Origin of the sequence: Methylocaldum sp. RMAD-M, from assembly GCF_017832375.1 — a bacterium.
Lineage (GTDB): Bacteria > Pseudomonadota > Gammaproteobacteria > Methylococcales > Methylococcaceae > Methylocaldum.
Genome location: NZ_JAFIBZ010000007.1, coordinates 115344 through 173014 on the forward strand (window position 1 = coordinate 115344; position 57671 = coordinate 173014).

The window sequence follows — 57671 nt, forward strand, 5'->3', positions numbered from 1 at the left end:
GCTCCGAAGACCACTCTGTCCACACCAGTATTGCCGGTGCCGGGGTCGTAGGCGTAAATCACCGCTTCATAGTCCCCCTTGTCCCGCGCCGGCACCTGTGCCGCAAAATGATTGACTTCGCCGGTGAATGCCAGAGGATATTCGCCCACCGCGTTGCCGTCCCGTTTCAGCAAGGCCTTTACTTCGTATTTGTCGGCATCCCATAGGCCGCCTTTGCTGATGGGGCAGCCGCACATCATCGTCACCTCCGCTTCCAGCTTGGCCTGACCTTTCTCCAGCGCGGAGATTCCGCCGCGCACGATGAAACCGGGTAAATGGATGACGATGCCGTCGCCGATGATGTGCTTGCCGGGTACGACCCAACTGGTCACGCTCGCCTCTTGCAGAGATTGGCGCTGTCCGTACGGACCGAATATCTTGAAGCGCAGCAGTCGTGGCTCGGCGAGGTCGAGCCGGGCCAAATAACCCGCCGTGTTGTCGTCGGCGAGCGGCTGACCGCGCTGGTGAGGGGTTTCCATGAGGCGTTTGGTGTCGCCGGTGCCGCCGGTAATCCACCCCTGATTCAGAATCTCCCCGGTCTCGGCGTCCTCGACCACCGCCCGTACCCCACCGACACCGCTGCCGACGAACTTGGAATCGACGCCTTTCACCCGCAGCATGATCCGGGTTTCTTCGGCCAAGACGGCGTTACATAGCGACAAAAGCAAGAAAATCGGCGCGACGAGCGTTTTCAGCGTCCGCCGGTCTATCGGCATGCGTCCCGATGGCCGCAGTATTCGCTTGTCTTTCCGGAAAACCATGCTTTTCCTCCTTGATGATTAGACTCGAGTTTGCGACGGCTTCCCGCCGAAAGCAAGAAACGGGGTTAACGCGATGCCGCTTAAGGTGAGGCGCGCTGGCGGACACGAAGTTTTGCGGGCTTGTCCTCTGGCTCCCGGTTTGGCACTATCCGCTCAGGAAGCATAACGGAAGGCGAACGGGAACATGACGGATAATCAGCCTTCGATCTTGACCGTCCAAGGGATTTCGGTGTCTTACGGCGACGAAACGATCATCCGCGATCTTTCGTTCTCGGTGGCCGAGGGCGCCGTCTTCGTGATCCTGGGACCGAACGGCGCGGGAAAGACGACGCTGCTCAGGGCGCTCCTCGGCCTGATCCCTTATCAGGGGACGGTCACCTGGCAGACCCGAAACATCAGTTATCTGCCGCCTCAGGAGTTTCTGCAACGCCAGGAGCTTCCGCCGCTCAGTATCGAGGAGTTCTTTCGTTTCAAGACCCGCGATGTCGACGCCGTGAAACGGATGTTCGCCGAGGTCGGACTGGACGAATCCCTGCTGCAACGACCGTTCGGAGCTTTGTCGACAGGCCAGTTCCAGCGCATGCTGATCGCGTGGGCGCTGGTGAACGATCCCGACGTGCTGTTGCTGGACGAGCCCACCGCGGGCATCGACGTGGGGGGCGAGGAGACGATCTATACCTTGCTCAACCGCTACCGGCAAAGAAAACCCCTGACCATCCTGCTGGTGACGCACGACCTCCATGTGGTGTGGGAATATGCGTCGGTCGTGCTTTGCCTCAACCGGCAGCAGCTTTGCATGGGCGCCCCCCAGGAAGTGCTCACGCCGCAGCAGCTCCAGGCGCTCTACGGTACCGGCGTGAAATATTACGAGCATCACCATCGGTGATTTTATGAGCGGAAAAATCCTGCTTGCCCTGATCCTTGGTGGCGCCACCGGCGCGGTCGCCGGCTACCTCGGCTCGCTGATGCTGAGCAAGCGCATGGCGCTGGTGGGCGGTGCCTTGGGGCATCTGACCTTGCCCGGTATCGCGTTGGCGCTGCTGTACGATTTCGATGTTTCCATCGGTGCGGTCTTGTTCTTAGGTTTCGGGGTGCTCCTCATCTGGTATCTGGAAAGAGTGACGCGGCTGCATCTCGAGGCGCTCACCGCCGTCGTGTTTTCCACGGCGCTCGCGACCGCGTTTCTGTTTCTGCCCGAGGAAGAAACCGATATCGCACTGCTCGGCGACGTGTCGCGGATAACGGCGACGACCGCTGCGATTTCGGTAGCGATAGCTCTGGGCATTTTTTTCATGGTCCGGCACATCTACTCGAACCTGGTCCTGATCGGCATTTCGTCCGATCTGGCCGGTGCCCAAGGCCTCGATCTCCGCTGGCACAACGCGGTCTATCTGATCTGCATCGCATTGACCGTTGCGCTCGGCGTGCGGATCGTGGGCGGACTGATGACCGCCGCTTTACTCGCCATACCGGCCTGCACGGCAAGGAACGTCAGCCGGAATCTGGGGCAATACGCCGCCATCAGCGGCGCTGCCGGCGGTCTTTCCGCGCTCGCCGGAATTCTCGCCCACGCAACGATCAGCGTGCCACCCGGCCCTTCAATCATTCTGGCAAGTGGTTTTTTGTTTCTGGGCTCTGTGTATCTGAAAGTCCGCCGGGAGCGCGCCGATCGAATCTAGTGCAGTTGCGGCTAATGGTAGCCCGGATGAAGTGCAACGCAATCCGGGACGAGGGGAGTCAGGTGATTCCCGTATTTCGCCGGGGTGCATGTGAGCAACATCGCCTTCACAACATACCGACAGCCAGCTTGATGGCATACCCGACCGCGGTGGCCGTTCCGACACCGCCGGCCCACAGCAGAAAGAACCAGGCGAGTTTCTTCCAGAGCGGTCTTTCGTCCACCGGTTCCATCAGTGATAACCCTCGCCGGCGTGCACCTTGCCGCGAAAAATCCAATAGGCGTAAGCCGTATAGCCGAGAATGACCGGTAGGAGGATGGCTGCGCCGACCAGCATGAACGCGAGGCTGTTGTCGGGGTTCGCGGCTTCGCGGTAGGTGATGCTCGGCGGAACCAGGTAAGGGAAAAGGCTTCCGGCGAGCCCCAGGAAGGCCGCGGCGAACAAGCCGAGCGCCAGCAGGAACGGGGTCACGGCTCGCTTGGCCCGCACCGCGCGGTAAAACGCGACCGCAAGCAGTGTCGTGGCGATCGGGATGATCCACAGGAATAGAAGCGCTCCAGGTCCGAACCATCGATCCCTGATGGCTTCGTTGACGAACATCGTGCCGAAACTGATGAGAACGATGGCGAGAATCGTCGCCAGGCCAAGCGGCTCCTGAAGCTGCCGCATCCGCTCCTGGAGATCGCCGTCCAGCTTGATGACCAGCCAGGATGCGCCGAGCAGGGCATAGCCCGTGACCAGTGCGACGCCGCAGAACACGCTGAAAGGACTGAGCCAGTCGAACCAGCCGCCGGCGTAAATGCGGTCCTCGATCCGGATGCCCTGAACGAGAGCGCCGACCATCACGCCCTGAAAGAAGGCCGCCGCCGTGGAGCCGCCGATGAAAGCCCAATCCCAATATTTCTTGGCGCGCACTGTCCGGAACCGGAATTCGAAGGCGACGCCTCTCAGAATCAGGGCGAGCAGCATCGCGATCACCGGCGCGTATAACGCGGTCAGCACCAGCGAATAGGCGAGGGGAAAGGCGGCGAACAGGCCCCCGCCGCCCAGGATGAGCCAGGTCTCGTTGCCGTCCCAGACCGGCGCCACGCTGTTCATCATCCGGTCGCGCTCTTCCTCGTCGCGTCCCAGGGGGAAAAGGATCCCGACGCCGAGATCGAAGCCGTCCAGAATGGCGTAGGCGAGCAAGGCCACGCCGATCAATACGAACCAGATGGTTGGCAAATCGAGCATGTTCGGTTTCTCCTAATGCGGGCCTTTTTCGAGTGCCGGACCCGGCATGACGCCGGTCGTCCTCAGAGGGCCTTTTTCCGTCGGTTTCTCGAGCCCGATATCCGGCGAGCGCTTCATGAGCCGTATCAGATAAAACGAGCCGGCACCGAAAATGATCGTGTATACCACGATGAAACCCAGCAGCGATCCGGCGACTCCCGGCGTGCCGATGGGCGATACGGCGTCCCCCGTTCGGAGGAGCCCGTATACCGCAAAGGGTTGGCGGCCCACCTCGGTCACGAACCAGCCGGCCAGGATCGCCACGAACCCCAGCGGCCCCATGGCGACCCCCCAGCGGTGGAACCAGGCCTCATCGAACAAGCGTTTTCGGAAGAATTGCACGGCGCCGACCAGTCCGAACAGGATCATCAGCACACCGATCCCGACCATGATCCGGAACGCCCAGAAGACGATAGGCACATTGGGCCAGCGATCTCTCGGAAAGGCATCCAAGCCGGTGACTTTCGCATCGAGGTCGTGTTCGAGGATCAGGCTGGCGAGCTTGGGGATTTCGATGGTGTATTTGGTTCGGGCTTCGTCGACATCCGGGATGCCGAACAGAATCAGCGGCGCGCCGGCCCGGCTCTCGAAGTGTCCCTCCATCGCCGCAACCTTGGCCGGCTGGTATTCCTTGGTATTGAGGCCGTGGAGATCGCCCACGATCAGCTGAGTCGGCGCGACCACCGCCGCCATCAAGATCGCCATGACGAACATGACGCGGGCCGCCGGGTTGGTCTTGTCCCTGAGAAGATGCCAGGCGCCGCTCGCGCCGACCACGAGCGCGGTCGTGAGATAGGCCGCCAGCACCATGTGCGTGAAGCGATAAGGAAAGGACGGATTGAAGATCACGCCGATCCAACTGTCGGGCACATAGCGGCCCGCCTCGAGGTGATACGCCGCCGGCGTTTGCATCCAACTGTTCGCGGACAAGATCCAGAACGCCGAAAGCAGCGTGCCGAAGGCGACCAGGAGCGTCGCCGCGAAATGCAGTCTCGGGCCCACGCGGTCGAGTCCGAACAGCATGACGCCGAGAAAGCCGGCCTCCAGGAAGAACGCCGTCAACACTTCGTAGGCCAGCAAGGGGCCGAGGACCGGGCCGGTCTTTTCCGAGAACGGTCCCCAGTTGGTTCCGAACTGATAGCTCATCACGATGCCCGACACGACGCCCATGGCGAAGGCCACGGCGAAGACGATCAGCCAGTATTTGTAGAGCTGCAGGAAGACATCCCGTTTGGTTGCCAGCCAAAGCCCCTCGAGCACGGCGAGATAGCTCGCCAAGCCAATCGTGAACGCCGGAAAAAAGATGTGAAAACTGACCGTGAACGCGAACTGAGTTCGCGCGAGGACAAGCGCATCCATTGTTACTCTCCTATCGGTGACGAGGCCGGGCCTTCCCTGTTTTGAAATTGGACCGGCGAGAATCGGTGTCGTTTATGCGACGAACGTCATTTCAGCCTGCGAACGCTGATTCGAGGCTTGGGATCAATCGACATAGGCGGACAAGGCGGCGAACAGGGCGAATCCTCCGGCGAAGGACGGGGTCGAAATCCATCGGGCGACGCCCGGCTCATCGGCCTGGGGCAGCATGTCTTCCACAGTCGCCAGTAACAGCACGCCCACCAGAAACGCAAGTGCCGCATGCTCGGCCTGGGTGCTCGCGTCGCGTAGTAGCAGATAGCCGATCGCCGCGCCGAAAATCGGCGGAAGAATGAACGAGCCCGAGATGCCGAGCCGCCGTTTTCGCGGCACCTGACGGTTTCGAAAGTTGCCGATCGCTGCAAACCCGCCGGGAATATTCGCAATCACCTGGCTTAATCCGAGCAGTAATCCGAGGCCGCCGGAAACGGCCGAACCCGCGCCAACCATCAGGCCGTCCGTGAGAAGGTCGACCGCCACGGCCAGATAAACCATCCAAGCGCCGGGCCGTCCTGACCGGGAGCCCGTCCAATACCGAAACGCGCGAGCAAGTGCTGCCGAAAAAACTGATCCTCCGAGAAACATCGAAATCAATAGCCACGTCGGGATCACGGGCAGAATTCGGGGCATGAGATCAATGCTGACTACCGCGATCGCCACACCGGCCGCGCCGTGCAACGCGGCGCCGATGATCCATGGCGGCGCGCGAAGGCTCTCCGCCAAAAGGCTGCCGACGATGTTTCCGGCGGCGGGTAAGACCGCCACTGCAAGTACCGATAAGAGATCATTCATCTTCAGACGGGTGAATCGGCCACGCAGAGGCGGAATCTAGGTCGAGCCGCCCCGGCAGGCTTCACTCGCCGGTCGCGGCGGGCTTCACCTGGATATTGTTCTTGACCTCCACGACACCTTCGACGGTCTTGGCGAGCGTGGCGGCTTTTTCCTTTTCCGCCTCGCTATTGGCCAATCCGCTGAGATAGACGACGCCCTTGATCGTGTCGACATGAATATCGAGAGCACCGACCACCGGGTCTCGTACATAGGCCGCCTTGATCTTGGTGGTGATGACGGTATCGTCGATGACCGTACCGGTACTGGCCAGAAAGGGACGGTCTAAAGGGTCGGCAGTGGCAATGTTCCAGATACCTGGGGTAAGAGCCGCAGCGACAGCGGTCAGGAGCGTAAGCGATTTGATGGGGTGAGTCATTGCGCCCTCCTTTGCGCGTGGTAAAGCCGGCTTTTTCCGAATCGGAATCGATGAAGCCTCGATCAGTCGAGGAAGCACGGTTGCACTTTTTGTTTTGACCGAGAAGGGAGCGGAAAGGTCGCGAGGCGGTTTCCGGTTCAGCGCGTGTCTTCGATCTCCGAACGTGCGGCGATGGAAGGATCGCCCCGGATCGCGTCCTTTATGGATGAATGAAAGATCTGAATCCGGGTGTTCGTCCGGTGCCGTTTCACGAGGCGAAAGATCTTCGGCATCTGCCGGCGATCGACCCGTACGCAGCCATGGGAGCGCTTTTTGCCGAGATGTGCCATGGCCCCGTCCGAGGCATCGTGCATGAAGATGCCGTCCACGATTTGAATCGCATGGGTCAGGTATACCGGCCGGTTCAAGAGTCTGGTCGCGAAATAGGATGGGCGGCGCACCGCCAAGGCACGCGGGGAATAGGTGCCGTCCGGAGTTTTGGTGGCTTTGCCCGGAAGTCCGGTCGAAACTAGTACCGATTCGAGCCCCTCGACGGCCTCGCCGCCAACATGCACCGACAGGCGTTGGTGGGTCTGATCGATTTGGATGATGACGGGGCTTTTGGGCTTTGCCGCGTGCTTTGATTCGATCTTGGGCTTCGATGTCCGGCTCTGTCTGTACAGGTCGAGTTCCGGCGGTCGATCGGCGATCAAGGGCGGGTGCCGTGTCGGTGCGAAGAGCGCGGCGATCTCCCGGTCCACTTGCGGGCTCGGGCGGTCGGCGATGCGATACGGTATCGGCCGATCGCGCGGATTCCCGCCGTGACGGCTCAACGGAGCTTTGGGCGTCTGGAGCGGAAAATCCGTCGGCTCGGGATAAAGCAGCAATGCTGTAAGGTACGGCAAGACGAATGCGATGGTTAACCTGGTCTTGTCCATGACGGGTTTTCGATATCGTCGGCTGATAATGTTTTGACCGCAATAATCGCCTTGATATCTGTCAATTTTCGAGCCGAGTTTAGGAGCCTATTTCAGTAGGCCGTTCGCCCCGGCCTGTCGAAGGGCCTGTCCCGAGCCTGTCGAAGGATTTGGGGACCAACTCAGATAGGCTCCAAGTTCTCTCGAACGGGCGGGCAGAAGGATCGTTTTTTCTGAGTGCCCCCTTCTTTTGAGGATCGCGCCGCTTTACGGCTTTTGGCGCCCTCGCGCAATTTTCGCTCATCCCACCGGTCCTATTAATCAGGCCCGTAAATACCCTCCTGGTATTTCGGGCCGCCGCCCAGGCCGGTACACGCCCGGCCTGGGCTCACGCGGCTTGTCGCCGCGCCGGGGTATCCCTGCCCCGGATTAACCCGGCCTATATTTATAGGCCGGGTTAATAACTCGAAAGCATGATCGTCCGCGTGCCGGTCTCGATGATCGGGCGTCGCGGGCGTGGCCGACAGAGGACCTGGGAAAGGAGGCGACTCATGGCGTACACGGCGAGCGATTTTCTGCTGGATCGGCTTTCGGCTTGGGGCATCCGGCGCATTTATGGGTATCCAGGCGATGGCATCAACGGCATTCTAGGCGCGCTGGGGCGGGCCGGAGACCGATTTCAATTCATCCAGGCGCGCCACGAGGAAATGACCGCCTTTATGGCCTGCGCCCATGCCAAGTTTACCGGGCAACTGGGCGTGTGCCTCGCGACCTCGGGGCCCGGCGCGATTCATCTGCTGAACGGACTTTATGATGCCAAGCTGGACCACCAGCCGGTGCTGGCGATCATCGGGCAACAGGCGCGCGGCGCCCTGGGCGGGGATTATCAACAGGAAGTGGACCTGGTGACGCTGTTCAAGGATGTGGCCCACGAGTACGTCCACATGGCATCGAGCCCGGACCAGGTTCGGCACTTGGTGGATCGGGCGGTGCGCATCGCCGTGTGCGAGCGGACCGTCACCTGCATCGTTGTTCCCAACGACGTACAGGAACTGGACGCGGTCACCACGCCGCCCCGGAAACACGGCCATATTCTGTCCGGGGTCGGCTATGCCGCGCCGCGGGTGGTGCCCAAAGAGGAGGATCTGCAAAAGGCGGCGGACGTGCTGAACCAGGGCCAGCGTGTCGCGATGCTGGTGGGCGCGGGCGCCCTGCATGCGACCGACGAAGTCACCGAAACGGCGGAGATTCTCGGGGCCGGCGTCGCCAAGGCGCTCTTGGGCAAGGCGGCGCTGCCGGACGACCTGCCTTTCGTCACGGGTTCCATCGGACTCTTGGGTACCCGGCCCAGCTACGAGATGATGCTGAACTGCGATACCCTCCTGATGATCGGTTCGCGCTTTCCTTATACCGAGTTTCTGCCCAAGGAAGGCCAGGCCCGCGGCGTGCAGATCGATCTCGACGGGCGGATGCTGAGCATGCGCTATCCCATGGAAGTTAACCTGGTGGGCGACAGCGCGGAGACGCTCCGGGCCTTGATCCCGCTGCTGCAACGGAAGACCGATCGCAGCTGGCGAGATTTCATCGAGCGGGAAATCCGGGAGTGGTGGCAAGTGCTGGAATCCCGCGCCATGAACGCTGCCGATCCCATCAATCCGCAGCGGGTCTTCTGGGAACTGTCGCCGCGCCTTCCCGACAACTGCATCATTTCCGCCGACTCCGGCTCCGGCACCAACTGGTACGCCCGCGACGTGAAAATCCGCCGCGGCATGATGGCCTCGCTCTCGGGCGGGCTCGCCACCATGGGCTGCGGCGTGCCCTACGCCATCGCCGCCAAGTTCGCCTACCCCGACCGGGCCGTGATCGCTTTGGTGGGCGACGGGGCCATGCAGATGAACGGTAACGCCGAATTGGTGACGGTCGAAAAGTACTGGAAGGAATGGCGCGATCCGCGTTTCATCGTGCTGGTGCTCAATAACCGCGACCTCAACCAGGTGACCTGGGAGCAACGGGCCTTGGCGGGCGATCCCAAGTACGAAGCGTCGCAAGATGTGCCCGATTTCCCCTATGCCAGATACGCCGAATCGCTGGGCTTCATGGGGCTCAAGGTGGACAAGCCGGAGGACATCGCCCCGGCCTGGGAGCGGGCTTTCGCCGCCGACCGGCCGGTGCTCTTGGAAGCGTACACCGATCCCAACGTGCCGCCGCTGCCGCCGCACATCACCTTCGAGCAGGCCAAGGCTTATCTTTCGGCACTGTTCGGCGGAGACGTGGATGCCTGGGGCATCGTCAAATCCGCCGCGAAGGAAATGAAAGCGACGGTTTTGCCGGAGACGGATTGAGCCTGGCCACGGTGCGCCGGCGCCTCGCGGTCAGTATCTTGGAAATGGCGCTTCGACAGTTGCCGGTTCAGACATGAGGCAAGCACTATGGCGACTTCCATCGGCAAAAAACTCTGGGCCATCGCCGAAGGCTATATCCCGCCGACGAGCGTCGGCGAGGGCCGGGCGCTCGAGAGTCACGAAACCGTCTGCATGCTCAATGCAGGCGACACGGACGCCCACGTGGCCATCACCATCTTTTTCAGCGACCGCGAACCGGCCGGACCGTATCGGCTGACCGTGCCGGCTCGGCGCACGCTGCACCTGCGTTTCAACGATCTGGAAGATCCCGAGCCCATCCCCGTGGATACCGACTATGCCAGCATCATCGAATCGGATGTACCCATCGTCGTGCAGCACACCCGGCTGGACTCGCGCCAGGCCGAACTCGCGCTGCTGACCACCACGGCTTATTCGGAGGGATGAGAGTACTCATGCGGTTTCTGCTGTTGATCCCGTTTTTATTCTTGCTCACCGGCTGTCCCGTCCCGCCCGTTGCGACCGGATTTCCTTTGGCCGCGCCTTCGGCCGCCGGGGGTGCGCAGATTACGACCGTCACGCAGGTCACGTTGTCGCAACCCAATTTCCGCCTCTTAAAAGCGGATGTCATCGGCAGCAGCACCGGTTTCAGGCTGCTCGGCCTTCTGACCTTCAAGAGCCCGGATTATGCCGAAGCGATCACGCGCCTGTACGAAAAGGCCGGAGTCTCGAACGGCACGGCGCAGGTTTTCGTGAACCTGGTGTACGATCAGACGAGCCCCTATTTCATCCTGTTTTCGCTGCCGAAGATCACCGTGCGCGGGGATTTGGTGGAGTTCCGGGACGACCGGCGATGAGGCGGGAGCGCTTGGTTTGAATCCGGCGCTCGGGTTGACTGGGCCAGCCCCAAACAGCCAAGCCGGCTACGAGGGCTGCGCCGGCCGCGAGCCAGCCCCGGTGCATGTTCGCCCAGAGCAGCCAGCTCCACGGCCTGGCCCGGTTGTCGAACCGGCCGTGGGCACCATGATCGCCGGGCGCCGGGTCGAACAGGTTGTCGGGGCGGTTCGACGGCAAGGGTTCCGGGCCGAGCTGGCCCTCGTAAGCCTTGTCGGCGATATAGCGGTCCAGGAAGCCGGGGACGAGCTTGTTGCCGAGAATGGTTTTCACCGTCGGCCAGTCGATCCAGAATTCGCGGCGCGGGTGATAAGCGGCGTGAACGATGCCGCACGCCGCCACTTCCGGCTGAAAGATCGGCGGAACCGGCTGGGAATTCCGGTTGATGTGTATGCGCGCCCAATCGAACTGGGGTGTGTTGAACGCGGCGATCTGCACCATCGTCAGCCGGATCTCGGAGCGGTCGTGGATCAGCTCGGAACGGAGCGCGTCGGTGAAGCCGCGGATGGCGAACTTGGCCCCGCGATAGGCCGATTGCAGCGGAATGGCGCGATAGGCGAGGGCGGAGCCCACCTGCACGATGGTGCCGCGGTTTCTTTGCCGCATCCGCTTGAGCGCCGCCATCGTGCCGTAGACGTAGCCGAGATAGGTGACCTCGGTCACCCGCTTGAATTCCGCGGGCGTCATGGCGCTCACCGGCGAGAATACCGTTGCCATGGCGCAGTTGATCCAGATGTCGATCGGCCCCAATTCCCGCTCGACCCGACCGGCGGCCTGCTCGACCTGATCGGGATCGGACACGTCGGCAGGAATGACGAGCGCCGTGCCTCCGGCCTGCCGGATATCCCGCGTAGCACCTTCCAATCCGTCCGCGCCGCGCGACAGCACGGCGACCCGTGCGCCGCGTCGGGCGAACTCCACCGCAGTGGCGCGCCCCACGCCGGCCGAGGCTCCGGTGATCACGACGACGTCCGATGTGCTCATGGCTGCTCCTGCTGGATTATTGCGCCGGCGATAAGCCTACGCTTACGGATATTGACCGGCGCTTGCGACGGGTGTTCGGACGATCAGGCCAAAGATAGAAGGATTGGGTTGGCTGAGCCCAGAGCTTTCTCGGAAATGTATGTGGTCGCAGTGGGCTTTGGAGCATTTTCATACCTACTGTACGGGCACTGGCGAGTAGGTCGGGAATCCTTTCCCAATCGCAAACGGTCGCTTTAGCCGCGACCCTTCCAATCGCAAACGGGCCTTTAATCGGCCCCTTCCAATCGCAAACGTCGCTTTAGTCGCGACCTTCCAATCGCAAACGGCGTCTTCGGGAAGGGGCTGGCCGGCGCTCCCGGCCAGGCCGTTTGCGATTGGAGCGCCGAAGCCCCCCTTCCCGACGCCATGCCCCGGCCAAGCGTCTTCGTCGGCAAGGGATTGCCGACCTACGACCGTGCCCCCGTAGGTCGGGAATCCTTTCCCGACGCCACGGCCCGGCCGAGCGTCTTCGCCGGCAAAGGATTGCCGACGAATGCTTGAATCGGTTCACCCGAGCCGAAGGCGCCAACGACGTCCGCCAAGCCTGTTTTGCCGTACGAGCGAGATGAATACGCTCTAGACATCGTGGTCTATGTTTCGGAAAGTCGAGGTAGATATAAGCCACCCGATAGTGGCGGTTCATCCTTTGCCTTGCTGGCCTGAAAGATGCCCTTCTGAGGGCGGCAAATCCCTCCGAGATCGGACTGGCAGCGCCTTGAAGCAGGCCGTAGCACGGAAAATGTTAGTCCTCTTCATAAGCCCACTCTTGGGCTGGGCATGAACCGGAAGTCCGGCCAGGACATCTAAGCCATTAAGGAATTTGGCCTGTGAGTCGCCGCTATGGATATTCATTCGATCTTTCCGGCCAGGCGAGGGATGTCTGGTTCGTGGGGTACCGGGTATTGCAGGATGCACCGGTTGCGCGGGTGGTTATGGATTCTTCCGCTCTTGGGTGGTTGCGCAGCGAGTCCGATAGCCGAGTCCTGGCGGCAGGCGGCTACAAATCAGCCGTCCTTTGCAGAGATCAGCGCCGATCCGGAGTCGTTCAGAGGACAGACGGTAATCTTGGGCGGTAAGGTGGCTGCTGCCCGCGTTCTGCCGTCAGTGACAGAAATCGAGGTTTGGCAAAAGCCTCTGGATTCCAGTGACCGTCCCAAGGAAAAGTTCAACGCCTCTCAAAGCCGATTTCTGGTCCGGTGCCTTGGCTCTCTGAACTCAGCGGACTACTTTCCGGGCCGTCTGATTACCGTGGCCGGGGAGATCCAGGAGCAGGCGGTCCAAGACGCGGAAATTCGGCCCTTGGGTCGATTCCACTACATTTATCCGGCGGTCCGCTACCCGGTGATCGATTGCGGCCAAGTCCATGTGTGGCCTCAACGTTGGGAGCTCCCTGATGTCTACGTCCCGCCCTATCGGTTCGGCCCTCGCGAGTGGCGAGGGACTGGCTACGCTTACCCCTATTACTATCAGCCATATCAGCCGTTTCGGTAATCGACCGTTTCAGGAGCACAACGATCCGGAGTTTGGTAAAACGGGTTCTCCATGCGAGCCCTGCGCGCTTTACTCTGCCGGAAAGTTTTACTCTGAACACCATTTCCAATTCTCGGCGATCGACGAATGAAAGCGCTTTTGGTGTGGATGCTGGCCGTATCCTTTCGGCTTCAGGCCGAAGTAGGCCCGGTCAACTATGTAAAGGTTCACAAAAATTGGTGGAGTGGGAAGAGCAACTGGCCGATACTCCTGAAGATCCGCTCATCATCAAGCTCTAAACGAATGCTCTTGGCATGGAGCAAAAGCCAAACTACGGTCCGACGCCTTCTCGTCGGGTAAGAAAGGTCGACATGAATCCCTTGAGGGCGCCGGCGATTGCCGCCAGTTGGGGCACGGCTATTGTTTTGGTAACGCCTTTATGCGGCCTCTGGTTCTCATGCGGCTGTGATTGGCCTTGGGTCAACTTTTTCTTTGTTTGTAACGCCATAGTCAACACGCCAATCCCCCATTGTCCTTGGTGTGTGGATTCACTAACCGCGGCCACAAGCATCGGTTTTAGTATCGCCGCAAGTTCGTTGGCTGCTTGGAAGTTTCGTCCCACGGTCTCGAACGCTTTGGTGAGAATTCTTTACCGATCCGGAGTCGGCACCGCTGTCTTTGTCGGCGCGCTTTTTATCGCGGGTTGGGCGACGGCTCTCGCCACTGGCTATCCTTCGTTTCTGGGCATGAGGTTGAATTAAACACGGCTGGCAACGCCCGGGTCGCCCCATTTTGCCTAGACAACCGGGACATGCGGCGTTTAGTTCGGAAGGAGACCAGCCCGATGAGCGGCGATATGTCGCCTCGGGGCGAGATATCGCCGCCTCTGTCCCGCGGCTTGCTGCGATAAATTCGCTTCGGTACCGCAAGCTCAAGGTAAACGTTTGATCCATAAAAGTTCGAATGAACCGGTCGGGGCTGGTACGAAAGTTGATAAAAAGAGAGTCCAGTCCCAGAGGTTAACCCACCACGAGAAGGCCATGACGAAAAGACGTTTGGACTATGCCAAAGCGGCGCCGGACGCCATGGAGGCGATGTGCGCGCTACAAAAGTACGCGGACGAATGCGGTCTCGAGCGATCCCTGCTGGAGCTCGTCAAGATCCGAGCCTCTCAGATCAACGGCTGTGCCTACTGCATAGACCTTCACACCAGGGAGGCGAGGGCTCTGGGCGACACCGAGCAGCGGCTCTACGCGCTCAGCGTCTGGCGCGAGGCGCCGTTCTATACCGATCGGGAACGGGCCGGACTCGCCTGGTGCGAAGCGATCACCCAAATCAGCGAAGGACACGCCCCGGACGAGGTCTTCGAACAGGCACGCGCGCAATTCACGGACGAAGAGCTGGTCAAGCTCACGCTGGCGACCATCGCCATCAACGGGTGGAACCGGCTCGCCATCGGCTTTCGGAAGGTACCGGACACCTACCGGCCAGCGTGTGGAAAGTTCCGGTAAAACCCTGGCGTGCTGGCGATGCGCTCCGGGGAATAGTGCAAGGTAAACGGTAGCAAGAACGTGATCAACAAAAGGTACTGGATAGTTCAGGCAAGCTGGCTCGGTCTCCTCCTGAGCCTGCTCGCCGGCTGCGGCCAACCGACGGCAGAGCCGGCAGGACCGCCGCCCCCGGCGGTTGCGGTAAGCCGGCCGATTCAACGGGAAGTCGTGGAATGGGAAGAGTACACCGGACGGCTGGACGCCGTGGAGACCGTAGAGGTGCGGGCTCGCGTGGGTGGATATCTGGAAAAGGTCAATTTTAAGGACGGATCCCTGGTCAAGAAGGGCGACCTGCTGTTCGTCATCGATCCCCGACCTTATAAGGCCGCGCTCGGACGGGCGCATGGAGAGCTGGCGCGCGCCCAGGCCCGGCGCGACCTGGCGAAAAACGATCTGGCGCGGGCGCAGCGGCTGTTCGAGAAGCGCGTGATCTCCGAGGAGGAGCTCGACACCCGCGACAAGAACCTGCGCGAGGCGGTCGCCGCCGTCCAATCGGCGCAGTCCGCCGTCGACGAGGCCAAGCTCAACCTGGAATTCACCGAAGTGCGCGCCCCGATCAGCGGACGCATCAGCCGGGAACTCGTCACCGAGGGCAATCTGGTGAACGACGGAACCGGGACGGCAACCCTCTTGACCACCATCGTTTCGTTGGACCCCATTTACGTCTATTTCGAGGTCGATGAGCAGGCCTATCTGCGCCAGGGCGCCAGGAGGCGAACCGGCGAGCGGGGCACCTTGCAGGAGGCGGTGAACCCCGTGTTCGTGGGGCTGGCCGATGAAGAGGGCTTCCCGCACGAAGGGCGCCTGGATTTTCTGGACAATCGATTCGATCCCACCGTCGGCACCATCCGCGCCCGCGCCGTGGTCGACAACCCGGATGGGATGTTGACGCCGGGGCTGTTCGCGCGCGTGAAACTTCCGAGCAGCGGCAAGTTCCCGGCCGTGCTGTTGGACGACAAGGCGGTCCTTACCGACCAGGACCGCAAGTACGTCTATGTGCTCGATGCCGACAACCGGGCGCAGCGTCGCGACGTCAAGCTCGGGCGGATGTTCGATGGCCTCCGCATCGTCACCGAGGGCTTGGGCGCCGACGACGCGGTGGTCGTACACGGAGTCCAAAAGATCTTCTTCCCGGGCATGCCGGTCAGCCCGCAGTTCATCAAGATGGGCGATCCCCCGCCGCATCCGGCTGATTCCAAGCTGAACGCCGGTAATGAGCAGACCTCGGCACACCGGACCCGGGAGCCGAGCGCATGAGGGACTTTTCCGCCTTCTTCATCGACCGCCCAATTTTCGCGGCAGTCTTGTCGATCCTCCTGTTCGTCGTCGGAGTGATCGCGATCCCGTTGCTTCCGGTGGCCGAATACCCCGATGTGGTGCCGCCTTCGGTGCAGGTGCGCGCGGTTTATCCCGGCGCCAACCCCAAGGTCATCGCCGAGACCGTCGCCACCCCTCTGGAGGAAGCCATGAACGGGGTGGAACACATGATGTACATGAAGTCGGTGGCGGGCTCCGACGGCGTGATGTACCTGACCGTCACCTTCAGGCCGGGTACCGACGTCGACCTCGCTCAGGTACAGGTCCAGAACCGCGTCAACCAGGCCCTGCCGCGGCTCCCGGAGGATGTGCGCCGGCTCGGCGTCACCACCGAGAAGCAGTCGCCCAATCTGACCATGGTGGTGCATCTGCTCTCGCCGAACCAGAAGTACGACACCCTGTACCTGCGCAACTATGCCACCCTGCACGTCAAGGACGAACTCGCGCGCCTGCCGGGCGTGGGCCAGGCGATGGTGTTCGGCGGCGGCGACTATTCGATGCGCATCTGGCTCGATCCGGACAAGGTCGCCGCGCGCGGCATGGCGGCGGGCGACGTGGTCCGGGCCATCCGCGAACAAAACGTCCAGGTCTCGGCGGGAACGATAGGCGGCCCTCCGCAGCCGCGCGTCAGTGATTTCACGCTGTCGATCAACGCGCAGGGGCGGCTGGTCACCGAGGAGCAGTTCGGCGACATCGTGGTCAAGACCGGCGCCGGCGGCGAGATCACCCGCCTGCGCGACGTGGCGCGGATCGAGCTCGGCGCCTCCGAATACGCGCTGCGTTCGCTGCTCAACAATCGGCAGGCGGTGGCGGTCGCGATTTTCCAGGCCCCCGGCTCGAACGCGATCGAGCTCTCCGACAGCGTGCGCGCCAAGATGCGCGAACTGGAACGCTTCTTCCCCGAGGGGGTGAAGTGGGACGTGGTCTACGACCCGACGGTGTTCGTTCGCGATTCGATCGAGGCGGTCGTGAAGACGCTGTTCGAGGCCGTGCTCCTGGTGGTCGCGGTGGTCATCCTGTTCCTGCAGACCTGGCGAGCCTCGATCATCCCGCTGCTCGCGGTACCCGTCTCCATCGTCAGCACCTTCGCGGTGTTGCTGTTGCTGGGCTTTTCCATCAACACGCTCACGCTGTTCGCCTTGGTGCTCGCCATCGGCATCGTGGTGGACGACGCCATCGTCGTGGTCGAGAACGTGGAGCGCAACATCGCCAACGGACTGGCGCCGCGAGCGGCGGCCCATCAGGCCATGCGCGAAGTCAGCGGCCCCATCATCGCCATCGCGCTGGTCCTGACGGCGGTCTTCGTGCCGATGGCCTTCCTGTCCGGCGTGACCGGCCAGTTCTACCGCCAGTTTGCCGTGGCCATCGCCATCTCCACCGTGATCTCGGCGGTGAATTCGCTGACATTGTCACCGGCGCTGGCGGCAACGCTGCTCAAGCGGCACGGCGCGACACCCGATCCGGTGACGCGCGTGCTAGACACGCTGTTCGGCTGGCTGTTTCGACCCTTCAACCGCGGCTTCCAGCGCAGCGCCGAGGCATACTCCGGCGCCGTGGTCAGGATCCTGCGCCGAAGCGGCCGAATCCTGGTGCTCTACGGCGGTCTCATCGGCCTGACCTGGCTGAGCTTCCAGGCGGTGCCGGGGGGCTTCATCCCGACCCAGGACAAGCTGTATCTGATAGGCGGCGTCAAGCTGCCGGAAGGTGCCTCGCTCGATCGTACCGAAGCGGTGGTGCGCACCATGAGCGAGATGGCCCTGTCCACCGAAGGGGTCCGCGATGCCGTGGCGTTTCCGGGGCTCAATGCCCTGCAGTTCAGCAACACGCCAAATACCGGTACGATCTTCTTCGGCCTGCACGGGTTCGACGAGCGCCAGCGGCCGGCGCCCGAGATCGTCGGCGAGCTGATGGGCAAATTTTCCTCGATCCAGGAGGCCTTCGCGTTCGCGATCATGCCGCCGCCGATACTCGGCATCGGCACCGGGTCCGGCTTTTCGCTCTACGTCCAGGACCGTGCGGGCCTGGGCTACGGTGAATTGCAGCATGCGGTCCAGGGACTGGCGGGCGCTCTTTCGGAAGTACCGGGGATGGGGTTTCCCATCAGCTCTTATCAGGCCAACGTGCCGCAACTGACGGCCGACGTCGACCGCACCAAGGCGAAGCGACATGGCGTGCCCTTGAGCGAGGTGTTCGAAACGCTGCAGATTTACCTCGGTTCCACCTACGTGAACGACTTCAACCGCTTCGGCCGCACCTATCAGGTCTACGCTCAGGCCGACGCCCAGTTCCGCGACCAGCCCGAGGACGTCCTCACGCTGCGCGCCCGCAACCAAGCCGGAGAGATGGTGCCGATCGGCAGCATCGTGACGGTCCGTCAGACCTATGGGCCGGACCCCGTGATCCGTTACAATGGCTACCCCGCCGCGGACCTCATCGGCGAGGCCGATCCCAGGATCATGTCCTCGAACGAAGCCATTGCCGCCATTGCCTCCCTGGCACCTCGGGTGCTGCCCGCCGGAACGAGTTACGACTGGACCGACCTGAGCTATCAGCAGATCCACGAAGGCAATGCCAATAAAGTCGTGTTTCCGCTGTGCGTGTTATTGGTATTTTTGGTACTCGCCGCGCTCTACGAGAGCTGGACGCTGCCGTTGGCGGTCATCCTGATCGTGCCCATGTGTCTGCTCTCGGCGCTGTTCGGCGTGTGGCTGACGGGAGGCGACAACAATATCTTCGTCCAGATCGGGCTGGTGGTGCTGATGGGGCTCGCCTGCAAGAACGCCATCCTCATCGTCGAGTTCGCGCGCGAGCTCGAGGGCGAAGGCCGCGGCATCGTCGCCGCGGCGATCGAGGCGAGCCGGCTGCGGCTGCGGCCGATCGTGATGACCTCGGTGGCCTTCATCGCCGGCGTCGTCCCGCTGGTGTTCTCTCACGGCGCCGGGGCCGAGGTGCGCCGCATCATGGGTGTCACCGTGTTCTCCGGCATGCTCGGGGTGACCTTGTTCGGCCTGTTCATGACACCGGTCTTCTACGTGGTCATCCGCGCCCGGGTGGCACGGAGGCGCGGGCGGGCACCGGTCCCCGCCGTGGTGGACGAACTGGGGAGGGTGTCCGATGACTAGCGCGAAGCCCGTCGCTGTGGGTTCGGCCCTGGGCCTCGCGCTGTTAAGAGGGTGTCTTCGCCATCCCGACCGAGCCCGAAGCCGAGAGCGAGGAATGGCCAATCGATAGGCTGTTTGCGATTGTAAGGCCTCGCGCAACGGCCTTATTCAACCGGCTTCTTTTCTAGACTGATCTTTGATACCGTCATGCGTGGAGAACGAAGCGGATAGCTGAAACGGTGACCGTTCCGACGTTCTCGCATCACTTCACCAAGTTCGCGTGATTCACGGGGGGACATCAGTTCGAGGACATGCAGGCCTACATCATTCAGGCAGCATCGCGACCATGCAAACATTGATCACCGGCGGTATTCCCAAGATGGACCGCAGCCCGCCGGAGGACAGGGTGCTCAATATCGCCAAGGGGATTTCCAGTGCGACCGGTGAAAGCTTTTTCCGCTCATTAGTCGAACACCTTGCCGCTTCCCTTGACGCCCACCGCGTCTTCATCGGCGAGCTGGTGGAAGCCGGCTCGGAACGGGTGCGCACCATCGCCGTGTGGGCGGACGGGAAAATCGTAGACAACTTTGAATACGATCTGGCGCATACCCCTTGCAGGCACGTGATCGGCAAGAGCCTGTGCTCCTATGCGAGCGGTGTGCAGCAATCGTTCCCCCAGGATCGGTTTCTCGCCGAGATGAAGGTTGAAGGGTATGTGGGAACGCCGCTTCTTGATTCGGGCGGCCGTGCCCTGGGCCTGATCGTGGTGTTGTTCGACCACCCCATCGAAAGCCCGAAGCTGGCCGAATCGATCCTGCAGATTTTTGCCGTGCGCGCCGGGGCCGAGTTGGAGCGCCGCCGGGCCGAAATGGCGCTGCGGCACAGTGAAGAACGCTGGCGCCAGGTGTTTGAGAATTCCGCGATCGGTATCGCATTATCCAACGTGGATGGCCAGTTTCTGGCCGCCAATGCCGCCTTTCAGCGAATGCTGGGTTACACCGGAGAGGAACTGCTTGCACTCTCCTGGCCCGATATCACCCACGAGGAAGACCGCGGCAATAACTTGGCCCTTTACCAGGAGTTTCTCAGCGGGAAGCTCCAGCAGTTCAAGATCGAAAAGCGCTATCGGCGCAAGGACGGGAGGGTGCTCTGGGTCAGCAACACCATTTCCCGGGTTTTGGACGGAGGCTACTGCCCCGGCTTTGTCATGGCATTGGTCGAGGATGTCACCGAGCGCAAGCGGCTGCAGCAACAATTGCAGGAGGAACACGAGCGACTCCGCCTTTTGCTGAATCTCACCAACGAGGTGCTTTCGCACCTGGATCTGAGACAACTTTGCCAGGCCGTTTCGTCGAGCGTCCGGCGCGTCATGCAGTGCGATTTCGTGGGTCTTACTCTGCCCGATCTCGAGGCGGGCGGGATGCGCCTTTACACGCTCGACTTCCCGGACGGCAAAGGAACCGTCCGGGCAGGCGCGCTTTTTCCTATGGAAGGGACGCCGTCTGGTCTGACGTTCCGGACAGGTCGCCTCCAGGTCTTCGACGCCCAGCGCATGGCCCAGTTCGATAGGGGAATCAATCCTGGCCTGGCGGAGGGTCTGAAATCCGGTTGTTTCTTTCCGCTGATCCATTGCGACCGCTTGCTCGGCACCTTGAATCTATTGCGGCTGGCGGACAGCGTCTTCAGCGATGGGGAGATCGATTTCCTGGAGAAGATCGCCGGGCAGGTGGCGATCGCCGTGGACAATGCCCTGAATTACCGTGAAGTGAGTGAGGCGAAGGAACGGCTGGCAGAGGAGAAGCGCTGTCTTGAAGACGAAATCCGGATCGAGCACGACTTTGGCGAAATCATCGGCGAAAGTCCTGCGCTGGCGTGCGCTCTCAAACAGGTCGAAATCGTGGCGACGACCGATGCGACCGTTCTGATCTCCGGTGAGACCGGTACCGGCAAGGAACTCATCGCCCGGGCCATTCACGACCTGAGCGCGCGCTCCGCTCATCCCTTCGTCAAGGTGAACTGCGCGGCCATTCCCAGGGATCTGCTTGAGAGCGAGCTGTTCGGCCATGAGAAAGGCGCCTTCACCGGGGCGATCGCGCGGCGAATCGGTCGGTTTGAACTCGCACACGAGGGCACTCTGTTTCTCGATGAAATCGGTGAGATTCCGTTGGATCTGCAGCCCAAGCTGCTGCGGGTGCTGCAGGAGCAGGAGTTCGAGCGGCTCGGCAGTGCCCGTACCGTTAAAACCAATGTCCGGTTGGTGGCGGCGACCAACCGAAACCTGGCCCGGATGGTCAAGGAGCAGACGTTTCGTGACGATCTGTATTACCGTCTGAACGTCTTTCCCATCACGGTTCCGCCTCTACGCGAGCGTCCCCAGGACATTGCGCCCCTGGTGCGACATTTCGTGGAAAAGTTCGCGCGGCGCATCAACCGCCCGATCACCCACATTCCCAACGAGGTGACCGAAGCGCTCAAGCGTTATCAATGGCCGGGCAACGTGCGCGAGCTTCAGAACGTCATCGAGCGCGCGGTGATTCTGTCGCCCAATGGCGTGCTGCGCGTGCCCCTGCCCGATTCGGTATCCGTTCACAAGGAATCTTACACAATGCGGGGCGCATCGAGAACACTCGAAGACGTCGAACGCGAACACATCCTCCAAGTCTTGCGGGAAACCGACTGGGTGATCGGCGGGCCGAAAGGGGCCGCGGAACGACTGGGCCTCAAGCGGAGCACCCTGCGCTCCCGCATGGAAAAACTCGGCATATCCCGCGACATGTCGTGACGAACATTATCGCTTTCAGTAAGGCATTAATTTCTGTAGGGTGGGTTAGGCCGCGAGGCCGTAACCCACCGAACGGCCTCGGACCTGTCCTGAGCCAAGTCGAAGGGTCGGTGGGTTACGCGGGGCCTGTCCTGAGCTTGTCGAAGGGCCTGTCACGAGCGGAGCCGAGGGGCTATAACCCACCATCGATGGGTTTCGGTTCGCTCTACCCATCCTACGATGAATGTTCACTCGAATGCCGAATGGAATAAGACTCGAAAACGTGTCACAGGCCATATCCCGCTTCTTCATGGTATCCAGGTCGCGGCTGCCGATAGCCGCAGCGGTGAGTTGCATGGATTCTTGTCTTGCCCGGTTGAAATCGCTAACTATGGGGGCGGGTGACCAAGAGACCGAAGCCACGGTCGGCCTGTAGGAGACGGCCGTATTGCAGTACATGTTCTTAAGCTTTTTGTATTGCCAATGCGCGGTCGAATGTTCCTTGCCTCTTTATGGCTAAACTCCAATATTCCCGATTTTGGTCCTTATTTCCGGCAGCTTCCTCTCATCATAAAGAAAATGACCAATCCGTTACCATCGCCCGATTCAGAGGCCGATCAGAGTTTGCCTCGAACCCTTCGAGAAGCCGTGGACCGGTTGACCCTCCAACTGAGTCAGGCCGAAAAAGACAAAATTGCCGCGGCATCCAGTGCGGACGCCATCATTGTCCACTTCAGCCTAGGGGCTTATATCCGGAAGGTCTTTGGTCTTTGGCGCGGAAACAAGGCGCTGATGGCATCCTGTGGCGCTCTCAATCCCGAGGAGGCTTCGGTCGTGATTATCCGTGAGCTGTGGGCAAGGTTGCGGCGCCAGTCCGGTCTGTGATGTGAGCGCAGCTTGCTACCCTTCTGTAAGGAGGAGATTAATCTCATGAAGCGCGGTCTTCCTCCAAATTGTCCTTTTGCTCAACCATTTAATCTGTGAGGCTGTCGATGCAAGCCACTGCCACCGATATTGCTCATGTCATAGAACTTGCGGTGGCGCCCGTATTTCTTCTTACCGGCATCGGTGCTCTACTGTCGGTGCTTAGCTCTCGCGTTGGCCGCATCGTTGATCGGTCCCGCCAGATCGAGGACAAACACGCCGGCACGGACGAACACCTCCATCCGGACATTCAGTGCGAGATCAGTATGCTATCGCGCCGCGCCCGCATAGCGTACTGGGCGATTAGCCTCTGTACGGCCTGTGCCTTGCTCATCTGTACACTCATTGTCGTTCTGTTCGTCGGGGCCTTCTTAAGCCTGGATGTTTCGAACGCTATCGCGATTCTCTTTATCGCCGCGATGGCCGCCCTGATCATCGGCCTTTATTGCTTCCTGCACGAAATTTATCTGGCGACCGCCAGCTTGCGGTTCCGATGGCGCTACCGAAAATGAGCACCGTTATCAGCTGCTGCCAACACCATCGTTTGGCATCAATCTTCCTTCGTCGTGTTGTCGAGGAAAACAGAGCGGCGCTATAGGGCATCTTGCAAAACAGGCGAAGCATATTCGGCTAATAAGGCCAGAATGTCTGTATCGCAGGCCCCGCAACCTGAACATGCACCGGTCGCTCTCGATATGCTGTCCAGGTCGTTGACTCCCTTATCGACAAGTCGCTTGATCTGTCCTGTCGTCGTCCCGCTACAGCGGCAAATCACGTTCTTTTTCTGGTCGGGATGGTTGATGTTCATTTCAATGGCGAAAGTCTAGAGTTCTAGGGTAAGGCACAACGGATACCGTCGTGACTGCTTCGCGCCGTCGTGGGTCGGGCGGGTAGGGAGCCGTGGTCGAGGAGCTCTTTGATCCGGTCGACAGGGTGGCCGCTCTGAACCGGAAAACTCGGTTCCATCGGCGCCGGTTGCAGAAACGCCCCGTGCGCATCCGTCGGTATTTTAAACTTCGGAAGATTACTTATCCGGCCGCGGCCGGATGATTCTGATTTAACTCAATGCCAATCCTGTGTCGGGTGTTATCACCGTTTTCATTGCGCAGTAGGCACTATCGGTCGAGCATGGATTTCCGTCTGAGCTATTAATCAGGCCCGTAAATACCCTCCTGGTATTTCGGGCCGCCGCCCAGGCCCGGTACACGCCCGGCCTGGGCTCACGCGGCTTGTCGCCGCGCCGGGGCATCCCTGCCCCGGATTAACCCGGCCTATATTTATAGGCCGGGTTAATAACCAAATATTTGCTAGCCGCTTCACGGATAGGTAAGGGCGATGATCTTTATAACGAAACCATCTCGAAGACAGGGGTGGATCAGTGCTTATAATGACACGGTGTCTTGCGTCCGATGCAATTCCCGGTGAACTTCGGCACCGCCGGAGGTAGCGAGGAAATCGAGGCCCAGTTTACCTAAGGTTGGCAGTCAGGAGGAGGGTATTACTCTCTCTTACGTCGGAATTATCGTCCACCACCCGCATCTCTGCGTTAGGCGATGGCACTGATGTCTTAGAGACAGGAAGGGTGGTCCCTTCGTCAATCGTCGGCAAACGGATGCTGAACGTGGAGCCGAGTCCAGCGCCAGGGCTTGATGCCGTTACTTGTCCGCCGTGTAGTTCCACTAGCCGTTTTACCAGGGTAAGCCCAATGCCTAGTCCGCCCTGAGACCGATCCAGGGTACGCGTACCCTGCTGGAATAGCCCAAAGATCGTCGGCAATAGTTCCGTCGAGATGCCAGTGCCGTTGTCCCGCACCTGGATCTCGACTTCGCCCCCGAGCCGTTGGACATCAACCTCGATCCGGCTGCCTTCCGGAGAGTATTTGCTGGCATTGTCGAGTAGGTTAAGCAACACTTGAGACAGGCGCACGGAATCGCCCTCCAACATTATCGGTTGGTTAGGCAGACAAGCATTGAGATGTTGTTGTTTGGCCGAGATGAGGCCTTGTGCCGTCTCCAAGACGGATTTAATCACTTCTACAAGGTCAAGCCGCTCTTTCTTCAGCGAAATTTTGCCGCGCGCGATACGGGAGACGTCCAGTAGATCGTCGACCAGGCGAGCGAGGTGCGTCACCTGTCGCTTAATGATGTCCTTAGCCCAGTGAAACCGCGTGTCTTCCAGCTTCAGCATGTCCAAAATGTGGGTTGCGTTGCTGATGGGGGCCAGCGGATTTCGGAGTTCATGAGCCAGCATGGCCAGGAATTCGTCCTTATGTTGATCGGCTTTGCGCAGAGCAGCCTCGGCCTGTTTGCGCGAAGATATATCGCGGCTCACGATGGCGATGCCAACCGGTTCGCCCGTGCTGTCTTTGATGAAGAACACGTTGTAGATCATCCAGATGGCGGCGCCGGTCTTGAAATGCCGGAACCTGATTTCCACATCGGCGTGGCCCTCGCGCATAACGCGCGGGAAAAATTCTTCAAGGATGAAGCGCTGGTCTTCGGGGAAGAAAAATTCCTGGATCGGTGTTCGGATGCACTGCTCCAGGCTGTCTATGCCGATCAGGCGCATGCCGGCTTCGTTGATGTAAAACGGCGTGAAATTCATGTCGCATATGCCGATGAAATCCATGCTGTTATCGGCCAGCGAAACGAACTTTTGCCGTTCCAGCTCCATGTGCTTGCGCTCGGTAATGTCACGCAGGGCGATGACGTAGCCGGATTGCCCGTCCCATTCGATCGGTGTGGAGCGCATTTCCGCCCAGGCGAGTCCGTTCGGACGGATTAAATTAATGTCCTGATGGCTGTTTTTATCAGGATTGATCGGAATCGCCAGCGATTGACCGACTATCGGGCTTCGCGCCAGCAGGGTTTCGGCAGCTTGGTTGGCATAGAGTACGACACCCTGGCTGTCTACAACCAAAACGCCGTCGGTGATAGTGTCGAGGATCAGATCAAGCTTGCGAAGCCGGGTGTTCATGGTCGATAAGCGTGCTTAAACGATGATGGTTTGTACGCCGATTCCTTTCGCTTGAGTGGTAATGGCCGCCATGATCGAAGGAGCCCGCGACAAGTCACCGAGCAGTTTCAATACGGGTTCCGGCATGTCGCGCACCAGCATCGGCGTTGCAAACACGTCCTTTTCCAATGCTTTTTCCGGCATGCCCAAGACTTCGACGACGTCCAGAACCCATTGTCCGGGATCGTAAAGATTGGCGAGCGCAGTGGAAATCTGCTCGACCAGACGGCGGGTTTCACTGTTCAGGGACACCACATACAGGGTTAGAACCAGTTTGTGCTGGTTTGCGCGCCGTTCTTCCTGAGGATTGCCGATACGGGCAATCTGGGCGAGATTGCGAATTTGTGCGGAAGACAGCGGCTTGCTGGCCAGTTCGAACTGAAAGCCTTCCTCATTGATGCCTTTCAGTTGCTCCATGTATTCGTTGGCAAAGGCGGTGACGATGTAAACGTTCAGCGTTTCGTCAATGGTTTTCAGACGGCGCAAGGTTTCCACGCCATCGATGCCGGGCATGCGCAGATCGAGAAAAATCAGATCGGGGCGTTCCGCGCGGGCCAGCTCGATGCCTTGTAAGCCGTTCTCGGCTACGCGAACCGAGAAACCGTCATTTTCCAGAATCAGCTTGAAGGCGCTGCGCACTGCCGGGTCGTCATCTATTACCAGAATTTTGCTTGCCATAACCTTGTATATCGTTTCTCTTATGTATCGAATTCAAATGCTCAAACATGGGGAAAGCGTAGCCGCATGCAGCAGCCGTGCCCCTGTAAACTCTCCACCTGTATATGGCCGCCGACATCCTGAACCAGACGGCGGATGACCGACAAACCCAGTCCGGTGCCTTTTCCGGGAGGCTTGGTGGTAAAGAACGGATCGAAAATTTTGGTTTGCACCTCTTGCGGGATGCCGGGACCGTTGTCGGCCACGCTCAGTTCTAACATGCCATCCACGGGCCTGAGCATGATTCTGATTTGTGGTTGCTGGCTATCGACTAGTGCGTCGCGGGCGTTAATGATCAGATTGACCAGGATCTGCTGCAGACTGTCGGAGCTACAGCGAATGGCCGGCAGATCGTCGACGGCATCCACCTCGACCTTGATGCCGTGCTTGCCCAATTCGCCTTCCAGCAGCAATAGAGTTTGCCTGATCGCCTCCGCTATCTGGCAGGTGCCGCTCGGAGTCGATCGGTTGTGAACGAATACCAGCATGTTGCTGACGATCTTCTTGATACGGTGAATTTGCTGTAGCGCCTGATCGAGAATTTCCTTCGATTTTTCATCCGTGCTTCTGTCTGCGGCGAATTCGACGAAATTCATCACGCCCATCAGCGGATTGTTGATCTCATGCGCCACACCGCCGACCAGCGTCCCCAATGCCGAGAGTTTTTCCATCTGCAGCATGTGTTCCTGGTTTTCCTGTAGTTTCGTGTAGGCCTTCCGAGTTTGTTCCAGGAGGCGGGCGTTTTCCAGGGAAATCGCAGCCTGGGCGGTCAACAGTTCGGTCATGTCGGTTTTTTCAGTGGTAAATACACCTGCCGACAATCGATTTTCCAGATAAAGCAAGCCGATGAGTTCGTTTTGCTTGATGATCGGCAGACACAACACCGAACGCAGTTTTAGCGCCTGCACTTCCGCGGTGTCCTGAAACTCGCCCTCGGCCACCGCATCGTGCAGTAATACTTTTTTACGCGTGCGCAGTACGTAGTTGACGATAGCATGACTAATGCTGCTGCGGGTCTGTTTAAGACTGAGATACTCGCGATTGACGATGTGTTTTTCGCCGACATGGCTTTCGGCGGCGACCAGCAGTTCATCCGCTTCCTTGATCAGCAGGTAGCCATGCTGAGCCCCCGAGCTTTCCAGCACGACGCTCATGATTTTTTGCATGAGCCGATTCAGATCGACTTCCGCCGACAGGGCCAGCGCGGATTTGATCAGATAATTGAAATCGAGATTCGGCAGCGTAGCCGGCTTGTCGAGGGCGACAGTTTTTTCGGCACGAACTGGGTAGTCCGCTTCAGTATAAGGGAGGCGTTGCTGCAATTGCGCGTTTTTGCGATCGGCGCCGCACGCCCGGTAGATACGTCGCGCCGCGCCGTAATAAAGTCCGGCATCGCCGAGATTGCCGGCTGCCATGACATCAGCCAATGCTTCGTATAAATGGCCGGTGAGCAGGCCGTAGTTTTGTTCCTGGGCGACCGCGATCGCATCCAAATACAAGTTGCGGGCCTCGCGCATTTGGTTTCGAGCGCGGGCGATCTCGGCATGAACAAAGGCCAAAAAGGGTTTCAGCAGGGGGCCGAGACGGGCCCAGGTTTCCAGTTCGGCCAGCAACGGCGCAATTTCCGCTTCAAGCGCCGGCCAGTCGGCACCCTCCGGCCAGCGCAGGCGATTGACGATACGGAAGACATACCAGAGCCGTTTCAGCACGTTATCGGTCAAACCGTGCAGATAGCGTTCCACCGTGTGCAAGGACACCGCTGCCGCGGCGTAATCGCCTAAATAATGGTGGGCAAAACCCAGCAGCGCAAAATAACTGCCGGAAGCGGCGACATAATTGTCGGCTTCCCAGCGCGCCAGGGTTTCGGTCATGTCCACCGGCTGGTAATCGGGTTTCATCGGCGCCACCCAGCCGGCCAGCACGGCTTCGGCGAGGCCGACCGAGAACGACAGTTGGTTCTTGCGGGAAAAATGCAGGCATTCCTCGGCGGCTTCTTCGACCAGGCGCAGATCTTTGCCCTGCACCTGCAAATTCCACATCAAGGGGCCGTAGGACAGGCCGGCGTTATACAGGTCGCCGCAATTCTTGCCGCACTGTATGGCTTTGTGGCAGTAATCGACGATCTCGGCCGGATGGCTGCGCGAATGCATGTTGCACCAGACGATGCCGTTCATGCCGCGGGTGGCGCCAAAGGTATTGGGGTGTCTTTCACACAGGTCGTGGGCCAGATCCTGATAACGGAACGCGAGTTCGAACTTGCCCTGCTCGCCGAGATTGAGGCCCATGATCGAAAACGAGTAAATCACCGATTCGTCCATGCCGCCCTGCAGGCAATGCAGGGTCGATTGCGCGGCGGACAGATACAGCTGCGGCACCAGGCCGGACATATAAAGATCCGGAATGAGCTCGCTGTAAAACGCCAGCTCGATCTTGCTCTTGCGGTCCTGGGTAAAAGGCATGTGCAGGATCGTCGTCCAGACGTCGCCTTGCCGTTCGATTTCCGCCATTAAGGCCCGCATTCGCTGGTGAGCGATCTCGGCTTGTTCGGGGATTGATTTATCGAAGTAGGCCAGGCCTCGGTTGGCAGTCGCTATCGCCTCGTTGAAGTTGCCGAACGAGGACAGCGACGTGGTCTGTTCCGCCAGGGCTTCGGCTTTGTCCAAGTCGCTGGCGGCGTATTCGATCAAATGATTGAGCAGCGCTTCCGATCGTTCATAACGGCCGCACATCAACTCGGTCTTGGCCAGACGCTGGTATATGCGAAAGGTCAGATCGTAGGCCTGTTGCCAGCAATCGTCGGGCAGGTAGTCGTGGGCTTTCTGGAAAAAGTCGTTGGCGGCATCGCCGGCCAGCGCATCCAGCGCCTTGTTGCCGGCATGGAAGTTGATATCGACCAGCCGATACGCCAGCTCAGGTTCCATCTCCGCCGGGCGGCCCAGGTTGAGGTGGGCGGCGATGGTAAACAAGTTATCGAGGAGTTCGAGATGGGTTCCCGCCGGCACCGCTTGCAGCAGGCGGTTGCCGATGCGCCAGTGAATCGCGGGTTTGGCCTCAGTGTCGACCTGGCGCAGCACCGCTTCCTGAACCCGGTCGTGGACGAATTGCAGATCGGATTTGTTTTCCAGCAGCATCCCCAGATTCAAGACCGGCTTCAAATCCTCAAACAGCTTTTCAATGGGAATGTCCAACACCAGCGCCACGTCTTCGACGCTGAAACGGTTGCCCATGCAGGCACAGTGGTCGAGTATATGCAGGGTCTTGACCGGCAGTTTGCTCACCTTGGAGCTGAACAATTCAACTACCGAAGTCGGCATCTGCGTGTCGCGAATCCGCTTGATGTCCCAGTGCCAGTGGTGTTCGGCATCGGTGTTCAGCAAGTTCTCGTTATACAGCCATGCCAAACTTTCGCTGACGAACAGCGGGTTACCTTCGGTGAGGTGGGCGATAAATTCCGCCAGATTGGCCGTGGCTTCCAGCGAAGAGTCGAGGATGTAGGCCACCATTTCATGACAGTCGGCGTCGGTGAGCGCCTCCAGGCGAATTTCCGCGAACGGACCGTTGTTTTCCTGAATCTTGCGGATCAGCTTGCTGAGCGGATGGCTGCCGTCGACTTCGTTGTGCCGATAGGCGCCCATGAAAAACAAATAGGGATGTTCATCATGGTTGTCGAACAGGTTTTGCAGAAAGTCGAAGGTTGCGCTGTCGCACCATTGCAGGTCGTCGATGAACAGTACCAGCGGATTGTCTTCGCTGGCGAGACAAGCGAGAAACCGGCCGAACAAATTGTTGAAACGATGGCGGGCTTCCACCGGTGGCAGATGCGGCACTTCAGGCTGCCGTCCGATGATGAATTCCAGTTCCGGCAACACGTCGATGATGACGCTTCCGTTGTTCTCGACGACATCAAGTATTTTCTTCCGCCACTGCTGAACCTGCAGATCGCTTTCGGTCAAGAAGATGCGCATTAGATTGCGCAAGGCCTGAATCAGCGAGCTGTAGGGGATGTTTTTCTGATACTGGTCGAATTTGCCGGAGGTGAAGTAACCGCGATTCTTGACCAGCGGTTTTTGCAGTTCCTGAATCAGCCGGGTTTTGCCGATGCCGGACAGTCCGGAAATAAAGACCGAGCGGAATTTGCCGCTGATGACCTCGTCATATTGCTCCCGTATCAGCTCGCTTTCGTGCTGGCGGCCCACCATCTTCGAGATGAAGATGACCCGACGGCTACGATCGTGCAGGCCGATCGTGAACGCTGATACCCTGCCGGTGGCGGCGTACTCGTCCTTGCAGCGGATTAGGTCGGCCAGTAACCCTGCGGTGCTTTGGTAACGCTTCTCCGGCTGCTTGACGGTAAGTTTGGCAATGATGTCGGCCAAAGCTTGGGGAATCTGCGGTTTGAGCTGATTGACTCTAGGCGTTTCCTCAGCCAGATGCGAGTGAATCAGTTCCAGTGGATCGCTGGAAAAAAACGGCAGCTGACCGGTCAGCAGCTCATAAAACACGATCCCTAATGAATACAAATCGGTGGAAAAATCCACGCGATAATTGATGCGGCCAGTCTGTTCCGGCGAGGTGTAGGCCAAGGTATGGCGTACGAATTCCGGATCGTAGATGAAATGGCTGACGTCACGAATGTCGAGCGGGGTGATGAAATCGGTCAGCCGGAGCGTCAGCGTCCCCGGTTGAATCAGAATATTATGGGGCTTTATGCCGCCGTGGGTAATGCCGGCATCATGTACCGCGTGCAGCGTATCGGCCAGCGTACAAGCCAGCGTAAAAAAATCGTTGAGATCGAGTTTATTTTGGTGTGCCACCCAATGATTCAGCGTTTGGCCCGCGAACCAGGACTGAACGATAAACTGAAGGTCGCCGTAGGACTCCAGCGCGAGCGGCGTACAAACCCGCGGATCGTGCAGCACTTTCAGGCGTTCGATCTTCTGGCGCAGATGCCGCGACTGATCGTCCCAGCTCGACAGCTGCTTCAGCAGTTTGATGACCAGCGGTTGGTCGGGGACGTGTATGTGGTAGCCCTTGAATACCGAGGCCTGCAAGCTTTCTCCGAGTTTTTCGGTAGCGATGTAGTTGCCCAGTGTTGGCAGGCCCTGCGGTTGATGCTTTGTTGTTATATCAACTGCTTGCGCTATGCTCTCTGGAACGTGAGGTATGCCAGGCATGATGAAGTAATCTCAGGCTAAAGCCGAAGGCCTTGCGACGGTGAAGTCGCGAGGCTTGAATAAGAGCGGGGCTGTCGCGAACCGCCATATGATGATCCGTTAATATCCACCCACCGAATGTGGTTTAGGCCATGTTAACACAATGTCTGTTAGACTTCGCGCATGGAGCTCAGTGAATCTCAATATCAACAAATCGCCCACTGTCTGCCGCGCCAGCGCGGTAATGTGCGTCTCTCGAATCTCCAGGTGCTCAATGCGATCTTGTATGTCGCCAAACATGACTGCACGTGGCGCAGCTTGCCGCCGCGCTTTGGCCCCTGGCACACCGTGTATACCCGCATGATGCGCTGGGCCAAAAGCGGCGTGCTCGACCGGGTGTTCGAGCAATTGCAGCACCAGCAGATCATTCAGATCAAAATCGAAATTGTTCCGGTCAAGATCGAAGCGGTGCCGTTGGATAGTACGGTCATCGAGATACATACGGATGGCACCGGCGCATTAAGGAAAACGGCCGCCAAGCCGTTGGCAAGCCGCGCGCCCGATGGAGCACCAAAATTCGTGTGGTTGCCGCGAATGAATGCTGTGCTATAACCTTTGCCCTCTCTTCCGGCTATGCCCATGATATCCCGAAAGATCGTCCAGTGCTGTCGGGTTCGAGGGCTCCACCGGTCTCCCGCTGCCTCATCATGGACCGCGCCAGCGCAGGCGACGAAATCCTTCAACTCGCGCTCGATCTGAGTACCTAGGTTCGTTACGCTCAATGCGACCGCTTGCCGCCCTAGGAGTACTACCTCGCGACGTTCCGCACGCGCAAAAAGGTCTGGTTTGGTCCATCGACTCAAAGGGTTTCGCCGATTCTTCTCTCGCTTCGATAATCTGGACCTGATATTTGCGGCGGTTATTCATTTCGCCTTTCATCGAAGTACTCAGGTTGTGTTAACAGGCCTTGGTGCTATAGCCGCATTTACATTCTAACGACGCCGGGTGATCGGCTGAGGAGACGATTCTATACGGCAGTAGGAGAGTACGCTGACGGTGCTGCACCAGTGGATTGTTGAGCCGTCATCACTGGGCCTTGCAGGAGGCCACGGACGCGGTAATGTGGCCACCACTGAATCCAATTGCCACTGCACCACCTCTGCGCTGATGCGCGCCGAACGCGCGCGGGCCGACCATCGGACCTACCGCCTGGCTCGTCATGAAGCGGTCGTGAACCTGAGGCAACAAAGCTGGTCGTTTCGGGCGATTGCCCACCATTTCGATCTTGAGTGCATTATCGTACGGCGTTTCCTACGGGCCGAAGGCATTCCAGAGCGGGCGCCGGTCCCCGGCCTCATTGATCCGCTCCGGCCGCACTTGCCGCAGCGCTGGCGGAACGGGTATCCATAACGCCCGGCGGTTGTTCCAAGAGATCGCCCAGCCGGGCTTCTTAGGATCGGAAAGCCTGGTGCGGCGGGCCGTTCAAGGATGACGGATTCCTTCGGTCGCTGCAGATAAGGCGCAGAACCGCGCGGTCGTGCGACCGGTTCCCCACGCTCCCCGTTGGGCGAGTTTTTGGTTTGTTGCTTGGAGGTAGGCCTGGCTCGGTCCCAGGCCTACCTCCAAGCAACAAACCAGAAGAATGGAAGAGGCGAGAGTGTGCCGCTGAATCGGGAAGTACGGGAAGCGATCCTATCGCGAGCACGGTTCAGAGCTACGCACTGCCCGGCTTCGCCCTGGTTTTTCGCTCACCGGACGGAACGCGGCTTGGCTCGATACGGAAGGGATTCGAAGGGGCTTATAAAAGGCGGGAATCGAGGACTTTCATCCGCATGACCTGCGTCACACCTGTGCGGCCTGCTTGGTTCAGGCTGGAGTTTAGATCCGGGAGGTAGCGGAACTCCTACGGCATTCAGACATCCGGGTAACGATGCGTTATGGCCATCTTTCGCCGGAGAATGTCAGGGCTGCGGTGAAGGCCCTTGAAGGAGATCGGTCACGATCTGGCCATGCTGTGACTTTGATCGAGTAGGAGAAGACGGGATAACCAATTGATTAAATTGGTCGGGGTGAGAGGATTCGAACCTCCGGCCACTGCCTCCCGAAAGCAGTGCTCTACCAGGCTGAGCTACACCCCGGAAATTGGATTTTAATAGCTTCGTTCGACCGATAAGTGGGCCAGCTGAACGAGTGCGTCCTTGTAGTCTGATGCGGGAAGTGCATTGAGCAGTTCGACCGCTTTGTTTGCTTCTTCCCTAGCGCGCCGTGCAGTGTACGCGATTGCGTCCGTAGATTCAACGATTTCGTAAACTTCGCGGAACGCATCGCGGTTGCCGTTCTCGATAGCGTCCCGAAGTGCGGCGGCCTGCGATGCATTGCCGTGCTCGATGGCATAGATCAGAGGCAGCGTCGGTTTGCCTTCGGCCAGGTCATCACCGAGATTTTTTCCGAGCTCTTCGGGATTCGCCATGTAATCCAGGGCATCGTCGATCAACTGAAACGCAATGCCGAGGTGAAGGCCATAGTCCTTCAGCGCCAATTCGGTGGACTCGGGCGCTCCCGTTAGCACAGCGGCCAATTGTGCTGCGGCGCTGAACAAGATTGCGGTCTTGCGAGAGATGACTTCGAGGTACTTGTGTTCGGTTGTTGCGGGATTATTGCAATTGAGAAGCTGCAACACCTCGCCCTCGGCGATGGCTGTGGTGGTGCGGGAGAGGATCTCCATGATGCGGAGGTCCTGCACGCTCACCATCAATTCGAACGAGCGGGAATACAAGTAGTCGCCGACTAGAACGCTGGCCGAGTTTCCCCAAAGCGCATTGACGGTATTTCGCCCACGGCGCAGGGTCGATTCGTCGACCACGTCGTCGTGGAGGAGGGTAGCCGTGTGAATGAATTCGATGACTGCTGCAAGGGTGATGTGTTGCTGCCCTTGATATTGGAGAGCCTTGGAGACCAGCAGCAACAGCATCGGGCGCAGTCGTTTGCCGCCGCTGTTTACGATGTATCGGCCGATCTGATTGATAAGCAATACATCGGAACTGAGCTCGCGAAGAATGAGTCGGTCGACAGCCGACGTTTCTTCTTCTACCAAACAGCGGATACTTGTAAAGGCTGTTTTTGGGTTTTGCGAAGCTGTCGTTGTGATCTGTGACGTAGTCAATATGCTCATTAAGGATGAAATTGCTCTCGCTGCGGCAGAGTCCTGCAAAACGCTGGAATGCTATGGATGAGAGGTCGGCGTGTCAAGCTAAAACGGTTTCGACTTGCCACTTAGCGTAGCCGAACGCCAGTCGATGCATCATAGATGGCCGTTGGACCGCGCAGTCCTCCGAGTCGTCCGGGGAAGATCAGGACGCGCCCGGTAGAGAAATGCTTGCGAGCCGATATCGGCGTACGGGCTGGCGGCCGGCCGCTTTTGTTGGCGCTGGTCGATATGATCGGTCCGCCGAAAGCGCGGCATAGGGCGGCCGCATCGGGATGAGCCGTGACGCGGACGGCCAGCGTCGCGTGTTCGCCTCGGAGCCAAGCCGGTACCCAGCTAGCAGCGGGAACGATCCAGGTGACCGGTCCGGGCCAGGTCGCCAAGAGTCGGCTCCGCATAAATTCGGTCGGGATGTCGAGATAAGGTTCGATCTGATCGAATTCTGCGGCAATGAGGATCAGTCCTTTCGCCGAGGGTCGTTCCTTTAAAGCCAGGAGCCGGCGTACCGCATCTTGGTCGAGAGGGTCGCAGCCGAGTCCGTACACGCCCTCGGTCGGATAGGCGATAATGCCTCCGCGACGCAGGTGACTCGCCGCGAGCCTCAGACGAAACGGCGAGAGCATTTTTTCCTTGGCCCGCGGTCGAAAACGCTAGGTTGCGGATTCGGCCAGCGGTTCGCCTTCGTAAGGCGCCGCATAGCCGCATTCCTTGCGAGGACAGACTTTTTCCGTGCCGCGCCGCTTGGTGACTTTCAGCGTCAGGATCGGCCAGCCGCAGTTGGGGCAGGGCTCTGCGACAGGCGGGTTCCAGACGGCGTAGGTGCAACTGGGATAGGTATTGCAGGAGAAGAATAATTTTCCGAAGCGCGACTTCCGCTTGATCAATTGGCCCTTATTGCATTCAGGACAACGTACCCCGGTGTTCTCCGGTTTTTCGAGCGGTTCGATATGCTTGCACTTGGGATAATTGCTGCAGCCTATGAACTTCCCGAACCGACCGGTCTTGATGACCAGCGGCGAGGAGCATTCGGGGCAGACCTTTCCTTCCACGACTTCCGGCGCGGCGGGCGCGGCTTCCCCGTTGATGTTGCGGGTGTATTTGCACTCGGGATAATTGGTACAGCCGATGAAGCGGCCGTTACGTCCGAGGCGTATGGATAGCTGTCCGCCGCATTCGGGACATGCTTCGTCTAGCGATTCGTGAGTAACGTCCGCGCGTCTCAAGCTTTCATCCTTGGCATCGATCAGCGACTTGAACGGATACCAAAACTCGCGCATCAGCGGAATCCAATTTCTTTCGCCGCGCGAGACGGCGTCCAGATCGTCTTCCAAATTGGCGGTGAAGTTGTAGTCGACGTATTGGGTGAAGTGCTCCGTCAAGAATTTGTTGACGATGCGCCCCACGTCCGTCGGATGGAACCGCTTGTTTTCCAGCACGACGTAATGACGCTGCTGCAGGGTCGAGATAATGGCCGCGTAAGTCGACGGCCGGCCGATGCCGTACTCCTCCAACGCCTTGACCAGGCTTGCTTCCGTATAGCGCGGCGGCGGTTCGGTGAAGTGCTGAGCGGTGACGATATCGAGCAGATCGACCCATTGGCCTTCTTTCAGCGCGGGCAATAAACTTTCGTCGTCTTCGGTGGATACGTCGTCCCTGCCTTCGAGGTAGACGCTCATAAAGCCCGGATTCACCACCGTCGAGCCTGTTGCGCGAAATACGCCCATCGTGCCGCAGGATAGGTCGACCGAGACCGTTTTGATGGTGGCGTGAATCATCTGGCAAGCGACGGTCCGCTTCCAGATCAGGTTGTAAAGCTTGTATTGCTCGGGACTGAGATAAGGCTTGACTTGTTCCGGCAGCCGAAAAGCCGATGTGGGCCGAATGGCTTCGTGGGCTTCCTGAGCGTTCTTGCTCTTGGTTTTGTATAGAGGCGGCTGCTTGGGTAGGTTTTCTTTGCCGAACCGGGACGCGATCAGCTCACGAATTTCCTGTACCGCTTCATTGGCGAGATTGACCGAATCGGTACGCATGTAGGTGATCAGCCCGGTGGTTTCGCCCCCCAGGTCGATACCTTCGTAAAGCTGTTGGGCGATTGCCATGGTGCGCTTGGTGGTGAACCCCAGCTTGCGAGCCGCTTCCTGCTGCAAAGTGGAGGTAATGAACGGTGCCGCGGGATTCTTTTTGCGCTCTTTCTCCTCAATCTTCACCACCCGGAGCTTGCCGTTGGCCTCCGCAAGCAGCGAGTTCCTAATCTGGCTCGCCTGTTCTTCAGTGACGATGCTGAACTGTTCCAGCTTCGCGCCGTTCAGGTTGATGAGCCGGGCGCGGAACTTCTGCCCCTCGGTGCTGGCGTCGGCATCGAGAGTCCAATATTCCCGAATCTGGAAGTTCTCGATTTCGATCTCGCGCTCGACAATCATCCGGAGTGCCGGGCTTTGCACCCGTCCGGCGGATAGGCCTCGCCGAATCTTTTTCCACAGCAAGGGCGACAGCTTAAAGCCGACCAGATAATCCAGTGCACGGCGCGCCTGCTGCGCATTGATCAGGTCGGTAGAGAGCGCTTTGGGGTGTTTGATCGCCTCGGTAATGGCGCGCTTGGTGATTTCATGGAAAACGACACGGTGTACCGGTTTATTGTCGAGCACCTTGCGGTTTTTCAGGATCTCGTAGATATGCCACGAAATGGCCTCGCCTTCGCGGTCCGGGTCGGTCGCGAGGAACAAGGCGTCAGCTTTCTGAGCAGCTTTGGCGATGGTTTGTACGTGCTTCTCGTTTCTCTCGATGAGTTCATACTTCATCGCGAAATCATGATCGGGATCTACTGCTCCTTCTTTGGGAACAAGGTCACGGACATGGCCATAGGATGCATAGACCTGAAAATCTCGGCCGAGATATTTTTCAATGGTCTTGGCTTTTGCTGGTGATTCAACAATGACCAGGTTTTGGCTCATCGGAGTTAATAAGGTGCGAGCTATTTGCGTTTAAGAATAAACGATTCTCCGGTTTCTTCTGCGGAGAAGAAATGGAGAAACGGGTGATGTATCAATGCAGATAATTAGGCAGGCTCTCGTAGACGAGATTTTCCATGCGCGCGAAAGCGATTTCTTCGTTGGGTTGGCTGAAAAGTACCATAAGCACAACCCACTTCAGGTTTTCCAGAGAGATGGCTTCTTCGTTGAATGCCATGACACGGTCGATGACCAGTTCGCGGCTTGCCGGCGTAAGGATTCCGCTTTGTTCCAGAAACATCAGGAGACCACGGCATTCGGCATCGAGCTTAGCCGTTTCCTGGGCGGAAAAGATACGAAATGCCGGCGAGGAAACAGGCTTGATCGCATTATGCTCGGCCAACGATTCTAGCCACTCAAAGGCTTTATTGATTTCGGTTTGAGGGAATCCCGCCTCCAAAAGTTCGGTGCGAATCATGTCGGGATCGGGTGTGAGCTCGACATCATCATCCATATAGTTTTCGAAAAGATAAATTAGGACATCGAATACGTTTTCTTTCATTGAGTGGTCTCAACTAAGGGATGCGCAACGGCTAGGAAATTTACTGGGTCCGGAAGTAGCATCCTCCGGGTGTAGAGGCAACATGACCTTGCAGTTCCAACATTAAAAGCATCGAGGCGATAGCTTCCGGCGTTTTTCCTGTGGCTGCCACTAGAGTATCCACAGAGGTTGGGTCGTACGCAATATATTTCAAGAGTTCCATATGGGGTTGGTTGTCGTCCGAATCGGTTTTGAACGAAGGTTTGTAGGCTTGGACGGATAATCGCGCCTCGAATTCCTCGACGATATCCTCAACCGTTTGGATCAGTTTTGCTCCGTTTTTTATCAATTCGTTGCAACCGCGGGAAAGCGGATTGTAAATCGAGCCGGGTACGGCGAAGACCTCGCGTCCCTGTTCGGCTGCGAGACGTGCAGTGATCAAGGATCCGGACCGCGGCGCGGCTTCGACGACCAGGGTACCCAAGGAAAGGCCGCTGATAATACGATTCCGACGGGGGAAATGATCGGCCTTGGGGCCGGTTCCGGGAGGGAATTCGGATACCAAGGCTCCGTTCTGGGCGATGATTTCGTGTGCCAGATTCTGATGACGGTACGGATATACTCGGTCCAATCCCGTGGCGGCGACGGCTATGGTAACACCGCCCGCTTCGAGCGCTCCGGAATGCCCGGCGGCATCGATCCCCAATGCCAGCCCGCTGGTGACAGCAAAGCCAGCGGAGACTAAGCCCGATGCGATTTCTCGCGCAATCCGCCGACCGGACGGCGACGGATTTCTGCTGCCGACAACTGCAATCTGGCGAAATGAAAGGGCCGAAACGTCCCCTTTAACGAAGATCAGCGGGGGCGGATCGGATATTTCGCGCAGCAGCGCGGGATATCGAGGATCGTGCAGCGTGAGGCAATCGTGGCCCGACGCACTCAGCCATTGCAAATCGGCTTCCACGGCCAGCCAATCCGGATGGCAGAGATAGACGATGGTTTCTTCTTTAAGACCTAAGGCGGCTAGATCAGCCGCCTTGGTTTCGAAGAGGATTCTAGGACTGTGGAAATGGGCGAGAATGGCGCAGAACCGCCGGCTTCCGATGAGCGGTGCTCGATGCAGTGCCAGCCAGTAGCGCAGGTCTTCTAAGCTTTCCGCGGAGCAGCCTGTCGTCAAGGGGTTGCAGCAATGTCTGACACGTGTATCGCACGTGTTGCGTTCATGACCAGCGCATAACTGACGCGTTCGAAGGGGCGGAAGATCATCAACAAGCCGGCGTGTTCGTCGGGCAAGGCCACGGTTTCGCCGGGTCTCTGGCTTACGATATCCCGTATCGGACGTGCGCTTTGATAAATGTCGAGAACGTGTCCGGTTTCGATGCCGTCGGCGGTTCCTTTGTCGATCACCACGACCTGGTATTGGCCGATCTGCGAGACCCCATCCAAGACACTGATGATATGGGCTTCGATATCTTGCTCGGGCGCACGTGGCTGGAAATAAAGCTCGATTTTTTCTTGCTCGACCGGCATGAGCCGGTCGCCGATAATGGCTTCGCGCTGGGCGCGGGTCAACACCAGTGTTGCCGGGTCGCCGATACGTTGCAGTTGGGCGTCGGCTACGTAGATCGCTTCATAGCCGAGAATGTCGCCGGTGACTGGGTCCTGGTAGGCCGGGCCCGGTCTGAACAAGGTAAATGCCTGGTTCGTGCCGTCTTCGACCGCACGCACGTAAATCCCGTCGCCGATCCCTCCCACGATATGCTCGTCGACAAACGCCACGATATATGGCGCATCCTGTAATTCGCGCTTGTTGACGACCCTGGGTCTACTCAGAAACTGACGGATCGCGTCCATGGGGATAAGCGGCACAGCTCGGGCGATCGGGCTGACTCGAACTTCCGGGCTCAGGCGTACTTCGGACGGCGTTTCGATTTGCAGGCGGGGCTCGCCGTTTACGTAGCTCAGGGCGATCACGTCGCCCGGATAAATAAGATGCGGATTTGCGATTTGGGGGTTGTTTTGCCAAATTTCCGGCCACTGCCAGGGCTTGCTCAAGAACTTACCGGAGATGCCCCATAGCGTGTCTCCCTGGACTACGGTGTATCGGTCCGGATGATTCGGATTTAGCTGAATGTGATCGGCCGACACCGTGCCGACGACGAACGATAAGGCAATACCGATAATGATTCGAAGCGTCATCTTGTCTCCTGCTCATCACGCATGGCGCGGCCATTCGAGTGTGGGAAGCGCTGGACTCACTGCAAGAATTTGTTCGCGATAAGGCATGTGCAACTTTCAAAAACCAATCGAGTCTTAAGGAACGGCGTTCAAAGTCTAGTTGAATTTCGTTAGAATTCCATTGACTTAGGTATTCAGCGTCCACGATAAACGTTATGGCCATCTTAACCATTCTTGAATTTCCCGATGACCGGCTCCGCAAGAAAGCGGTTCCCGTGCCCGTGGTCGACGAGTCGATCAAGCGGCTTGTGGACGACATGTTCGAAACGATGTACGCCGCTCCCGGCGTAGGTCTTGCCGCAACGCAGGTCAACGTCCAAAAACGCATCGTGGTCATCGATGTGTCCGAGGAAAAGAACACCCCGGTTTGCCTGATCAACCCCGAGATCGTGGAGAAGGACGGGAGCGAGGAAATGGATGAGGGTTGCTTGTCGGTTCCCGGTGTTTTCGAAAAGGTAACTCGCGCCGAGACGGTCAAGATTCGTGCATTGGACCGCAATGGCGATGCTTTCGAACTTGAAACCGATGGCCTCCTCGCAGTCTGCATCCAGCACGAGATCGACCATCTGGATGGAAAGTTGTTCGTCGATTATCTCTCGCCGTTGAAACGCCAGCTTATCCGTAAGAAACTGAAAAAGGATCAGCGGCAGCGGACCTCACAGCAGCCGCAGAAAACACGGGCAGTCGTCTGATTTCAAGTCTCCCGATACTTCGGGGGAGTAGGATTCGCTCCGGGCGGAGAGGGTCCTTCTTTTGGTTTACGCAGCGGCACGTAGCTGCGTCTTTGCAATTCGCCACTTCCATCTTATGAAGATCGTTTTCGCCGGCACACCGGAGTTTGCCGTTCCTACCCTCGAGATGCTATTGGAGGGGCCGCATGATGTCTGTGCGGTCTATACCCAGCCCGATCGCCCGGCGGGCCGGGGCCAGAAGCTCAAGCCGAGTCCGGTGAAGCAGTTGGCACAGTCTCACGGTATACCCATCTTTCAGCCGACCACGCTGAAGGACCCCGAGGAACAGGAGCGGCTCAGGTCTCATGATGCTGATTTGATGGTGGTGGTGGCTTACGGCCTCATCTTGCCCAAAGCGGTTCTGGAGATTCCCCGTCTAGGTTGCGTCAATGTTCACGCATCGTTACTGCCTCGGTGGCGAGGCGCGGCGCCCATACAGCGGGCCATCCTCGCCGGCGACGAGGTAAGCGGCATTACCATCATGTTCGTGGAGCCGCGTCTGGACGCGGGCCCGATGTTGCATAAGAAGAGCTGCAGGATCGCGCCCTTGGAAACGGCTGGAGAACTGCACGACCGCCTGGCCGGGCTCGGCGCGGAAGCGCTCGCGGAAATATTGCCCGAAATCGAAGCAGGGACGGTGCGGCCCGAGGTTCAGGACGAAACCCAAGTTACCTATGCGGCGAAGCTGGAAAAGCACGAGGCGCGTTTGGACTGGACGATGGCGGCGATCGACCTGGAGCGCCGGATCAGAGCATTCAATCCCTGGCCGGTCGCCGAGACACTTTACCGGGGAGACATCTTACGGATTTGGCGGGCTGAGAGCCTGGATGAACCCGCGGGGGCAGAGCCGGGAACGATTCTTGATCGCGGCAAGACCCTGGATGTCACCACCGGCAGCGGAGTACTCCGGCTGCTGGAAGTTCAGCTTCCGGGAGGGAGGCGGATGACGGCTCAGGCATTTCTGAACGCGCATCCGGTTAGATCGGAACGCTTCGGCTGATGGAGTCGAATTCACGCGTATTCGCGGCGGATGTACTCGTTCAGGTGGTGGGAGAACAGAAAACCCTCACGCACGCACTCGAATCCGTCCTGCCCAAGATTCCACGGGAAAACGACCGCGCTTTCGTGCAAGCCCTGTGCTACGGCGTCATGCGCTGGTATTGGCGGCTGGATTATCTGCTCGGGTTGCTGACGCGGAAACCGATCAAGGACCTGGATCTCCGGATGTTGGCCATGCTCGGCTTATATCAACTCAAGTACACTAGGGTAAAGCCTCATGCGGCGGTGGCCGAAACGGTATCGGCGGCACGGCGGAAGGCCTGGGCGAAGCCGCTACTGAACGGGATTTTGCGCACCTATCTTCGGGAGCAGTCGACGCTGGAAGCTCGGGTTGAGGAAAAGAAAGTCGTTGCCGAAGCTCACCCGGAGTGGTTGGCCTCGCAGATACAGCGAGACTGGCCGGGTCGATACACCGAGGTTCTGAGGCAAAACAATCTCGCTCCTCCCATGGTTTTGCGGGTAAACCGCCTGGCGATATCGCGGGCGGCTTACCTGGAGCGATTGGCGCAGACAGGCATTTCGGCCTATGCTTCCCCGGTCGGCGACAGTGCCGTAGTGTTGGAAGGCCCTACGGCGGTAGAGAGGCTGCCGGGGTTCGCGGAGGGTTGGGTATCCGTGCAGGACAGTGCCGCCCAGTTAGCCGCTGCGTTATTGGAGCTGAAGCCGGGTTTGCGGGTGCTCGATGTGTGCGCGGCTCCCGGCGGTAAATTGATGCATGTCCTCGAAACCTGTTCCGGTTTGAAGGAAGTGGTTGCAGTCGATATTTCCCCCGAGCGGGTTGCCAGGATTCACGATAATCTTGCGCGCGCCGGGCTGAACGCCAGGGTGCTGACTGCCGATGCCACGGATCCCGAAGCGTGGTGGGACGGGCAGATTTTCGACCGGATTTTGTTGGATGCGCCTTGCTCCGCTACCGGGGTCATACGGCGTCATCCGGATATCAAGGTATTGCGTAAGCCTTCCGATATTGGCGGGTTGCTGGACTTGCAGCGGCTTATTTTGGATGCCGCTTGGCCGATGCTGGCGCCCGGCGGATTGCTGCTTTACGCTACGTGTTCCATCTTGCGGCAAGAAAACGAAGTGAGAATCGCCGAATTCCTCGAGAATCATTCCGACGCACGGGAAGTGCCCATCGAGGCGACTTGGGGGGAGGCGGTAAGCCATGGCCGGCAGATATTGACCGGCGATCAGGGAATGGATGGGTTTTATTACGCTCGCATAGTGAAAACCAGCTAGTGCTCCAACGTCTGAGTCAATGGAGCTTTCTTGTCGGCCTTTTACTGGCCTTCGATGCCGTGTGCGCGGATTACGGATTTCGGATCATACGCGCCGAGCTTGTGCCGTCCGGCACCAACTTCGTTTTAAACGCGGATATCGACTACCGTTTCAGCGAGTCCGCCCTCGAAGCCCTGAGACACGGAGTTCCCCTGACTTTGGCTGTTCGGCTCAAGATCAAGCGTCAGCGGCATTATTGGTTAAATGAAACGATCTTGAGTGAAATCCATAAGTTCCGGATTCTCTATCATCCCTTAGGGAGGTCGTTCCAGATCATTCACGCGGGCGGGAATACCGAAAGCTTTGCGAGTCTGACGGCCTTGCTGGAAGCCATGGGCGCGATCCGGGGCTGGTTCATGCTGCCGGCCGATCGCATCGTCGAGGGCAATAGCTACGAAGCGAGCCTGTCGGTAGATCTGGATATAGAATCCTTGCCGCTTCCTTTGCGTCCGATTGCCTACGTTTCCCCAAGCTGGTATCTCGGGAGTTCCTGGTACCGATGGCGCGTCGCAGATTAAAGCCACCGCTCAGTTTAACGATCCTGGTGCTGTTTTCGGCGCTCTTGGCATCGCTTCATTTGATGAGTACGGCGACCCAAGACGCGTCCCAGCTCGGAAAGATGTATTCCTGGCTGGTGCTGATCAATTCGCTGGGATCGGTTTTGCTTCTGGGATTGGTGGGCGCCAACGTCTACTGGCTGCTGAAACAGTTGAGGCGGAAGGCGGCCGGTTCCAATCTCACGCTCCGCATGGTGTTTCTGTTCACCCTGCTGAGCCTGGCCCCGGCCACCATAGTCTTTTATTACTCCATGCAATTCCTTCAGCAGAGCATCGACAGTTGGTTCGATGTCCGCGTCGACCAGGCCATGGAGGATGCGCTGCAACTGGGACAAGCCGCTTTGGACGAACGTATGCGAGCCGTCTTGAAGCAAACCGAGCAAATGGCGGAAGGCTTGGAAGGCTCGCCGGAAGGTCTTGTGCCTATTCGCTTGGCAGAGCTGCGCAGCCATGCCGAGGACGGCGAGCTCACCGTTTTTTCCAAGCAAGGCCGCATCATGGGCTTTATCGGCAGCCAAACCGGAAGAATCATTCCGGACTTTCCGGAAACGGGCGTCTTGTTGCAGGTGAAGCAAGGCAAATCGTACGTAGGTCTCGAACCCGACGTCGGAAACGGCCTGCAAATCAGGGCGGTCGTATCCATCGCAGGGGATGACGCGCAATACCTTCAAGGCATTTATCCGGTACCGTTGCGTGTGGCCGATCTCGCGAAAACGGTCGAGGCGGCTTATGTTCACTACAAGGAGCTTACCTTTCTGCGGGGGTCATTGAAGCTGACGTTTTCCCTGACCCTGTCTCTGGTACTCCTTCTGAGTCTTTTAGCCGCGATGTGGTCCGCGTTTCTCAGCATCCGCCGCATCGTGGCTCCGGTCCGGTATTTGGCCCAGGGCACCAGAGCCGTGGCCCAAGGCAATTACGAGAAGCGCTTGCCGGTAAAACGCAAGGATGAGCTGGGCTTCTTGGTCGAGTCGTTCAACGCCATGACGCAGAAGATCGCCCAGGCAAGAGACGAGGCGCAGCATTCCCGGCAGGAGGTTGAGCGCCAGCGCGCCTATCTGGAAACCGTATTGGCGAACCTTTCCTCCGGCGTGTTGAGTTTCGACGAGTCGATGCGGCTTCTGACCGCCAATCAGGCCGCGAATGCCATTCTTCACGCCGAACTCGACAAGAGCGTCGGCGCTACGATCGGCGAGCTGACGGAAGCGCAGCCGCATCTGGCCGATTTGATGCAAATCGTTGGAAATCGATTGGAAAAGGAAAATAGCGTCTGGCGCGAAGAAATTCCCTTCCTCGGGCCCAAAGGCCGGCAGGAACTCTTATGCCGCGGAACGCCGCTATTCGGTTCGGACGGTGAGTCGCAAGGTGCCGTCGTGGTGTTCGACGATGTCACCGCACTGATCCAGGCCCAGCGTCAGGCGGCATGGAGCGAAGTGGCTCAGCGTCTGGCACACGAGATCAAAAATCCGCTCACACCGATTCAGCTTTCGGCCGAGCGTCTCAAGCACAAGCTGTCCAAGAATCTGGAGACGGCCGAAGCCGAGGTTCTGGATCGCGCGACCCGTACCATCGTGCAACAGGTCGAGGCCATGAAGACCATGGTCAATGCCTTCTCCGAATACGCCAAACCATCCATTATCCAGTTGCAACGGATCGATATCGATGCTTTGATCGAGGAAGTCGTGGCGCTTTATCCGCCTCAATCCGGTTTGGAGTTCGAACTCGATCTGGAGCCCACTTTGCCTCCGATATACGCCGATCCGATCAGAATTCGACAGGTTCTGCACAACATGATCAAGAACGCGCAGGAAGCCATGGCACCGGGGGTGTCGGGTAAAATGGGCATTCAGACGCGTTTGATCGAGGAAAACCGTCATCATTACGTCGAAATCGAGTTGCACGACTCCGGGCCCGGTATTCCGCCCGAGCAGGCTGACCGAATTTTCGAACCTTATGTAACGACTAAATCGAAGGGTACCGGTTTGGGATTGGCCATTGTAAAGAAGATTGTCGAGGAGCATGGGGGAAGCATCCGGCTGGTTTCGGGGCGCGGTGAAGGCGCGCGCTTTATCATACGAGTGCCCATCGCAACCGAAACGGCTGCGGTGCGCGGGCTAGCGATGGAGGTATAAGCGGTGGTCAAAGCGAATATTTTGGTGGTGGACGACGAGCCGGACATTCGCCAATTGCTCCAGGAGATTCTGGAGGACGAGGGCTATCGGGTTGCCGCGGCCGAGAACGCGAGCGTTGCGCGCAAGCTCTGGGCGGAACGCATGCCGGATCTAATATTGCTGGATATCTGGATGCCGGACGAGGACGGCATCACTCTGCTGAAAGAGTGGCTCCGGGATGACCAGCTTTGCCCTGTCATCATGATGTCCGGGCACGCGACGGTTGAAACCGCGGTCGAAGCGACCCGGCTGGGCGCGTACGATTTTCTTGAAAAGCCGTTGTCCCTGGCCAAACTCCTGGTTACCGTCGAGCGGGCCCTGGAAAACGCCAGGCTCAAGCGGGAAAACATCGGATTGAAGCGGCGGGTGGACATCCCGATAGAACCTGTCGGCAAGAGCGCCGCCATGGAGCGCCTCCGCGATCAGATCAAGCGTTTGGCGCAGCACGACGCCCGCGTCTTGTTCGTGGGCGAGCCCGGTTCCGGGAAAGAAACCCTGGCGCGTTATCTTCATGCCAACAGCGCGCGGCGCGACGGCCCTTTCGTGGACGTGGGCGTAGGCACGATCGCGCCGCAGTTCTCGGCGGTGGAATTTTTCGGCAGGATGGAAGACGGCCGGATTCACTACGGATTGCTGGAGCAGGCGCACGGCGGAACGTTATTCCTCGACGAAGTGGCCGATATGGAAGAGGAGACGCAGTTGCGCCTCCTCAGCGCGCTGGAATCGAGTTCATTCTCGCGGGTGGGCGGCAGTGAACTGATCAACGTGGATGTCCGCATCGTCGCATCGACCCGAAAATCGTTGGAAGAAGAGGTGCGGGCCGGCCGTTTCCGGCGCGAGCTCTATTACCTGCTGAACGTCGTCACGCTCAAGGTTCCGCCCTTGCGCGAACACAGCGAAGATGTGCCCGAGCTGCTGCGGTTTTATGTGGATTACTTCGTGAGCCGGGAGAAATTGCCGTTCCGGAAGTTTCCCGTTCCGGTCCAGAACTTTTTGCGGAATTATCCGTGGCATGGCAATATCCGCGAGCTCAAGAATCTGGTGCAGCGCCTCTTGATCCTGGGCAGCGGGGAAGAGGTAGAGCTGGACGAAGTGAAGGCGGCGCTCGGCGAGTCCTTGGGCGAAGTCGGCCCAGCCGCGGGCCAGCCCGATTTTTATGACCTGCCGCTCAAAGAGGCGCGCGAACGGTTCGAAAAGGCTTATCTCGAGTATCACCTGGAAAAATACAGCGGCAGCGTTGCCCGTCTTTCACATGCCATCGGCCTCGAGCGTACTCATTTGTATCGCAAGCTCAATTCGCTTGGGATCAAATTCAGAGAAAAGCGATAGCATCGCGGCTCTCGAATTTGCCGTTTCCTGTCTTAGTTTCTCTAACTTCTGCTCTCGATAATGAAAATAATCATACTTGGCGCCGGGCAGGTCGGAAGCAGCGTGCTCGCCAGCTTGGCGAGCGAGGCTAACGATATCGTCATGGTCGATACGCAGCCCGCCTTATTGAAGGATTTGCAAGACCGGTTCGACATCGGCACGGTTCAGGGCAATGCGGCGCATCCCACGGTATTGAAGCGAGCCGGGGCGGATGAGGCCGATATGCTCATCGCCGTCACCAGCGACGATGAAACCAATATGCTGGCCTGTCAGATGGCGGATATCCTGTTCAAGATTCCGCGAAAGATCGCCCGGGTCCGCGCCATCGAATATTTCAGCTATCCGGGCATTTTTTCCCCCGAGACCATTCCTATCGACGTCGTCATCAGCCCGGAACAGATCATCACGCAATTCATCGAGCGGCTGCTCAAGTATCCGGGGGCCTCTCAGGTCCTGGATTTTGCCGAGGGCCGCGTCCGGCTGGTGTCGGTCAGGGCCCATCAAGGCGGGCCGCTGGTCGGGCGGGAAATTCGCGAGCTTCATCAGCACATGCCGAATGTCCATGCGCGCATCACGGCAATTTTTCGAAACGGCCTGCCTGTCATCCCGAACGGAAAAACCATTATTCAGGCGGATGACGAGGTATTTTTCGCCGCATCATCCGAAGAAATCAAAGCGGTCATGAGCGAGCTCAGAGAGCTCGAACGGCCTTACAAGCGACTGATGTTCGCCGGCGGCGGGCACATCGGCAAGCGCGTGGCTCAAGCGCTGGAGGGGCGTTATCAGGTCAAGCTCGTAGAAAAGGATTATAAGCGCGCCCAGAAAATCGCCGCCGATCTGAGCAATACGGTGGTATTGGCGGGCGATGCTTCGGACAAGGAGCTTCTGCTCAGCGAAAACATCGAGAACACCGATATTTTCTGCGCCATTACCAACGACGACGAAGCCAATATTTTGTCCGCCATGTTGGCCAAACGCCTGGGTGCCCGCCGGGTGATCAGCCTGGTGAACAAGAGCGCTTACGCGGACCTCGTCGATTCCTCACTGGTGGACCTCGTCCTTTCTCCGCAGCAGGCGACCATCAGCGCCTTGCTGCGTTATGTTCGGCGCGGCGATATCGTTCAGGTCCACTCCCTTCGGCATGGCGCCTCGGAAGCGATCGAAGCGGTCGCCCACGGGCGCCGCGGCAGCTCGAAGGTGGTCGGCATACCCATCGACAAGATCAACATTCCGCCGGGCGTGGTGATGGGGGCCTTGGTCAGGGGGGACGAGGTGATTCAGGTTCACCACGACACGGTGATCGAGGAGGGTGATCACGTCATCATGTTCCTACTCGACAAGAAACTTATTCCCATGGTCGAACAAATCTTTCAAGCTACCGATGTACCGGTTTGATTCCGGAGATTATCTATGACCGACGACGGGTTTCCGATTCGAGACAAATGGGACCGGATCTACCGGGGAGCCGGCGACGCGATTCCCGAGCCGGCACCGGTTTTGGCGGATAATGCGCATCTTCTCCCTGAATCCGGAACCGCCTTGGACTTGGCTTGCGGGCTGGGAGGAAGCGCGTTGTTTCTGGCGCGGCGAGGGCTGGAGACCCAGGCATGGGATATTTCTCCGGAGGCGATCAGCCGGCTGAACGTCCATGCCCGACGGCTCGGTCTGGGTCTCCGCGCCGAGACCAGAGACGTGGTCGAGCTGCCTCCCACGGCGGAATCCTTCGACGTCATCGTCGTCAGCCGCTTTTTGGAACGGTCTTTGACCTTGGCTATTACAAAGGCGCTGAAACCCGGCGGCTTGCTCTTCTATCAGACTTACACACGAGACAAAGCTGCCGGGATCGGGCCTACAAATCCGGCTTTTCTTCTCGATACGAACGAACTGCCTCGGCTGTTTGGCAGCCTCAGACTCGTGTTTTATCGGGAAGAAGGGCAAATCGGCGATTTGAACCGAGGCAGTCGCAACGAGGCTTTTTTTGTGGGGCAAAAGGCATAGGCGCCGTGTAGCGGTACCTTGCTCACGTGAATCAACTCTTCAGGAGTACCAAGATGTCGTCTGTAAAAAGCTTAACTCCGCCCAACGCGTGGAATGCTTTCAGGGAACAAAGCGGTGCCGTGCTGCTGGATGTCCGCGATCCTTTGGAATTCTCCTATGTCGGGCATCCGTGCGGCGCCATCAACATTCCGTGGAAATGGGCGCCGGACTGGAAGCCCAATCCGGACTTCGTGAATCGCGTTCGCCAAATCGCTCCGAACGCCGATACCCCGATTTTCTTATTGTGCCGCAGCGGGCAGCGTTCGCTCGATGCCGCCAATGCCTTGGCAGCCGAAGGCTATTCGGATCTTACGAATATCGAGCAAGGCTTCGAAGGCCCTCTCGACGAACAGAAACATCGTAGCAGCGTCGGCGGCTGGCGTTATCATGGGCTTCCTTGGGAGCAAAGCTGATAGGGACGAAAGAGCCCGTCACTTTAAACGCCCTAACGCACACGGAAATGGGGAAGGCGCGGATCCGATAGGCGCTTCGCACCCCCCCTGCGTCCGTATCCGCATATCAAAGGCTCGACCTGCGATAAATCCCTTTAAACCGGCTACCGTTCTTCGTTTTGCAACATGGCGATGTTAATGATAGTCGCCTCATGTATCGCAAAAACGATAGAGAAGGGATCAGAGGGGTTTTCATGCAATTGAGTGATATCACGGTTGTGCTGCCGACGCTGAACGAAGAGATAAACATCGCTCATTTTCTGGCGTCGTTACCGGATCGCTGTCGTCTCATTGTCGTGGATGCCGGGGACGACCGAACTGCGGAAATCGTCGCTCGCCACCGTTCGCCGGAGTTCACCCAAATCGTGAGGCTGAAAAGCACGATATCGGAAGCTCGTCAGATCGGTATGGAGTTGGCCGGAACCGGATGGGTCTTGTTTACGGACGCAGACGTGGTATTCCCACCAACCTACTTTCGGGCACTCGCCGGATATGCGGAATTCGACTGCGTCTACGGTCCAAAACTGTCGCACAATCGATTTCGCCGATATTACCGCTGGTTCGCCCACGGGCAATGGATATCTCACAAAATGGGAATTCCTGCGGCGAGCGGCTCCAATTTGCTGGTCAGGCGCCATATCGTGACGGAGGTGGGCGGATTCGATCCCGATCTGCTTTGCAACGAAGATTCGGAACTGGTCTGGCGCATTAAACGCGCCGGCTACCGCACCGCGTTCGCACCGGATCTGCCCGTATATGCAATGGATCATCGTCGTCTGGAGCGGGGCGTGTTCCGCAAGACGCTTCACTCTGTTGTCCGGTGCTTATTCCTTTATTGCGACCTGATTCCTGCCCGCTGGCGCAGACTGGATTGGGGTTACTGGTCGCATGTCCAGCAGGGCGAAAGCGGTGCGTCCGCTCAGGACTGAGTGAGCTTTAAAATCTGGTAGAATAACCGGTTTTACCCGGCTCCCCGCCCCCACCATCCATCCTTTTTCCGATTTATGATCGAAAAACTTCGCAATATCGCCATCATCGCCCACGTAGACCACGGCAAGACCACTCTGGTCGATAAGCTGCTCCAGCAATCCGGCACGTTCGCCGCCCACGAAAAAGTGGAGGAACGGGTCATGGACTCGAACGCCCTGGAGAAGGAGCGCGGTATCACCATTCTGGCCAAGAACACCGCCATCGACTGGAACGGCTATCACATCAACATCGTCGATACCCCCGGCCACGCCGACTTCGGCGGCGAAGTCGAACGCGTTTTGTCCATGGTCGATTCCGTGCTGCTCTTGGTCGATGCGGTAGACGGCCCGATGCCGCAGACCCGTTTCGTGACGCAGAAGGCGTTCGCCCTGGGGCTCAAGCCCATCGTCGTCATCAATAAAATCGATCGTCCGGGAGCGCGCGCCCATTGGGTATTGGACCAGACCTTCGATTTATTCGATCGGCTGGGAGCGACCGAAGAGCAGCTCGACTTTCCCGTCATTTACGCATCCGCCCTGAACGGCTATGCCGGCCACAGCCCGGATATCCGCGAAGGCAACATGGACCCCTTGTTCGAAACCATTATCGAAAAGGTGCATCCGCCCGTGGTCGACGAAGAGGGCGGCTTTCAAATGCAGATCAGCCAGCTGGACTATAGCTCCTATGTGGGCGTGATCGGCATCGGCCGCATCCAGCGCGGCACCATCAGGACCAACACCCCGGTGGTGGTCGTCAGCCGCGACGGCAAGCAGCGCAACGCCCGTATCCTGCAGGTGTTCGGATTCAAGGGGCTGGAAAGGGTCGAAGTGCCCGAGGCGAATGCCGGCGATATCATCGCCTTCACCGGCATCGATGCGCTGGAGATTTCCGACACCATTTGTGCCGTCGATTGCGTAGAGCCGCTTCCGCCTTTGACCGTTGACGAGCCCACCGTGAGCATGACCTTCCAGGTCAACAACTCGCCCTTTGCCGGCAAGGAGGGCAAGTTCGTCACGTCGCGGCAAATTCGCGAACGTCTTCAGCGGGAACTGCTGCACAACGTTGCCCTGCGCGTGGAAGACACGTCCGATCCCGACAAATTCAAGGTTTCGGGACGCGGCGAGTTGCATCTCTCCATCCTGATTGAAAACATGCGCCGCGAGGGCTACGAGCTTGGCGTGTCGCGTCCCGAGGTGATCATCAAGGAGGTCGACGGCGAGCTCTGCGAACCCTATGAATTCGTCACCATCGAAGTGGAGGAGGCGAATCAGGGCGCGGTGATGGAGAAACTGGGCGAGCGCAAGGGCGATCTTTTGAACATGGTGCCGGACGGGCAGGGCAGGGTACGGCTGGAATACATGATGCCGTCACGCGGCCTGATCGGCTTTCAGACCGAATTCATGACTGCCACCTCGGGCACCGGCCTTCTGTACCACGTCTTCGATCATTACGGCCCGGTGAAGAAAGGCGATATCGGCCAGCGTATCAACGGTGTGATGATTTCCATGGTGGAAGGCAAGGCCCTGGGCTATGCGCTGTTCAATCTGCAAGAACGCGGACGCCTGTTCATCGAGCACGGCACGGAAGTCTACGAGGGCATGATCATCGGCATCCATTCCCGCGACAACGACTTGGTGGTGAACCCCACCAAAGCCAAGCAGTTGACCAATATCCGCGCCGCCGGCAGCGACGAGAACATCATTTTGACTCCGCCCATCAAACTGAGTCTGGAGCAGGCTCTGGAGTTCATCGATGATGACGAACTAGTGGAGGTGACCCCGAAATCCGTTCGACTCAGAAAAAAGCTGCTTCTGGAACACGAACGCAAAAAAGCCACCCGTGCAGCGGGCGCCTGATGCCGAGATAAGGGAATATTCGCGATTGTCGATATCTGCCTTGGCCGTTTGTCGGATGCTTGTCATCGCGGCGGACGGTCGAGGCTGCTCAAGGCCTGGTGCTCGGTCTTTCCGCTAGATATAAAGAAGCAGGAGTATCAGGGCCATCCCCGTCAGGGCGATTTGCCAGCCGATGCTCGACCAGCTGACTTGGACGCGCTCTTTTTGTTCCTGCCACCAAACGGGAACGGTTGATTTGGCTCGTTGGAAAATTCCGTTCAGCTTTTTGAATCCGAAAAGGAGGATGAGCATCAGCAGCCCGAATCCGAGCCACGCGGTAACTGCCTGAGCTTCATACGGGGTGAGGGCAAGGAGAGCCTCCAGGACATGCTCGGTCACCAATTCGAGAGTTTCGAGCAGAAGTTCCACCGCCGTGATCAGAAAATCCAGCAGCACATCGCCCCAAAAAATAGCTGCGAGCACTCCTGCTCCAATCACTCCGGCCTTTTTCATCGTGGATCCCCTTTGGTTTTTCGTGCCCCGGTTCTCGGGCAGCCGCACAAAAATTTTGCCCAAGCCAGGGTTTATGTAGTTCGCGTCTCGTCGAGCTTCCTCACGGTGTCTTCCTGGTGCAGAACAGAGCGTCGACCCTGCCGTTTTCAGTTTACAGATACAGGCTGCAATCTGCCATTTATAAAGCGTCTTATAAAGCGTCGAACAGGCGATTTCTTGTGACGGGAAACAAGACGCGGCCTAACAGCTTTCTTGAAAACATGACTGGAGAACGCTCTGCACCTATTGGAGCACGACAATATGCTGCCCACGTTTTGAGGATCAAAAGGCCGGTAAAAATCGGCCGAGAGTGAATGAACCTACCAGCCGGCTTCTTTCTCCGGGGAAGCGCTGATTTTATGGATGGTTAAGTCCGCGCCGGCGAATTCATCTTCCGGGTCCAGGCGCAATCCGACCGTAAGCCTGAGAAATCCATAAATCAGGAGACCGCCGATTGCGGCTACGAAAAGCCCGAGCCCGGTGCCGATCAACTGCGATAAGAAACTGACGCCGCCGACACCCCCGAACGCTGGCAGGCCAAAAATTCCGGCAGCGATTCCTCCCCATGCCCCACAAAGGCCGTGCAAGGGCCAAACGCCCAACACATCGTCAATCTTCCAGCGATTCTGGGTCAGGGTGAACAAGACGACGAACAGAATCCCGGCGCCGGCCCCGACTACCAATGCACCGATCGGGTGCATGAGATCGGATCCCGCACATACGGCAACCAAACCGGCCAAGGGACCATTGTGTACGAAGCCGGGATCGTTGCGTCCCATCAGAAGAGCAGCCAAGGTCCCCCCGACCATCGCCATGAGAGAATTCAAGGCTACTAAACCGCTGGCAGCATTCAAGGTCTGCGCCGACATGACGTTGAAGCCGAACCAGCCGACAGTCAGTATCCAGGCACCGAGCGCCAGAAACGGTATGCTTGATGGTGGATGGGCGGAGATGTCGCCGTTTCGATGATAACGGCCCCGGCGCGGCCCAAGCAGAATCACGGCGACCAGGCCGATCCAGCCGCCTACGGCATGCACCACGACCGAGCCGGCAAAATCGTGGAATCCTGCTCCGAAACTCTGCTCGAGCCAAGCCTGAACGCCGAAATTCTTGTTCCATGCAATCCCCTCGAAAAACGGGTACACGAGCGCGACCAGCAAAAACGTAGCGGTTATTTGCGGATTGAATTTCGCGCGTTCCGCTATCCCGCCGGACACGATAGCGGGAATCGCGGCTGCGAAAGTGAGCAGGAAGAAAAACTTGACCAGCTCATAGCCGTTGTTTTGAGCCAGATGTGCCGCCCCGTCGAAGAATTGGACGCCGTAGGCGATGTAATAGCCGATAAAAAAATAGGCTACGGTCGACATGGCGAAATCCGTCAGGATCTTTACCAAGGCATTAACCTGATTCTTGCGGCGAACGGTGCCGAGTTCGAGAAACGCGAAGCCGGCGTGCATTGCAAGCACCATGACCGCGCCGAGTAGCACGAAGAATACGTCGTTGCTTTTACTGACTGTCTCCATAAAAACGATCTCTTTGGTTTCAGGACGGGGTGACGTAAGCAAGAAACGAGCCTTTTGTTCTTGGCAGCATATGGCCTCGTTTTGGGGCATGTCTTCCCGAAACGGTGCAGCGTCGAATGATCCTATATGGTGCGAAAAGGACAGAGGTGCACCAGAGATGAACAATACGTCATGCAGGGTAAGTGAATGCACTTAGATTGTTTGCCTGAATCCATTCTCCTTCCCGCTGTCATAGTCAGGAGTGTTTCGAAAACGAAACGATATTTCCTTGGGACTGACTTATTTTTGGACAGGAGGCGTTATGGCCGTAAAGCTCTTTGACTCGAGGGGTGTTCCCCTTGAAAAGCAACGGTTCACGTGGAAAGAGATGGTTCAGAAGCCGATCAGCAAGCTCGATGACGAGGCGTTCACGCGAGTCAGGATCATCCTCATGAACGGACTTGAAATGGAGGCGCTACGTTTTCAGCACCTGTGCGCACGGATGAACAAGGACCTTCAGGTACCGCTGGCTAAGGTCAGGCGGGCCGAACAGCATCAGCAGACTACCGTCAATTGGCTCATTTCTTCCGATCATTCACCGCTGGAGACCACCATCGCCTACGAGCAAGTGGCCGTCGAGGTCACCGCGGCGGTAGCGCAAAACGAGCCCGACGGCTATCTGGCTCAGGTTTACCGCTTCGGCTTGCTGGAGGATTTCGACCACCTTTACCGCTATTCGGCGCTGTTGGATCGGCTCGAGGGCAAAGACGCGAACAACATTCTGCAATCCCACACGGACATCATCCCGGGAAGACCGACCGTGGATGAGCATCGAGCGCCGGAGAACGATTTGCGCGAGCACTACGATCGAACCAAAGCGGCCGCGATCAGCAAGCTGCATGCGACGACGATCATGGCCGCCGAGTATCAGACCCATGATTTCTACGCCAATGTCGGACCGATGTATGCCGATGCGGTCGCCCGCCAGTTATATGCTGAAATCGCCTCGATCGAGGAGCAGCATGTCACTCAGTATGAGTCCATCATAGACCCCAACGAAACATGGCTCGAAAAATGGCTGCTGCACGAAGCGACGGAAGCCTACAACTACTACAGCTGCGTGGAGCAGGAATCCAACCCGCGCATCAAGGCGATATGGGAGCGTTTCCTGGATTATGAGCTCGGACATGTCGCATACGTGTCGGAACTGTTCAAGAAGTATGAGAGGCGCGATCCGGCCGAGGTCATTTCAGACACGTTGCCGGAACCTATTCCGTTCAAGAGCAACCGCGAATTCGTCCGCAAGGTGCTCGATCAAGAAGTGGACTTGCGCACCCGCGGCACTCAATTTGTCGATAAGTCGCAGGAAGATTCGGCGTCCTTGGATTACCGGCAGCATATGAATTCGGACGGGTCGCCATCTCAAACGGTGGCGGCGGGATACCAGTGGTCCCCCGGTACCGAGTTGAATCGCAGGGTCGCATAAATCGCAAGAAACCGTCTGAGGAGTTGAACCATGGAAAAAACATCAGTCGAGATGAGCTCGAAAAATCGCACCGGTATCGGCATGTCGCCGGTCGACAGCCAGCGGATGATAGACGCGGCGCAGGCGGCTCCTCCGAGTTCGTCGGGAGACGAATCGGCGCTTGCGAAACTCGATAGCGTCTATATTCGGGAAGCCGAGCCGGTGGGGTCGGTTCCGCCGCCGGGTACCTTGAAAGGTATGGCTCAGGCCACCCTACAGAAACTGACCGGCAAGCATCCCGAAGTCTTGGTCGATAAGCTGGGCGAGCGCCTGGCGTTCGAGCGCACCGGTACGCGGCTCTACGACTATCTCATTAACAAATGTGAAACCGCGTCCGAGGCCGGCTCGCCGATCTCCGTCGACACGCTCAAACGTTTTCGGCGAGAGGAGGCCCAGCATTTCAAGCTGGTGGCAAAGGCACTGGAGTCGTTAGGCGCCGATCCGACCACGCAAACGCCCGGTGCGGACGTCAGCGCCGTCGCGTCGAGCGGAGTGCTTCAGATCATGAGCGATCCGCGCACCTCCATAGACCAATCCTTAGAAGCAATCCTCACCGCCGAGCTGGTCGATCATGCCGGTTGGGAACTCTTGATCCGATTGACCAGCGAGATGGGGCTTGATGATATGGCCAACGATTTCCGGACGGCGCTTGCGGAGGAGGATGATCACCTGATGCAGGTGCGCCAGTGGCACGAACAATCCACGCTGTCCCACGCAGGCGTATCGGCGATCTGACGGCAATCGGTGCGGCTGCCTCGGGATTCGGCTTTTTATTCAGGCAAAGGTCGGCCCGAGGCGGCTGCAGGGCAGTAGGATGATGCGCTGTCGTACCATAGGATCGTATTGCCTAACGCCTTTGCTTCGCCCATTTTATTCGTCACGATTCATGCCCGCGCAGCCGGAGTGATTTTGGGATTCTGAGAAACGGCGTTTCCTGCTTGCAGCTGCCACATGGCGTCGAATACACCGCGCCGCCGTCTCAGTTCCTCGGGGCTGCCGTCCTCGACGATACAGCCTTCACTGAGCACGATGATCCGGTCGAACGAGGCCACCGTGGACAGCCGATGAGCCACCGCCAGCACGGTGCGGCCCCGTATGAGCTTGGCCAGCGCCTGGTGAATCTCGAGCTCCGAAGCGGTATCCAGTGCCGAGGT

At 58.5% G+C, this 57671-nt stretch carries 48 protein-coding genes, 1 tRNA gene and 1 pseudogene (2 of these 50 cut by a window edge); 28 read left to right on the forward strand and 22 right to left on the reverse strand.

From position 1 onward, the window contains the following. A protein-coding gene (locus JOD69_RS09500; protein ID WP_205781144.1) for a hypothetical protein crosses the window boundary here: on the reverse strand, window positions 1–800 show its 5' portion. Its footprint begins 7 nt before the window's first position; 800 of the gene's 807 nt are visible here — the first part of the coding sequence; it begins with the start codon at window positions 798–800; its stop codon lies off the left edge, out of view. A 184-nt stretch (window positions 801–984) separates the two neighbouring features. On the opposite strand from JOD69_RS09500, the gene JOD69_RS09505 reads away from it, so the two are divergent. Together JOD69_RS09505 and JOD69_RS09510 are read left to right on the forward strand one after the other, a co-directional pair. After that, window positions 985–1686, forward strand: coding sequence for a metal ABC transporter ATP-binding protein (locus JOD69_RS09505; protein ID WP_077730170.1), 702 nt, complete (start codon window positions 985–987; stop codon window positions 1684–1686). A gap of 4 nt (window positions 1687–1690) precedes the next feature. Then, on the forward strand, window positions 1691–2479 hold the full coding sequence (locus JOD69_RS09510; RefSeq protein ID WP_086135557.1) for a metal ABC transporter permease: 789 nt from the start codon (window positions 1691–1693) through the stop codon (window positions 2477–2479). Window positions 2480–2585: 106 nt separating this feature from the next. Here the strand turns inward: JOD69_RS09510 and JOD69_RS24610 are convergent, their stop codons facing one another. The 6 genes from JOD69_RS24610 to JOD69_RS09535 form a co-directional block, all read right to left on the reverse strand. Continuing rightward, window positions 2586–2711 (reverse strand): DUF2474 domain-containing protein, encoded by a 126-nt coding sequence (locus JOD69_RS24610; RefSeq protein ID WP_139841172.1) that lies wholly within the window; start codon window positions 2709–2711, stop codon window positions 2586–2588. Continuing rightward, window positions 2711–3712 (reverse strand): cytochrome d ubiquinol oxidase subunit II, encoded by a 1002-nt coding sequence (gene cydB / locus JOD69_RS09515; RefSeq protein WP_210023908.1) that lies wholly within the window; start codon window positions 3710–3712, stop codon window positions 2711–2713. The genes JOD69_RS24610 and cydB overlap by 1 nt, the downstream gene beginning before the upstream one ends. Window positions 3713–3724: 12 nt before the next feature. After that, window positions 3725–5110, reverse strand: coding sequence for a cytochrome ubiquinol oxidase subunit I (locus JOD69_RS09520; RefSeq protein WP_086135555.1), 1386 nt, complete (start codon window positions 5108–5110; stop codon window positions 3725–3727). A gap of 123 nt (window positions 5111–5233) precedes the next feature. After that, window positions 5234–5959 (reverse strand): hypothetical protein, encoded by a 726-nt coding sequence (locus JOD69_RS09525; protein ID WP_086135554.1) that lies wholly within the window; start codon window positions 5957–5959, stop codon window positions 5234–5236. Window positions 5960–6020: 61 nt separating this feature from the next. After that, the gene (locus tag JOD69_RS09530) at window positions 6021–6374 is read right to left on the reverse strand and encodes a BON domain-containing protein (protein WP_077730175.1); all 354 of its coding nucleotides are present in this window, start codon (window positions 6372–6374) and stop codon (window positions 6021–6023) included. Between the two features lie 137 nt (window positions 6375–6511). Beyond that, entirely contained in the window at window positions 6512–7291 is a 780-nt protein-coding gene (locus tag JOD69_RS09535) for a L,D-transpeptidase (protein ID WP_077730176.1), read from the reverse strand. 530 nt (window positions 7292–7821) lie between these two features. On the opposite strand from JOD69_RS09535, the gene JOD69_RS09540 reads away from it, so the two are divergent. The 3 genes from JOD69_RS09540 to JOD69_RS09550 all read left to right on the forward strand — a co-directional run bounded on the left by JOD69_RS09540 (window position 7822) and on the right by JOD69_RS09550 (window position 10487). Continuing rightward, entirely contained in the window at window positions 7822–9612 is a 1791-nt protein-coding gene (locus JOD69_RS09540; protein WP_086135553.1) for a thiamine pyrophosphate-requiring protein, read from the forward strand. 87 nt (window positions 9613–9699) lie between these two features. Then, window positions 9700–10077, forward strand: coding sequence for a sensory rhodopsin transducer (locus tag JOD69_RS09545; protein WP_077730178.1), 378 nt, complete (start codon window positions 9700–9702; stop codon window positions 10075–10077). A gap of 8 nt (window positions 10078–10085) precedes the next feature. After that, window positions 10086–10487: a DUF6567 family protein gene (locus JOD69_RS09550; protein ID WP_077730179.1), complete on the forward strand. Its 402-nt coding sequence runs from the start codon at window positions 10086–10088 to the stop codon at window positions 10485–10487. Here the strand turns inward: JOD69_RS09550 and JOD69_RS09555 are convergent. Next, window positions 10441–11508 (reverse strand): SDR family oxidoreductase, encoded by a 1068-nt coding sequence (locus tag JOD69_RS09555; protein WP_086135552.1) that lies wholly within the window; start codon window positions 11506–11508, stop codon window positions 10441–10443. The two genes, JOD69_RS09550 and JOD69_RS09555, sit on opposite strands and share 47 nt — an antisense overlap. Window positions 11509–12456: 948 nt before the next feature. On the opposite strand from JOD69_RS09555, the gene JOD69_RS09560 reads away from it, so the two are divergent. The 8 genes from JOD69_RS09560 (at window position 12457) to JOD69_RS09595 (ending at window position 23182) form a co-directional block, all read left to right on the forward strand. Then, a complete protein-coding gene (locus JOD69_RS09560) occupies window positions 12457–13038 on the forward strand; it encodes a Slp family lipoprotein (protein ID WP_210023909.1) in 582 nt (193 codons plus the stop codon). A 32-nt stretch (window positions 13039–13070) separates the two neighbouring features. Then, window positions 13071–13316 (forward strand): hypothetical protein, encoded by a 246-nt coding sequence (locus tag JOD69_RS09565; RefSeq protein ID WP_210023910.1) that lies wholly within the window; start codon window positions 13071–13073, stop codon window positions 13314–13316. Window positions 13317–14057: 741 nt separating this feature from the next. Further along, window positions 14058–14528, forward strand: a complete 471-nt coding sequence (locus JOD69_RS09570; RefSeq protein ID WP_077730183.1) for a carboxymuconolactone decarboxylase family protein — start codon at window positions 14058–14060, stop codon at window positions 14526–14528. A gap of 60 nt (window positions 14529–14588) precedes the next feature. Beyond that, window positions 14589–15824, forward strand: coding sequence for an efflux RND transporter periplasmic adaptor subunit (locus JOD69_RS09575; RefSeq protein ID WP_077730184.1), 1236 nt, complete (start codon window positions 14589–14591; stop codon window positions 15822–15824). Further along, entirely contained in the window at window positions 15821–19006 is a 3186-nt protein-coding gene (locus tag JOD69_RS09580; RefSeq protein WP_077730185.1) for a multidrug efflux RND transporter permease subunit, read from the forward strand. The genes JOD69_RS09575 and JOD69_RS09580 overlap by 4 nt, the downstream gene beginning before the upstream one ends. 325 nt (window positions 19007–19331) lie before the next feature. Further along, entirely contained in the window at window positions 19332–21767 is a 2436-nt protein-coding gene (locus JOD69_RS09585) for a sigma 54-interacting transcriptional regulator (protein ID WP_086135551.1), read from the forward strand. 558 nt (window positions 21768–22325) lie between these two features. Next, window positions 22326–22631, forward strand: coding sequence for a DUF6794 domain-containing protein (locus JOD69_RS09590; protein WP_346425843.1), 306 nt, complete (start codon window positions 22326–22328; stop codon window positions 22629–22631). Between the two features lie 107 nt (window positions 22632–22738). Then, window positions 22739–23182, forward strand: a complete 444-nt coding sequence (locus JOD69_RS09595; RefSeq protein WP_077730188.1) for a DUF2721 domain-containing protein — start codon at window positions 22739–22741, stop codon at window positions 23180–23182. An 80-nt stretch (window positions 23183–23262) separates the two neighbouring features. Here the strand turns inward: JOD69_RS09595 and JOD69_RS09600 are convergent, their stop codons facing one another. From JOD69_RS09600 to JOD69_RS09615, 4 genes are all read right to left on the reverse strand, one after another. Continuing rightward, window positions 23263–23478: a (2Fe-2S)-binding protein gene (locus JOD69_RS09600; protein WP_086135549.1), complete on the reverse strand. Its 216-nt coding sequence runs from the start codon at window positions 23476–23478 to the stop codon at window positions 23263–23265. Window positions 23479–24137: 659 nt separating this feature from the next. Further along, window positions 24138–25646 (reverse strand): PAS domain-containing sensor histidine kinase, encoded by a 1509-nt coding sequence (locus tag JOD69_RS09605; protein WP_240502498.1) that lies wholly within the window; start codon window positions 25644–25646, stop codon window positions 24138–24140. Window positions 25647–25661: 15 nt separating this feature from the next. Then, the gene (locus JOD69_RS09610; protein WP_077730190.1) at window positions 25662–26363 is read right to left on the reverse strand and encodes a response regulator; all 702 of its coding nucleotides are present in this window, start codon (window positions 26361–26363) and stop codon (window positions 25662–25664) included. 41 nt (window positions 26364–26404) lie between these two features. After that, window positions 26405–31576: an AAA family ATPase gene (locus JOD69_RS09615; protein ID WP_086135548.1), complete on the reverse strand. Its 5172-nt coding sequence runs from the start codon at window positions 31574–31576 to the stop codon at window positions 26405–26407. Between the two features lie 162 nt (window positions 31577–31738). On the opposite strand from JOD69_RS09615, the pseudogene JOD69_RS09620 reads away from it, so the two are divergent. Further along, window positions 31739–32551 (forward strand): annotated as a pseudogene (locus JOD69_RS09620) (IS5 family transposase). A 126-nt stretch (window positions 32552–32677) separates the two neighbouring features. Further along, window positions 32678–32965 (forward strand): hypothetical protein, encoded by a 288-nt coding sequence (locus JOD69_RS09625; protein ID WP_139841170.1) that lies wholly within the window; start codon window positions 32678–32680, stop codon window positions 32963–32965. Between the two features lie 651 nt (window positions 32966–33616). On the opposite strand, the gene JOD69_RS09630 is transcribed toward JOD69_RS09625, so the two are convergent. From JOD69_RS09630 to JOD69_RS09660, 7 genes are all read right to left on the reverse strand, one after another. Then, window positions 33617–33693 (reverse strand) — tRNA-Pro (locus JOD69_RS09630). A gap of 11 nt (window positions 33694–33704) precedes the next feature. After that, a complete protein-coding gene (ispB, locus tag JOD69_RS09635; RefSeq protein ID WP_077731610.1) occupies window positions 33705–34727 on the reverse strand; it encodes an octaprenyl diphosphate synthase in 1023 nt (340 codons plus the stop codon). A gap of 101 nt (window positions 34728–34828) precedes the next feature. Next, on the reverse strand, window positions 34829–35383 hold the full coding sequence (locus tag JOD69_RS09640) for a Sua5/YciO/YrdC/YwlC family protein (RefSeq protein WP_086135545.1): 555 nt from the start codon (window positions 35381–35383) through the stop codon (window positions 34829–34831). A 27-nt stretch (window positions 35384–35410) separates the two neighbouring features. Beyond that, window positions 35411–37711: a type I DNA topoisomerase gene (topA, locus tag JOD69_RS09645; protein WP_077731608.1), complete on the reverse strand. Its 2301-nt coding sequence runs from the start codon at window positions 37709–37711 to the stop codon at window positions 35411–35413. A 91-nt stretch (window positions 37712–37802) separates the two neighbouring features. Continuing rightward, entirely contained in the window at window positions 37803–38270 is a 468-nt protein-coding gene (locus JOD69_RS09650) for a DUF494 domain-containing protein (protein WP_077731607.1), read from the reverse strand. Window positions 38271–38310: 40 nt separating this feature from the next. Next, on the reverse strand, window positions 38311–39426 hold the full coding sequence (gene dprA / locus JOD69_RS09655) for a DNA-processing protein DprA (RefSeq protein WP_077731606.1): 1116 nt from the start codon (window positions 39424–39426) through the stop codon (window positions 38311–38313). Further along, a complete protein-coding gene (locus JOD69_RS09660) occupies window positions 39423–40448 on the reverse strand; it encodes a LysM domain-containing protein (protein ID WP_077731605.1) in 1026 nt (341 codons plus the stop codon). The genes dprA and JOD69_RS09660 overlap by 4 nt, the downstream gene beginning before the upstream one ends. Before the next feature lie 194 nt (window positions 40449–40642). Here JOD69_RS09660 and def point away from each other — a divergent pair, with 194 nt between their 5' ends. The 11 genes from def (at window position 40643) to typA (ending at window position 52959) form a co-directional block, all read left to right on the forward strand. Then, window positions 40643–41179: a peptide deformylase gene (gene def / locus JOD69_RS09665; RefSeq protein ID WP_077731604.1), complete on the forward strand. Its 537-nt coding sequence runs from the start codon at window positions 40643–40645 to the stop codon at window positions 41177–41179. A 115-nt stretch (window positions 41180–41294) separates the two neighbouring features. Then, window positions 41295–42218 (forward strand): methionyl-tRNA formyltransferase, encoded by a 924-nt coding sequence (gene fmt, locus JOD69_RS09670; protein WP_086135544.1) that lies wholly within the window; start codon window positions 41295–41297, stop codon window positions 42216–42218. Beyond that, entirely contained in the window at window positions 42218–43513 is a 1296-nt protein-coding gene (gene rsmB / locus JOD69_RS09675) for a 16S rRNA (cytosine(967)-C(5))-methyltransferase RsmB (protein WP_086135543.1), read from the forward strand. The genes fmt and rsmB overlap by 1 nt, the downstream gene beginning before the upstream one ends. Continuing rightward, complete coding sequence (locus JOD69_RS09680) at window positions 43513–44070, forward strand: DUF4390 domain-containing protein (protein ID WP_077731601.1); 558 nt, start codon at window positions 43513–43515, stop codon at window positions 44068–44070. The genes rsmB and JOD69_RS09680 overlap by 1 nt, the downstream gene beginning before the upstream one ends. Continuing rightward, window positions 44052–46238 carry an ATP-binding protein gene (locus tag JOD69_RS09685; RefSeq protein ID WP_077731600.1) on the forward strand — a complete coding sequence of 729 codons (2187 nt, stop codon included), beginning with the start codon at window positions 44052–44054 and terminating at the stop codon, window positions 46236–46238. Before JOD69_RS09680 ends, JOD69_RS09685 begins: the two co-directional genes overlap by 19 nt. A gap of 3 nt (window positions 46239–46241) precedes the next feature. After that, on the forward strand, window positions 46242–47606 hold the full coding sequence (locus JOD69_RS09690; RefSeq protein ID WP_086135541.1) for a sigma-54 dependent transcriptional regulator: 1365 nt from the start codon (window positions 46242–46244) through the stop codon (window positions 47604–47606). Between the two features lie 60 nt (window positions 47607–47666). Continuing rightward, entirely contained in the window at window positions 47667–49040 is a 1374-nt protein-coding gene (trkA, locus tag JOD69_RS09695) for a Trk system potassium transporter TrkA (protein WP_077731598.1), read from the forward strand. A 15-nt stretch (window positions 49041–49055) separates the two neighbouring features. Next, a complete protein-coding gene (locus JOD69_RS09700) occupies window positions 49056–49643 on the forward strand; it encodes a class I SAM-dependent methyltransferase (protein ID WP_086135540.1) in 588 nt (195 codons plus the stop codon). Between the two features lie 53 nt (window positions 49644–49696). Continuing rightward, complete coding sequence (locus JOD69_RS09705; RefSeq protein ID WP_077731596.1) at window positions 49697–50095, forward strand: rhodanese-like domain-containing protein; 399 nt, start codon at window positions 49697–49699, stop codon at window positions 50093–50095. A gap of 233 nt (window positions 50096–50328) precedes the next feature. Next, on the forward strand, window positions 50329–51063 hold the full coding sequence (locus JOD69_RS09710; RefSeq protein WP_086135612.1) for a glycosyltransferase: 735 nt from the start codon (window positions 50329–50331) through the stop codon (window positions 51061–51063). Window positions 51064–51138: 75 nt separating this feature from the next. Next, entirely contained in the window at window positions 51139–52959 is a 1821-nt protein-coding gene (gene typA, locus JOD69_RS09715; RefSeq protein ID WP_077731595.1) for a translational GTPase TypA, read from the forward strand. 114 nt (window positions 52960–53073) lie between these two features. Here the strand turns inward: typA and JOD69_RS09720 are convergent, their stop codons facing one another. Both JOD69_RS09720 and JOD69_RS09725 read right to left on the reverse strand, forming a co-directional pair. Further along, window positions 53074–53451 (reverse strand): hypothetical protein, encoded by a 378-nt coding sequence (locus JOD69_RS09720; protein ID WP_133718539.1) that lies wholly within the window; start codon window positions 53449–53451, stop codon window positions 53074–53076. 359 nt (window positions 53452–53810) lie between these two features. Further along, window positions 53811–55013, reverse strand: coding sequence for an ammonium transporter (locus tag JOD69_RS09725; protein WP_086135611.1), 1203 nt, complete (start codon window positions 55011–55013; stop codon window positions 53811–53813). A gap of 301 nt (window positions 55014–55314) precedes the next feature. Here JOD69_RS09725 and JOD69_RS09730 point away from each other — a divergent pair, with 301 nt between their 5' ends. Together JOD69_RS09730 and JOD69_RS09735 are read left to right on the forward strand one after the other, a co-directional pair. Further along, complete coding sequence (locus JOD69_RS09730; RefSeq protein WP_086135538.1) at window positions 55315–56478, forward strand: hypothetical protein; 1164 nt, start codon at window positions 55315–55317, stop codon at window positions 56476–56478. A 30-nt stretch (window positions 56479–56508) separates the two neighbouring features. Continuing rightward, entirely contained in the window at window positions 56509–57252 is a 744-nt protein-coding gene (locus JOD69_RS09735; RefSeq protein ID WP_077731592.1) for a ferritin-like domain-containing protein, read from the forward strand. Window positions 57253–57401: 149 nt separating this feature from the next. On the opposite strand, the gene JOD69_RS09740 is transcribed toward JOD69_RS09735, so the two are convergent. Then, window positions 57402–57671, reverse strand: partial view of an ABC transporter ATP-binding protein gene (locus JOD69_RS09740; RefSeq protein ID WP_086135537.1) — the final stretch only. Its footprint extends 1548 nt past the window's final position; the window shows 270 of its 1818 coding nt (coding positions 1549–1818); its start codon lies off the right edge, out of view; it ends in the stop codon at window positions 57402–57404.

Coding starts and splice junctions, on each gene's coding strand:
- JOD69_RS09505 (WP_077730170.1), top strand. CDS start 985: ATGACGGATAATCAGCCTTCGATCTTGACCGTCCAAGGGATTTCGGTG.
- JOD69_RS09510 (WP_086135557.1), top strand. CDS start 1,691: ATGAGCGGAAAAATCCTGCTTGCCCTGATCCTTGGTGGCGCCACCGGC.
- JOD69_RS24610 (WP_139841172.1), bottom strand. CDS start 2,711: ATGGAACCGGTGGACGAAAGACCGCTCTGGAAGAAACTCGCCTGGTTC.
- cydB (WP_210023908.1), bottom strand. CDS start 3,712: ATGCTCGATTTGCCAACCATCTGGTTCGTATTGATCGGCGTGGCCTTG.
- JOD69_RS09520 (WP_086135555.1), bottom strand. CDS start 5,110: ATGGATGCGCTTGTCCTCGCGCGAACTCAGTTCGCGTTCACGGTCAGT.
- JOD69_RS09525 (WP_086135554.1), bottom strand. CDS start 5,959: ATGAATGATCTCTTATCGGTACTTGCAGTGGCGGTCTTACCCGCCGCC.
- JOD69_RS09530 (WP_077730175.1), bottom strand. CDS start 6,374: ATGACTCACCCCATCAAATCGCTTACGCTCCTGACCGCTGTCGCTGCG.
- JOD69_RS09535 (WP_077730176.1), bottom strand. CDS start 7,291: ATGGACAAGACCAGGTTAACCATCGCATTCGTCTTGCCGTACCTTACA.
- JOD69_RS09540 (WP_086135553.1), top strand. CDS start 7,822: ATGGCGTACACGGCGAGCGATTTTCTGCTGGATCGGCTTTCGGCTTGG.
- JOD69_RS09545 (WP_077730178.1), top strand. CDS start 9,700: ATGGCGACTTCCATCGGCAAAAAACTCTGGGCCATCGCCGAAGGCTAT.
- JOD69_RS09550 (WP_077730179.1), top strand. CDS start 10,086: ATGCGGTTTCTGCTGTTGATCCCGTTTTTATTCTTGCTCACCGGCTGT.
- JOD69_RS09555 (WP_086135552.1), bottom strand. CDS start 11,508: ATGAGCACATCGGACGTCGTCGTGATCACCGGAGCCTCGGCCGGCGTG.
- JOD69_RS09560 (WP_210023909.1), top strand. CDS start 12,457: ATGCACCGGTTGCGCGGGTGGTTATGGATTCTTCCGCTCTTGGGTGGT.
- JOD69_RS09570 (WP_077730183.1), top strand. CDS start 14,058: ATGACGAAAAGACGTTTGGACTATGCCAAAGCGGCGCCGGACGCCATG.
- JOD69_RS09580 (WP_077730185.1), top strand. CDS start 15,821: ATGAGGGACTTTTCCGCCTTCTTCATCGACCGCCCAATTTTCGCGGCA.
- JOD69_RS09585 (WP_086135551.1), top strand. CDS start 19,332: ATGCAAACATTGATCACCGGCGGTATTCCCAAGATGGACCGCAGCCCG.
- JOD69_RS09590 (WP_346425843.1), top strand. CDS start 22,326: ATGACCAATCCGTTACCATCGCCCGATTCAGAGGCCGATCAGAGTTTG.
- JOD69_RS09595 (WP_077730188.1), top strand. CDS start 22,739: ATGCAAGCCACTGCCACCGATATTGCTCATGTCATAGAACTTGCGGTG.
- JOD69_RS09600 (WP_086135549.1), bottom strand. CDS start 23,478: ATGAACATCAACCATCCCGACCAGAAAAAGAACGTGATTTGCCGCTGT.
- JOD69_RS09605 (WP_240502498.1), bottom strand. CDS start 25,646: ATGAACACCCGGCTTCGCAAGCTTGATCTGATCCTCGACACTATCACC.
- JOD69_RS09610 (WP_077730190.1), bottom strand. CDS start 26,363: ATGGCAAGCAAAATTCTGGTAATAGATGACGACCCGGCAGTGCGCAGC.
- JOD69_RS09615 (WP_086135548.1), bottom strand. CDS start 31,576: ATGCCTGGCATACCTCACGTTCCAGAGAGCATAGCGCAAGCAGTTGAT.
- ispB (WP_077731610.1), bottom strand. CDS start 34,727: ATGAGCATATTGACTACGTCACAGATCACAACGACAGCTTCGCAAAAC.
- JOD69_RS09640 (WP_086135545.1), bottom strand. CDS start 35,383: ATGCTCTCGCCGTTTCGTCTGAGGCTCGCGGCGAGTCACCTGCGTCGC.
- topA (WP_077731608.1), bottom strand. CDS start 37,711: ATGAGCCAAAACCTGGTCATTGTTGAATCACCAGCAAAAGCCAAGACC.
- JOD69_RS09650 (WP_077731607.1), bottom strand. CDS start 38,270: ATGAAAGAAAACGTATTCGATGTCCTAATTTATCTTTTCGAAAACTAT.
- JOD69_RS09660 (WP_077731605.1), bottom strand. CDS start 40,448: ATGACGCTTCGAATCATTATCGGTATTGCCTTATCGTTCGTCGTCGGC.
- def (WP_077731604.1), top strand. CDS start 40,643: ATGGCCATCTTAACCATTCTTGAATTTCCCGATGACCGGCTCCGCAAG.
- fmt (WP_086135544.1), top strand. CDS start 41,295: ATGAAGATCGTTTTCGCCGGCACACCGGAGTTTGCCGTTCCTACCCTC.
- rsmB (WP_086135543.1), top strand. CDS start 42,218: ATGGAGTCGAATTCACGCGTATTCGCGGCGGATGTACTCGTTCAGGTG.
- JOD69_RS09685 (WP_077731600.1), top strand. CDS start 44,052: ATGGCGCGTCGCAGATTAAAGCCACCGCTCAGTTTAACGATCCTGGTG.
- trkA (WP_077731598.1), top strand. CDS start 47,667: ATGAAAATAATCATACTTGGCGCCGGGCAGGTCGGAAGCAGCGTGCTC.
- JOD69_RS09700 (WP_086135540.1), top strand. CDS start 49,056: ATGACCGACGACGGGTTTCCGATTCGAGACAAATGGGACCGGATCTAC.
- JOD69_RS09705 (WP_077731596.1), top strand. CDS start 49,697: ATGTCGTCTGTAAAAAGCTTAACTCCGCCCAACGCGTGGAATGCTTTC.
- JOD69_RS09710 (WP_086135612.1), top strand. CDS start 50,329: ATGCAATTGAGTGATATCACGGTTGTGCTGCCGACGCTGAACGAAGAG.
- typA (WP_077731595.1), top strand. CDS start 51,139: ATGATCGAAAAACTTCGCAATATCGCCATCATCGCCCACGTAGACCAC.
- JOD69_RS09720 (WP_133718539.1), bottom strand. CDS start 53,451: ATGAAAAAGGCCGGAGTGATTGGAGCAGGAGTGCTCGCAGCTATTTTT.
- JOD69_RS09725 (WP_086135611.1), bottom strand. CDS start 55,013: ATGGAGACAGTCAGTAAAAGCAACGACGTATTCTTCGTGCTACTCGGC.
- JOD69_RS09730 (WP_086135538.1), top strand. CDS start 55,315: ATGGCCGTAAAGCTCTTTGACTCGAGGGGTGTTCCCCTTGAAAAGCAA.
- JOD69_RS09735 (WP_077731592.1), top strand. CDS start 56,509: ATGGAAAAAACATCAGTCGAGATGAGCTCGAAAAATCGCACCGGTATC.